Origin of the sequence: Nonomuraea sp. NEAU-A123 (assembly GCF_018603905.1) — a bacterium.
GTDB lineage: Bacteria > Actinomycetota > Actinomycetes > Streptosporangiales > Streptosporangiaceae > Nonomuraea.
In genome coordinates this window covers 1-57,224 of the sequence record NZ_JAHFZZ010000040.1, presented here as the reverse complement: position 1 = coordinate 57,224, position 57,224 = coordinate 1, and the positions used below count along the sequence as shown (strand labels likewise).

The following is a 57,224-nucleotide window of genomic DNA, read 5'->3' as shown; positions in this document are numbered from 1 at the left end:
TCAACGGGGTGCAGACGCTGCGCCAGCTCCTGCCGTACGCGGCCGACAGCGCGACCGTCCAGCCGGGACCGTGGCCCGTGCAGGGCGGGCGGATCACCGACGCGCCGCGCTACGCCTACCGGGGCGCCATGCTCGACGTCGCCCGCCACTTCTTCCCCGTGGCCGCCGTCCAGCGGTACATCGACCAGATCGCCCTGTACAAGATCAACTACCTGCACCTCCACCTCTCCGACGACCAGGGCTGGCGCATCGTCATCGACTCCTGGCCCAGGCTGGCCACGTACGGCGGCAGCACCGCCGTCGGCGGCGACCCGGGCGGCTACTACACCAAGGCCCAGTACCAGGAGCTCGTCGCCTACGCCGCGGCCCGCAACATCACCGTCGTGCCCGAGATCGACCTGCCCGGGCACACGAACGCCGCCCTGGCCTCGTACGCCGAGCTGAACTCCGGCGGCGTCGCGCCGCCCCTCTACACCGGGACCGACGTCGGGTTCAGCACGCTGTGCACGTCGAAGGAGATCACCTACACCTTCATCGACCAGGTGCTCGGCGAGCTGGCCGCGATCACCCCCGGCCCCTACCTGCACCTCGGCGGTGACGAGGCCACCTCCACCAAGCCGGCCGACTACGCCGCGTTCATGAACCGGGCGCAGGCCATCGCCGCCGCGCACGGCAAGACCGTCATCGGCTGGCACGACATCGTCAAGGCCACGCCGCTGCCGTCCACGGTCGCTCAGTACTGGGGCACCACGCCGAACGACAGCGCCGTCGCCGGCGCCGGGCGGAAGGTCATCATGTCCCCGGCCAGCCGCGCCTACCTCGACATGAAGTACAACTCGCGCACCCCGATCGGCCAGGACTGGGCCGGGCTGATCGAGGTCAAGGACGCCTACGGCTGGAACCCGGGCGCCTACCTGACCGGCCTGCCCTCCCAGCAGGTTCTGGGCGTGGAGGCGCCGCTGTGGACCGAGACGATCAGGACGTCGGCCGACATCGAGTACATGGCCTTCCCGCGCCTGCCCGCCCTGGCCGAACTGGCCTGGTCCCCGTACGGCACGCACGACTGGACCGCCTTCAAGAAGCGCCTCGGGGCGCAGGGGCCGCGGTGGCGCGTCATGGGCGTGAATTACCACCACTCTGGGCAGATTGCCTGGCCTGCCGGTTCCTGAGCTGATCGCGCCGCCGGGACGGTACCGTTCAGGCTCGTGAGTGGTGCCAGAGAAGTGCGGGACGTGCTGCGGCAGGCGGCGCGGCTGCACGCCGCAGCGCGGGAGCTGCGGGAGGAGCACGAGCGCGCGCTGACCCGGGTCGTGGCGGCGATGTCCGCGCTGCGCAAGCCGCAGGCCAGAGCCGAGCTCGCGGGCATCCCGGTGGCCCGGCTCAAGGACGTGACCGGCGGGCGGCTGCGGCTCGGGATGCTGGAGCGCATGGGCTACACGACGGTGCTCGACGTGCTGGACGCCACGCCGTACGAGCTGCAGCGGTTGCCGGGGATCGGGCCGCAGACGCAGCGGCAGGTGCACGCGGCGGCGAAGCAGATCGAGCGCGCCGCGCGGGAGGTCACCGCCGTCCAGATCGACGTCGAGCGCCAGGACGAGGAGACCACGGCGCTGCTCGCCGCCCTGCATCCGTTGGTGGCCGCGGGAGCCGAGTTGCCGCGCGCCCGCCGGACGGCCGACGCGGTCGAGGAGCGGCTCGCCGCGCTGATGCCGGTGGCACGGGCGATGAGCGGCTGGTGGCGCCGGCTGCTGTCCGGCGAGGAGAAGCGGCGGCGGGCGGAGGAGGCCGTCGCCGGGATCTCCGAGATCCTCGCCGGGGAGGCCGAGACGCGGCTGCTCATCACGCAGGCGACCGTGGACCTGCTGCGGCCGGCGCCCTCCGGGGCGGAGGTGTGGATCGACTTCGAGATCCGCGCGGCCGACTACTACAACCTGCTGGCCGAGATCGCCGCCCTGGAGCCGGGCGACCGGGTCGCCGCCGAGGGGTTCCTGCCCGACGACCTGGCCGAGCGGGTCAGGAACCAGGAGCTCGACGACACCCACCGCCGGGTCTCGCTCCGTGGCTACCAGGCGTTCGGGGCCCGGTTCGCGCTGGCGCAGCGCCGGGTGATCCTCGGCGACGAGATGGGGCTCGGCAAGACCGTGCAGGCCATCGCCGCGCTCGCGCACCTCAAGGCGCGCGGTACGAGCCACTTCGTGGTGGTCTGCCCGGCCAGCGTACTGATCAACTGGATCCGCGAGATCGAGACCCGCAGCACGCTGCGGGCCTACCGGCTGCACGGCGGCGAGCGGGACACCGCCCTGGCGGAGTGGCTGGAGCGCGGCGGCGTGGCCGTGACCACCTTCGACGGGCTGCAGCGGCTCGACGGCGCGCCCGCCGAGGTGGGCATGCTGGTGGTCGACGAGGCCCACTACGTCAAGAACCCCGAGGCCCGCCGGTCCAAGGCCGTCGCCGCATGGTGCGGGCGGGTCGAGCGGGTGCTGTTCATGACGGGCACGCCGATGGAGAACCGGGTGGAGGAGTTCCGCAACCTGGTCGGCCACCTCCAGCCCGCGCTGCGCGCCCAGGTGCGCGGCAGCGACGCCGCGGCCGGAGCGCAGGCGTTCCGGCGCGCGGTGGCGCCCGTCTACCTGCGCCGCAACCAGGAGGACGTGCTCACCGAGCTGCCCGATCTCGTGCACGTCGACGAGTGGGAGGAGCTCAGCGCCGCGGACGCCGACGCCTACCGGGAGGCGGTCGCGGCGGGCAACTTCATGGCCATGCGCCGCGCCGCCTACGCGGTGCCGGACAAGTCGGCCAAGCTCGAACGGCTGCGCGAACTGGTCGACGAGGCGGCGGGCAGCGGGCTGAAGATCGTGGTCTTCTCCTACTTCCGCGACGTCCTGACCGCGGTGCGGGACGCCCTCGGCCCGGCGGTCCACGGGCCGCTCTCGGGTGACCTGCGGCCGGAGCGCCGCCAGGAGACCGTGGACGCGTTCAGCGCGGTGCCGGGGCACGCCGTGCTGCTCGCCCAGATCCAGGCCGGCGGGGTCGGGCTCAACCTGCAGGCCGCCTCCGTCGTGATCATCTGCGAACCGCAGGTCAAGCCCACCATGGAGAGCCAGGCCGTGGCCCGCGCGCACCGCATGGGGCAGGTGCGCAGGGTCCAGGTGCACCGGCTGCTCTCGCCCGGCGGCGTGGACGAGCGGATGCTGAAGATCCTGCACGCCAAGACGGTGCTGTTCGACGCGTACGCCCGGCGCAGCGACCTGGCCGAGTCCGCGCCCGACGCGATCGACGTGTCCGAGCAGGCACTGGCCCGCCAGATCGTCGAGGAGGAGCAGGCCCGGCTCCTGGGCGGAGCTTCCGTTCGGTAGCGCTGGGTCGCGTATCGCCTCACAGTCCCGCGGGCTCGTTGAGCTGGTGCGCCCACGGCGGGTTCGCCCCCGCGACCGAGCACGTCCGCGCCGCCACCCGGGCGGCGAAGGCGGCGGCGTCGGCGGCCGTCTCCAGGTCGAGCCCCTCCAGTCGGCCCCCGAGCAGCCCCCGTACGCCCAGCCGGTGCAGCAGCCCGGCGGTGAAGGAGTCACCGGCCCCAACGGTGTCGACGACCTTGACCTGCGGCGCCCGTACCGCCGTGCGCTCCCCGTCCAGTGACACCAGCGCGCCCGAAGCGCCCCGGGTGATCACGATGAGCCGGGCGCCCGCCGCGTGCCAGGCGTCGCAGGCACGTTCCACCGGCACGTCCGGCGCCAGGAAGGACAGGTCGTCGTCGCTGAGCTTGAGTATGTCGGCCACCGCGCACCAGCGCTCCACCGTGTAGTCCTCCCGGCCGGCCAGGCTGGGCCGTACGTTGGGATCGATCGAGATCGTCGCGTGCCGGCGGGCGTCCGCCGCGAACTCCTCCACCGCGGCGCCGCCCGGCCGCCTGACCAGCGCGAGCGACCCCGTGTGCAGGCAGGACCACCCGCGCGGGTCGAGGGCGGCGAGCTCCTCAGGCGTCCACTGCCAGTCGGCGGTGCCCTCGGCGTGGAAGATGTAGGCCGCCTGGCCCCGCTCGTCGAGCGAGGCTACCGCCAGCGTGCTCGGCTCGGCGGCGGGGACACAGGCCGACAGGTCCACCCCGGAGGAGGCGAGATGCTCACGGAACAGCTCCCCGAACACGTCCCCGGACACCCGCCCCAGGAACCGGGTCGAGGTGCCGAGGCGGGCCAGAGCCACTGCCGTGTTCGCGGGCCCCCCGCCCGGCAGCACCCGGAGCTCCAGCTCACCGGGACGCCGGTCAGCGAAGGCGTCTGCGACGCATTCGCCCAGGACAGCGATCATCAGGGTCAACCTTTCTGCCATGTTTGCAGATTTGTTACGTCGCGGGGGCATTGACGTTTCTAGAAACGGAGTCCATCATCGCAGCACGGCGAATGTCAACGTTGACATATGTCAACGATGACATTGAATCATCCCTGATAGGAAGCCACCATGATTGCTAGGCTCTCGGCCGGACTGCTGGCCGCCGCTCTCCTCGTCACAGGCTGCGGCGGCGGTGAGCAGAAGGCCTCCACCAGCTCCGCCGGCTCCACCAAGGTGGGGCTGATCACGAAGACGGAGACCAACCCGTTCTTCGTCAAGATGAAGGAGGGCGCGCAGACCGCCGCCAAGGCGGCGGGAATGGAGCTGCTGACCGCGGCGGGCAAGTTCGACGGCGACAACGCCTCCCAGCTCACCGCCATCGAGAACATGGTCGCGGCCGGGGTGAAGGGCATCCTCATCACACCCAACGACACCAAGGCGATCGTTCCCGCGATCAAGAAGGCCAGGGACGCCGGCGTCGTGGTGATCGCCCTGGACACGCCCACGGACCCGCAGGACGCCACCGACGCGCTGTTCGCCACCGACAACCTCAAGGCGGGCGAGCTGATCGGCGAGTACGCCAAGGGCGCGATGGCCGGCAAGGCCGCGAAGATCGCCACGCTCGACCTGGCCCCCGGCATCACGGTCGGGCAGCTCCGCCACGACGGCTTCCTCAAGGGCTTCGGCATCGCCGAGGGCGACCCGTCGGTCGTCTGCTCCCAGGACACGCGCGGCGACCAGGCCAAGGGCCAGGAGGCGATGGAGAACTGCCTGCAGAAGGCGCCCGACATCAACCTCGTCTACACCATCAACGAGCCCGCCGCCCTCGGCGCCTACACCGCGCTCAAGGCCAAGGGCCGCGAGAAGGACGTGGTCATCGTCTCGGTCGACGGCGGCTGCACCGGCGTCAAGGCCGTGAAGAGCGGGCAGATCGCCGCGACCTCGCAGCAGTACCCGCTGAAGATGGCCGAGGACGGCGTCAAGGCCGTCGCCGCCTTCGCCAAGGGCGGCGCCAAGCCCAAGGGGTACACCGACACCGGTGTCACCCTGATCACCGACAAGGCCGTCCAGGGCGTCGAGGCCAAGGACACCGCCTTCGGCCTGGCGAACTGCTGGGGCTGACATGGCCGTCATGGAAGCGACGCTGCCGCGCCGCATCATCACCACTCCGACGGCGGGCCCGCTGGGCGCGCTCGTGCTGGCCTGCGTGTTCTTCGCGCTCAACAGCGACCAGTTCCTCACCGGCGGCAACTTCTCGCTGATCATCCAGCAGGTGATGGTCGTCGGCACGCTCGCCATCGGGCAGACGCTCATCATCCTGACCGGTGGCATCGACCTGTCCAACGGCGCGATCATGGCGTTCGGCGGCATCGTGATGACCAAGCTGGCCGTCACCAGCGGCCTGCCGCCGCTGCTCGCGATCGCCGCCGGAATCGCCGTCTGCGCGGCCTTCGGGCTGGCGAACGGCATGCTGGTCACGAAGATCTCGCTGCCGCCGTTCATCGTCACGCTCGGCATGCTGAACGTGGTGTTCGCGCTGACCCACATCTACTCCGAGGACCAGACGGTCACCGACCTGCCGCCCGCGCTGACCATCCTCGGGCAGACGTTCAAGCTCGGCGGGACGAACGTCACCTACGGGTCGCTGCTCACGATCCTGCTGTTCCTGTTCTTCGCGTACGTGCTCGGGCAGACCGCGTGGGGCCGCCACGTGTACGCGCTCGGCAACAGCCAGGAGGTCGCGCGGCTGACCGGCATCCGTACGCAGCGGCTGACGATCAGCGTGTACACCATCGCGGGCCTCGTGTACGGCCTCGCCGCCCTGCTGCTCGTCTCCAGGACCGGCGTGGGCGACCCGCAGGCCGGGCAGACCGACAACCTCGACAGCATCACCGCCGTCGTGCTCGGCGGGACCAGCCTGTTCGGCGGCCGGGGACTGGTGCTCGGCACGCTGATCGGCGCGCTCATCGTGGGGGTCTTCCGTAACGGGCTGCAACTCATGGGCGTACCGTCGATTTATCAGACCCTCATCACCGGCATCCTGGTGATCCTCGCCGTCACTGTCGATCAGCTCTCCCGGAGGAGGACCCGATGACCCCCGTACTCCAGGCCCGTGGCCTGGTGAAGCGCTACGGCCACGTGGTCGCGCTCGACGGCGCCGACTTCGACCTGATGCCCGGTGAGGTGCTCGCCGTCATCGGTGACAACGGCGCCGGCAAGACCAGCCTGATCAAAGCGCTGACCGGCGCGCTGCAGCCGGACGAGGGCCAGATCCTGCTCGACGGCAAGCCCGTGCGCATCCGCGACCCCCTGGAAGCGCGCAGGCTCGGCATCGAGACCGTCTACCAGGAGCTCGCCGTCGCCGCCTCGCTCGACATCGCGACGAACATGTTCCTCGGGCGCGAGCTCCGCAAGCCGGGACTGCTCGGCACGATCTTCCGGAAGCTCGACAAGAAGCGGATGCGCGAGGAGTCGGCCAAGCACATGGCCGACCTGAAGATCGGCCTGCGCTCGCTCACCCAGCCCGTCGAGTCGCTGTCCGGCGGCCAGCGGCAGGGTGTGGCCGTGGCCAGGGCGGTGGCATGGGCCTCGCACGTCGTGGTCATGGACGAACCGACCGCCGCTCTCGGGGTCAAGGAGTCGGGGCAGGTCCTCGACATGATCAAGCGGGTCCGCGACCGCGGCATGCCCGTCGTACTGATCAGTCACAACATGCCCCATGTCTTCGAGATCGCCGATCGGATCCACGTCCAGCGGCTCGGCCGCCGCGTCGCCCAGATCAAGCCGGGCGACCACAGCATGGCCGAGGTCGTCGCCATCATGACCGGTGCCATCCAGGTTTCGGAAGGCAAGTCGGTCGTGACGGACAAGGACGCGGCGGAGGCGATCGGCCTCTAGCATGGTCGAAATGCGGCGTCCCACCATGACAGACGTGGCCCGTGAGGTGGGTGTCACCGCCAAGACCGTCTCACGGGTGCTCAACGACGACGGACCCGTGGCCATCGAGACGCGCGAACGCGTCATGGCCGCGGTCCGCAAACTGGGCTACCAACCCAACCTGATGGCCCGCAACATGCGGGTCGGGGCCAGGGACGCCGCGATCGGGCTGGTCATCCCCGAGATGGGCAACCCGTTCTTCGGCACGGTGGCGGGCGGCATCGAGAGCGCCGTCAGGGCCCGCGGCCTGACCCTCATCGTCGGCTCCTCCAGCGAGACCGCCGAACTGGAGCAGTCCCTGATCGCCACCTTCCTGGCCCGCCGGGTCAGCGCCCTCATCGTGGTCCCCTCGGCCACCGGAGACCATCGCTACCTGCGTTCGGAACGCGTCGCCGGCCTGCCCATCGTCTTCCTCGACCGCCCCGCCGTCGGCCTGACCGCCGACAGCGTGGTCAGCGGCAACCGTTCCGGCGCTCAGGCGGGCATCGCCCACTTGATCGGGTATGGCCACCGCCGGATCGGCTTCATCGGCGACCTGCCCGCCACCCTCTACACCCGGCGCGAACGCTTCCAGGGCTACCGTGACGCCCTGGAGGAGGCGGGCCTGCCCTTCGACCGTGCCCTCGTGGATACGGGCCACGACCAGGAGGCGGCCCGCGCGGCCACCCTGCGGCTCCTGGCTCTGGAGAACCCGCCCACCGCGCTGTTCGCGGCCAACAACCTGGCCTCCATGGGGGCGGTGGTGGCTCTGGCCCGGGCGGGGCGACGGGATGTGGCGCTGGTGGGCTTCGACGACCTGCCGCTGGCGGAGGTGCTGGATCCGCCGCTGACCGTCGTGGCGCAGGATCCGGCGGCCATCGGGGAGGTGGCGGCGGAGCTGGTGCTGTCCCGGTTGGACGGCGACCGCTCTCGGGCCCGGCGCACCCTGGTGCCCACGCGATTGATCGTCAGGGGGTCGGGGGAGTCGTCGCCGGTTTCTGTTTGAGCTGGGAAGGCCCCGCGCATTCGCGGGGCCGGTCTGTCAGCGGAGTCCCGCGAACAGGTCGTCCTCGTGGTCCGGTGCGGTCACGCGGTTGACCACTCGCGTGAAGGACTCGGTGGCGAATGCCTGGTGCTGGGCCTCCTCGGGCATGCGGAGCAGGAAGATGTTCTCGCCCTGGCTCTCGTGTGACTGCAGGGCCTTGAACTTGCGTTCGACATAAGGGGCGACGTCGACGACGGTGGTCACCAGCTCGTCGGGGGTGCCGAAGTCGTCGGAGGGCTGGAAGTCGCCCAGGTCGACACCGCTGGTGCGCATGAACTCGAACATGCGCTTGATCGCGGCGCGGGGGATGGCCGTGTAGTAGAACTTGTCGGGGATGCCGGTCGCCTCGATGGCCGCGACCGTGATGCGGTGGGCCTGGACGTGGTCGGGGTGGTTGTAGCCGCTGCCGCCGGTTTCGTCGTAAGTGACCACGACCTGCGGGCGATACTGCTTGATCAGCTCGCCGAGGCGGGTGGCGGCTACGTCGACGGGTACGTTGGCGAACGCGTCGGGGTGCTTGTTGGTGTCCCAGCCGTCCATGCCGGAGTCGCGGTAGCCCAGCAGCTCCAGGTGGTCGATGCCCAGGTGCTGCACCGACTCGCGCAGCTCCGCCAGCCTCCGCTCCGCCACCTCGGCGTCATTGTGGCCGGGGTCGCCGGGCTTGACGCCGCCAGGTCCGTCGCCCTGCTCGCCGTTGGTGCAGGTGACCAGGACCGTGCGGATGCCCTCGTCGGAGTAGCGGGCGAGGATGCCGCCGGTGCTCAGGCATTCGTCGTCGGGGTGAGCGTGCACCGCCATCAGGGTGAGTTGCCGATCCATGCTGCCGACCCTACTGCGCTGGACCGACACTTCCGGACGGGGGCTTTTGGGCGGGGGCTTTTGGGCGGGGTCAGGTCTGGCGGGCCAGCTGGTCGGCTCGGAGGCGGGCCGTCGCGGCCGCCGCGCGGTCGCCCAGGGCCTCGGCGAGGGCGCCCTGCTTGAGCCAGTTGAACGGGCTGCACGGCCGTACGCTGATCCGCTCGCTGATCAGCACCCGTGCCAGGTCCCGGCGGCCGCCACGCAGGGCGGCCTCCAGGAGCGTCTTCTGCACGGCGTCGCGTTGCGCGTGGCTGCCGCCGAACTCGTTGATCCGATGCCTGATCGGATACAGCAGGTCCACGACCGCGTCGAAGTCGCCCCGGCCGAAGGCCACCAGTGACCGGCAGACCGGCAGGCCGACGCGGGCGGTCATGGCGTGGTTGGTGATGTCCGGGTGGGGTTCGGTGAGGTACGACTCGCGACTCGCGATGAGCTTCTCGGCCTCCGCGACGCGGCCCGCGCCCACGTACGACATGACGGCGTGCATGTCGTTGAAGGCGTAGAACGGCTCCGCGATCTTGGCCGGCCACGCGTCGGCGAGCGCCCGCCAGCGTTCGTGCTGGGCGGAGCCCTCCAGGAGGAGCCGCCAGAGCAGCGCGGCGGCGTCGAGCAGCTCCATCGAGCCCTGGCCGCCCGCCAGGGCCGCGTCGTAGATGGCCAGCGCGCGGCCGGTGTCGCCGGACTCCAGCGCGTACAGGGCGTAGTGCCACCAGGTGTGCACGTTGAAGAACGTGCCGGTCGACCAGTCGCCGAGCCGGGCGTCGAGGTAGCGGATGCCGTCGCCGAAGCGGCCCTGCATCTCGTAGGTGTGCACGACCGCGTGGATGCCCCAGACGTCGCGCGCGTTCAGCTCGACCGCGCGCAGCCCCACGTCCTCCGACCGGTCGTAGTGGCCGGACTCCTCCAGCCCGAACGCGTACATCCCCAGCACGTGGCCGTAATGCCGGTCGTCCTCGTGCCAGGCGCTGAGCGCGCCACCGATCCTGTCGCGCAGCGAGCGGGCGTCCCCGGTGAAGAAGTCGACCTGGTGCCCCGCCGCCAGCGCCAGGGCGTCGCGGGGGTACTGCTCGGTGATCGCCCCGAGGAGCCTGCCGCAGGTCAGGAAGTCACCGTCGAGCAGCGCCTGGACGGCCTCGACGTGCGCGCGTTCGCGGGGCAGCAGTCCTCCGGAGCCGCCGATGCGGGCCCGCCAGGCCGCGAACCGCTGCCTGGCCGTGCGCGCGTCCTCCACCTCCGTGGTCAGGAGTCCGAGGTAGGCGGCCAGGACCTGGCCCATCGGGAAGTCGGGCGCCTCGGACAGGGCGGCCGAGGCCTCGGCGTCGACCTCCACCCGGAAGTGCAGCAGCTCGTCGATCGCCTGGTCGTAGTGGCGGGCGGCGGCACCGCCCGCGCCGCTCATCGCCAGGCCGTGCTGGTCGTCGGTCACTCAGCCACTATAAAAGGAGGCCGTACGGCACGAGCTGGGGGAGTGCCGCGGCCGGAAGGGCTCTCGTGCGGGTCCGTGTGTAAGCCGGTTCGGCGGGGGAAGCGCCTGGTCGGTGCGGCTCCATTACCCAGGGTGGCGGGCCCCGGTCATCCGGACGGTTGGAAAAAGATTTTCGGGCGGTCCGCTAAACGGGAGGCGGGCTCGGATTCAAGATTGTAACGAGGGGGTTGAGCGATATGTCGTGCAATCGGAGGGGCGTTAGGGTGCAATCCTCATCAAATTCGTGATGAGGCGGAGGGAGGGCCGCTGGTGTACCGCGCGCGTGGCCGTCATGCGTCATCCGGCCAGGCCAAGCCCGCCCTGCCTTCGTCTCCGGAAGGGCCGTGGCTGCCTCCGGGCAGCGGTATCCACATCGCCGGGCTGACCATCGTCGGCGGTCTGCTCTACGTGGGCTCCGAGCTGCCTTCCGCGTCCGGAATGTCGGTGGAGCCGGCGTTGATCGATCCCGAACTGCCTGTGGACATGACACAGCCGGACTGGGACGGTCAGGGGCTCGACCGCTGGCCGAGCTATGCCGCCCTCCCGGCGCCGTCGCGGGCGGCCTATCTGAGCTGGCTCGCCGACGGGCGATGTTATCCGCGAACGCCCCTGGGCTACGTTCTCCTCTATTTCTACGGCCTCGAACGTCGCGTGCTACACGACCTGCACTTGGACAGCTCCACGGCCCAAGAAGAACTGCCGGTGATCCACGAGGAGGTACGGCGCCTCATCGGGCTCTACGCCGGGCACGACGCCTTCCAGCGGCACGCGGCGCCGTTCGAGGCGCTGCTGGCCGCCCTCTGCGAGCCCGAGGTGACCGGCGCGGCGTTCGCGTTGCGGGCCCGGCTGGGGGAGCTCGCGGCGCAGGGCCAGCCGGTGCCCGCAGATTGGGCGCTGGCCTGGCTGCACAGCCACCCCGCCTACCGGCCGGGCACGCCCGCTACGCGCTGCCCGGAGGAGTTCGGCGCGCTGTTCCAGCAGAGGTACGCGGCACGGCACGGCGAAGGGCTCGTCGTACAGCCCGGCGCCAAGGAACTGGTCTTCGACTACCGGCCCGCGAGCTCCGGGTTCGCCGGGGCCCCGCCGGTGCTGCCGGGCATACCCGATGTGCTGACGCTTGCGGCGCCCACCCGGGAGCTGTTCGGGCTGGCCGAGGAGTGCGGGTCCGAGCTGGAGGCGTACAGCCGCTTCCTCGGGCGGCTGCCCGGTGCCAGGCAGAGCGTGCGCGCCCAGGCGCTGCTGCCCGCGGAGCTGCTCGATCTGGGCTCCGGCGGCGCGGGCGGGGCGGTGCGGTGGGCGCTGCGCCGGCTCGGGGGGCAGCAGATCGCGCTCGTGCCCGCCGAGGAGTTCGTCGCCCTGCTGTCCACGCCCGTTCCGGCCAGGAAGGACGTCATCGCGCTCGCCCAGATCCTCGGGCGGGCCGGGGTCGGGATCGAACCGGACCCGCGTCTGGGGGGTCCGGTGCCGGCCGCCGGGGTGATGGCCTTGTTCGCCGCGCCGGATGGGCCGACGGCCGCGGCGTCCGACGCCTACCGGGCGGCTACCGTACTGCTGCACCTGGGCGCCGCGAGCACGGCGGACGGCCAGACGCCCGAGGTCGCCTACCGTCGGCTGAGCGAGCATCTTGAGCGGGCGCTGCATCTGACGGCCGGCGAGCAGGCCCGCTTGCGGGCGCATCTGGAGTGGCTGCTCGCGGGGGAGGGGACGCTGATCGACCTGATCGATCATGTTCAGGAGATCGGCGCGTCTCAGCGCGCTCACGTGGCGGAGTTCCTGAGGGACGTGGCCGCCGCCGACGGGCACATCACGCCGGAGGAGGCCGACATCCTCACCCGGATCCACTGGCTGCTCGGGCTCGACCGCGATACGGCGGGGGCTGAGCAGGTGGGGCTCGCGTCGTACGCCGCCGTGCGGCATGCGCCGATCCAGCTGGCGTACGTGCCCCACGGCCCCGCTCAGCCGGTGCCCCCGCCCCGCGTCATCATGCCGCACCACCCCTCCGGGCCCTTCACCTCTCCGCCCTTCGGGCCGGTGCCCAATGCCTCCACGCCGTACGGGCCCGCGCCTTACACCTCCACGCCCAATGCCGCCACGCCGTACAGCTCCACGCCGTACAGCTCCACGCCGTACAGCTCCACGCCGTACAGCTCCACGCCGTACAACTCCGCGCCCAATGCCGCCACGCCGTACAGCTCCGGGCCTTACGCCTCCACGCCCGATGGGCCGGTGCCCGACGCCTCCACGCCCTACGGGCCCGCGTCTTACTTATCCGGGCAGGAGCACCCCATTCAGCAGGACCTCGCCGTGTCGCACGCGTCCGTGCCCCTGGGGTCCGTCTTCGGTGCCCCGACGGTGCCCGTCTGGGGGGCGGTCGCCAGGCTGGCCGAGACGGCCCAGGTGGGGGTGCTGCTCGATTCGCTGCTCGCCGGCGAAGAGCCGCTCCCCGCGCCCGCCCCGCCGCCCGAGGTGACCCCGGTGGCGGGGCTGGACGGCCGCCACTCCGGCCTGGTCCGCGCCCTGGCCGCCGTCGATCAGCCGCACATCAGCCGGGGCCAGTTCGAGACCCTCGCGGACGCCTGGAACCTGCTGCCGGAAGGCGCGATAGACAGCGTCAACGAGGCCGCCTACGAGAGCGTGGGCGATCCGCTGCTCGACGGCGACGACCCGATCCTGGTCGACCGGCGCGTGCTGGGGGAGATGCTGAAGTGACCGTTCGCGCCCGCGAACGCGACGCCCTCCTCAAGGCGCTGCGGGCAGGGGGGGTCCCGCTGATCGGCCAGCACCACATCCAGGCCGGCCGTACCGCCGAGCTGGCGGCGCTGACCGCCGACGTCGAACGCGTCGTGGTCGGCGGCTCGGCCGTCCGGTTCGTCATCGGCGAGCACGGTGCGGGCAAGACGTTCCTGCTGCACCTGGCGCGGTCGCTGGCGCTGGAGAAGCGGCTGGTCACCATGCACGCCGACATCACCGCCGAGCACCTGCTGCACTCGGACGACGGCCGGGCCCGCGCCCTCTACACCGAGCTGGCCCGCAGCATGTCCACCCGGGGCAGGCCCACCGGCGGCGCGCTCGCCGGCCTCGTCGAACGCTTCCTCTCCACCGCGCTCGACGAGGCCCGCCAGGCGGGCACCGACCCGGCCCTGGCGATCGGTGAACGCCTGGCGCATCTGGCGACGCGGCCGGGCGGCCACGACTTCGCCGAGGTCATCGGCGCGTACTGGCGCGGCCACGACACGGGCGACGAACACCTCAAGTCGGCCGCGCTGCGCTGGCTGCGCGCCGAGTACCCGACCGCGGCGGAGGCCAGGTCGGCACTCGGCGTCCGGTCGATCATCGACGACGCGACCGTGCACGATCACCTCGCGCTGATGAGCCGGTTCGTCCGGCTGGCCGGGTACGGCGGGCTGCTCGTCTGCCTGGACGAGATGGTCAACCTGTACACGCTGACCGATGCTCTGGCCCGGGACGCCAACTACGACCAGATCCTGGGCATCGTCAGCAGCGGGGTCCCGCATCTGGGGTTCGCGTTCGGGGGTACCCCCGATTTCCTCAGAGACGGGCACAGCGGGCTTTTCAGCCATCCCGCGCTGCGGAGGCGGCTGGGCGCCGCCGCCTTCGCCGAGGTCGGACCGGTGGATCGCTCGGGGCCGGTGCTCCGGCTGGCCGCGCTGACGGCCGAGGAGGTGTACGTGGTGCTGGCCAAGATCCGGTTCGTGTACGCCTCCGGCGAGGGCGGGCGGTACCTCGTGGACGACGACGCGCTGGTGGCCTTCATGCATCACTGCTTCGGGCGGGTGGGGGAGACGTATTTCCGCCGGCCGCGGACGACGTTCAAGGCGTTCTGCGACCTGCTGGCCGTGCTGGAGCGGGATGCCGGGGAGAGCTGGCGGCGGCTCCTGCCGGGGGTGGACCTGTCGGCGGAGGAGATTGACGACCGCCCGGCCTGACGATCGCGAGCCCGTGTTCCCGCGGGATCGGGCAGACTCGTCGTTCATGACGAAGGACGGCGAAGAATTGGCGCGCGACGGCGACGCGGGGGTGCCGGGGTCGCTGGCCAGGGTGCTCGGTGACGTGGCGGCCGAACGGGCGGCGCAGGACTCCAAGTGGGGCATGCAGGCGGTGCCCGACGGCACCGGGGCCGAGGGCGCGGTGGCCGAGGCCGATCGGGCGAGGCGGGAGACAGACGAGGCGGGCCGGCGCGGGGAGCTGACCTGGCGGCACATCCTGCGCGAGGAGGTCTTGGAGGCGTTCGCCGAGTCGGACCCCGAGCTGCTGCGGACCGAGCTGATCCAGGTGGCCGCGGTCGCCGTCAAATGGGCCCAGGCCCTCGACCGCCGCCCCTCGGCCGCCGGGGAGCCGGCTCCGGAGGCCGACGGGCAGCCGCGCGCGGACCGATCCCGGGCCGCCGCTGTGCGGTCAGGTCCCGGCGAGGCGGCGGCGAAGGCCGCTGGGGGGTCGCGGCCCGACAGGTTCCGGGCCATCGTCGACGTGCACGTCATGCTCGTCCGTGACGGCACCGTCCTTCTCGGCAAACGGGCCAACACCGGCTACGGCGACGGCCAATGGCACCTGCCCTCGGGGCATCTGGAGCCCGGTGAGTCGGTGGTCGGCGCGGCCGTCAGGGAGGCCCGCGAGGAGGTCGGCGTCGGCATCCGGCCGGACGATCTGGAGTTCGCCCACGTCATGCACCGCGCCCCCGACCGCGTGGGCCTGTTCTTCGTCGCCAGGACGTGGGAGGGCGAGCCGTACAACGCCGAGCCGCACAAGTGCGCCGAGCTGGCCTGGCGGCCGCTCGGCGAGCTGCCCGACGACACGATCGGCTACCCGGCCGCCGCCATCGCCAGGGTGCTGGCGGAGGAGCCGTTCGCGCTGTACGGATGGCCTACAGGCATCGCTTGACAGCATGGTGACGCCCCGCAAGCCAGGTGTCACATGTCCCGTAGCTCGTCCCACTGCCGGCGCGCGCCCGCCAGCCAGGTGCCGTGCAGGTCGTTGAAGACGTTGGCCGCGCGCACCCCGATCCAGTTCGGGGGCAGCAGCTCCAGCGGCAGCCGCGGGTCGAGCATCGGGAAGCGCCGCCACTCGTGGACGAGCCGGACCTGCGCCAGCAGCACCGGATCGCCCGGTTCCGGCCGCATGCCGGCGAACTCCTGGATGAACTCCTGGTAGTGCGCCGCCAGCTCCCCCAGATGCCAAGCCTGCTCCACCAGCGTCCGCTCGGAGCCGATCCCCGCGTAGGGACCGTTGAACGAGAACACGGCCACGTCGAGCCCCAGCCCCTCGACCACCTGCTTGGCCTCGGCCTCGCGGGTGGCGTGCGGGCTGACCCACACCCCGGGCACGGGACTGCCGAACCCCGCCCAGGTCAGGCCGGTGCGTAGCTGGTGGCGCAGCTCGCGCCGGGACTCGGGCACGGTCGCGATCAGCACCACCCAGCGGCCGTCCCACGGCTCGCGGTCGCGGCCGAACGCGTAGATCCGCTCGGCCCCCTCGGTCAGCAGCTCGCGACCGCGCCGCGTCAGCGACCAGCGCACCCGCCGCCCGGACCGCGCCGACACGATCCACCCGTCGGCGGCCATCCGCGCCAGCGCCTGCCTGGCCGACTTCTCCTCCACCCCGAGCCCGCCCATCACGTGCAGCAGCGCCGACGTCCACGCGGGCTCGCCCGACGGCAGCACATGCTCGCCCAGCACGGTCAGCAGCATCGACCTGGCGCTGGACTGGTGGCGGCGGGGCGGCCGGGCCATTAACGCTCCTTTCGCGGCGGGAGTCTGATTCAATGCTACAAGTAGTTGACGATGCATCAATTCTCTATAGAAGATTCTCGTACGGAGTCTCCCTCCCCGTAAGGACGACCATGTCATCCGAGTCGTTCAACGCCAGTCTCTATCTAGTGGATCGTCAGGTCGAAGCCGGTCGCGGCGAGCGCACCGCGGTCGCGGGCCCGGCCGGGACCCTCACATACTCCCAGCTCGCGGCCCGTGTCGGCGAGCTCTCCTCCGGGCTGCGGGTGCTCGGCGTCAGGCCCGAGGAACGGGTCGTGCTCGTCATGTCCGACCGCCCGGAAACGCTCGTCACCATCCTGGCCGTCATGCGCATGGGCGGGGTCGCCGTGCCGCTGTCCACCATGTACAACGGCGTGGAGCTGGGCGCGCTCATCCGCGACTCGCGGGCTCGCGTGGTGGTGGCGACGCCCGAATACGAGCCGACGGTCCGGGTGGCACTGGCGAACGCCCCCGAGGTCGCCCTGCTCGTCCTCACCGGCAACGTGGGCCATCGAGCCGCCGATGTCCTCCCCGAATCGGACGCGGATGCCGGGATCCCGGTGTGCTCGCTGGCGGACGTGGTGGACGCCGGCCGTACAGTCGCCGAGCCGTACCAGAGTTGGACGGATTCGCCCGCGCTGTGGCTCTACACCTCGGGCACGACCGGCGCGCCGAAGGCCGCCATGCACCGACACGGCGCCATCAGGGACGTCTGCGAGACCTACGGCCGTGAGGTTCTCGGCATCACGCCGGACGACCGGTGCTTCTCGGTCGCCCGGCTGTTCTTCGCCTACGGCATCGGCAACTCGCTGTTCTTCCCGCTGTCGGTGGGCGCGACCACGGTGCTCGACCCCTTCAGGCCCACCCCGCCGGGGGTGGTCGCGCGGGTGGTGGCCGAGCGGCCGACGCTGTTCTTCGCCGGGCCGTCGTTCTACGCGAGCCTGCTCGCCTCCGACGCCCCCGACGACACCTTCTCCTCGGTACGTCTGGCGGTCTCGGCGGGTGAGGCGTTACCCGCGGAGATCTACCGGCGCTTCACCGAGAGGTTCGGCGTCGACATCATCGACGGCCTCGGCTCGACCGAGGCCCTGCACATCTTCATCTCCAACCGGCCCGGCCAGGTCAGGCCGGGCACCACGGGGACCGTCGTGCCCGGATATGAGGGCAAGCTGCTCGACGACTCCGGCAACCCCGTGGCGGACGGCCAGCCGGGCCACCTGTACGTGCGCGGTGACTCCATCGCCACCGGCTACTGGTGCCGGACCGAGACCACCCGGCAGGTGTTCCAGGGGGAGTGGCTACGCACCGGCGACACCTATCTGCGTGACGCCGACGGCGTCTACCAGTGCCTCGGCCGCTCGAACGACATGATCAAGGCAGGTGGCATCTGGGTGTCGCCCATGGAGGTCGAGTCCCGGCTGCTGCTGCACGAGTCGGTCGGAGAGGCCGCGGTCGTCGCCTACACCGACGTGAACGGGCTGGAGAAGCCGGTCGCCTGCGTGGTGCCCGCCGCCGGGAAGACCGTGGACGCGGCGGAGCTCATCGCGTTCTGCCGCGACGGGCTGGCCGCCTTCAAACGACCGCGCGAGGTGCTGGTGCTGGAGGAACTACCCAAGACCGCCACCGGCAAGATCCAGCGCGTGATCATCCGCCAGATCGCCACCGACCTGCTCGGCAAATAACCGCGCCCGCCTCCGGCCCCTCTCGCTCGGCCGCCAGCCGTACCCGGCCCTGGATGTCAGAACGCGTCACGCAGCTCTCTCTTCAGCACCTTGCCGCTGGCGTTCTTGGGCAGCGACCGCACGAAGACCACCGTCTTCGGTGTCTTGAAGGCCGCCAGCCGTTCCCGCAGGAAGGAGGTCAGCTCGTCGGCGGTCAGGGCGGCGCCCGCGCGCAGGACGACGGCGGCCGTCACCGCCTCGATCCACCGCGGGTCGGGCACCCCGAACACGGCCGCCTCCGCGACGGCCGGGTGCTGGTAGATGGCCTCCTCGACCTCCCGGCTGGCCACGTTCTCGCCGCCGGACTTGATCATGTCCTTCTTGCGGTCGACGATCGACAGGTAGCCGTCGGCGTCCAGTACGCCCAGGTCGCCGCTGTGGAACCAGCCGCCGCGGAACGCCTCGGCGGTCTTGTCCGGGTCGTTCCAGTAGCCGAGCATGGCGTGCGGGCTGCGGTGCACGATCTCGCCGACCACGCCGGGCGGCACCGGCTCGTCGTCGGCGTCGACGATCCGGGTCTCGACGTTCAGGGCGGGCCGGCCCGCCGAGCCGAGCCTGGTCAGCTGCTCGTCCGGGCCCAGGATGGTGGCCACCGGCGCCATCTCGGTCTGGCCGTAGAAGTTGAACAGCCGCACCCCCGGCAGCCGCGCGGCGATCTCCTTCAGCACCTCGACCGGCATGATCGACGCGCCGTAGTAGCCCTTGCGCAGGGACGACAGGTCACGGCGGTCGAAGTCGGGGTGGCGCAGCAGCCCGATCCAGACGGTCGGCGGGCAGAACAGCTTGGTGGCGCGCTCCGCCTCGATCGCCGCCAGGATCGCCGCCGGGTCGGCGCCGGGCAGGATCACGTTGGTGGCGCCGAGGTAGAGGCCGGGCGTGAGGAAGCAGTGCAGTTGCGCGCAGTGGTAGAGCGGCAGCGCGTGCACCTCCACGTCGGCGGCGCTCATCTCGCCGTCGATCACGCACGAGGTGTACTGGGCGATCAGGCCGCGGCTCGACAGGGTGGCGCCCTTGGGCCTGGACTCGGTGCCGCTGGTGTACATGAGCTGGATCGGGTCGTCGTCGGCGATCTCCACCCGCGGCTCGGAGTCGTCGTCGCAGGCCATCCAGTCGGTGACCGGCTCCCACCCTTCGGCGTGCCCGATCACCCCGCGCACCGCGACCCCGTCGGAGACGGCCCGCTCGGCCACGGGCACGAGCGCCTCCTCCACCAGCAGGCCCGTCGCACCCGCGTGCCCGAGGATGTAGGAGACCTCCTCGGCGCCCAGCATGGAGTTGATCGGCACGGAGATCGCGCCCAGCCGGGCCAGCGCGAAGTAGGCCACCACGAAGGCGTCGTTGTTGTGGCTGAACACGGCGAACCTGTCGCCCTTGCCCACGCCCCGGGCGGCCAGCGCGTTGGCCATGCGGTTCGCCGCGCGGTCCAGCTCGGCGTAGGTCCATCGCGCCTCGCCGTACACGATCGCGGTCTTGGCGGGAGACCGCGCGGCCGAGCGCCGCAGCAGGTCGCCGATGGCATGCTGGCGAGTCGTCATGCGCACATCCTCCGAATTATGTTCGGTGATCCTAGCGAACGCGGAAGGCGCCCGCCGCGGGTGCGGCGGGCGCCCTCAGCTCACCACCGTCAGGTCTGCGGGCGACCTCCCGGCTGGGTGACGCCGTTGACCTTGAGCGTGTACGGCGCGTACTGGCCGACCTGCTCCGTCGATTCGTCGTAGGCCACCACCGCGACCACCGTCTGGAACGGCAGCATGGTGGCCAGCTGCAGCCGGTTGAGGCTGACGCTGGTCTTGCCGTTGGACTCCAGCTGCAGCGCCACCGAGTGCTTCTCGTCGAGGCCGATCAGCCGGACGTTCCAGTTCTCGACCGGAGTCGGGAAGACCTCGGTCGGCGAGTCGAACGGGTCGAGCGACGAGCCGTCGCTGACCGCGGTGGCGCCGACCGTGATGTCGTCGATCTTCCAGCCGCCCTCGTTGACCCCCGCGTCGCTGACGTAGCGGAAGCCGAGGAGGATCTCCTGGCCGGCGTAGGCCGACAGGCTGTAGGTGTGCGGCTCGAAGCCGGTCGTGGTGCCGTTGACCGCGGGGCCGAGCGGGCCCGCGACCGTCTTGTCGCCGGCGATCGAGGTGTAGGTCTTGCCGCCGTCCGTGGAGACGATCACGTAGCCGTAGTCGAAGCCCTGCTCCGCGCCATACTTGGCGAGGAAGCGCAGCGTCGGGTCGGCGGCCGGGACGCTCACCTTGGTGACGGCGGCGGCGTTGGTGTTGCTGGCGTTGCCGGAGAACAGCACCGGGTTGCCCGCGCGGTCCGGGTCGTCGGAGACGACGGTCCAGGCCAGCGGGAGGGCGGGCAACGTCTTGGAGCCCTCGAACGACAGCGAGCGCAGGTCCACCCCGCGCAGGAACGTGCCGTCCGCCTTCTGCAGCGGCACGTAGTCGGCGCCGTTGGGGGCGGCGCCGGCGGTCTTGTAGGTGGCCGGGTTCGCCAGGTTGACGGTCGAGTTCAGGCTGGCGGTCGTGACCCGCTTCTTGGGCACGCCCAGCATGACGCCCTTGGTCCCGCCGACGATCCGGTCGACCAGGGTGGAGGTCTGGAAGTCGTGGATCACCTGGTACATGTTCTTGGCGCCCTGAGCCGCCAGCGCGGCCTTCAAGCTGGCCAGGCCCTGCAGCGCGCCGTCACGGTGCAGCGTGGACATGAACGCCGTGCCGTACCTGTCGTACAGGAACAGCATGAACGAGTACGCGTTGCCGTAGTCGGCCAGCACGCCGTTGGCGTTGGCGCCCTCGCCCCAGATGTTCAGGGAGTTCTCGGGGCCGCCGCAGTCGCGCGGGTTGGTGTTGTACGGCGTCTGGACGATGCCGAAGCCCTGGAAGCAGTAGATGTGGCTGTCGGTGCCGCGTTCGGAGACGGTGGCCTTGGGGTTGGAGTAGCCGGTCAGCGTCATCGCGAGGTCCGACAGGCCCTCGTTCATCCAGGTGGTCTCGAGCGGGTCGGTGTAGTAGTGCGCCAGGTGCTGCCACTCGTGCGCGAACGTGCCCTCGTACTGGCGTGGCCTGGCCGGGCGCGAGGTGCACAGGTCGGCGGTCGGCTCGTCGGGCGGGTTCGCGCCGGTGCGGTGCGCCCAGTCGAACGCGTCGATCGTCATGACGTTGCGGTCGAGCAGCTCGTTGAACTGGCTGGAGAAGAAGCCCGCGATGTACGTCGGAGCGGCGGGGAAGCTGTAGTAGTTGTCGTCCCTGACGTTGTCGACCAGGGTGACGGTCTTGTTGCCGCCGCCGGTGTAGACGCCGCCGTTGCCGTTGGCGTCGGGGCCGAGGATGGCGTTGGAGCCGTCGCGGTCCGGCGGCGTGCTGAAGGCCGCGGTCTCCTTCGGGTACATGTTCGTGTCGAACTGGGTGACCAGGTCCGCCACCTGCGCGTCGGTGACCTGCGTGGACGTGGGGATCTGCGCCCGGCAGTCACCGGCGGGGAAGGCCAGGTCGTTGGCGACCCAGACCTCGATGTTGTTGCCCACGCCGCGCAGCGTGTAGTCCTTGCGGTAGAGCCTGCCGTTGAAGTCGTCCAGGCCCAGCCACTGCCGGACGGTGCCGACCGGCGGCGTGTCGGCGGCGGCCTTCGTCCTGGCCTGCGCCTTGGCCTCGTACTTGGCCGGGACCTTGACGGGCTTGCCGTCGAGGGTGAAGTCCTTGCGAGAAAGCTCTCGGATGTCGCTGGACGGCGGAGCCTTCGGGTCGGCGTGCGCCGGGATAGCGGACAAAAGGGGTAATGCGAGGATAGCGGCCGCGATTCCGATGAATCGGTTGCGCGCCATGGAGCCCCCTAAGAGTGGTCAGCGAGGGTGACAAATTGTGACTATCTGATCAACGGAGGGGCGCGCAAGTAAGTCAATTGCCAACAAAACTTCAACGAATTCGTACTCACCGAGCTATCCCAGCGAGCCGCCGGTAGGAATCGAGCCGCCGATCCAGGTCGTAGCTGTTCATGGTCACCAGGACCTCGTCGGCGCCGGTGAGCTCGATCAGAGCCCCGAGCTCGATCTCCACCTCCTGATCGGTGCCGTGGATCTGCCCCTTGCGCGACTCCTCGAACAGCGCCCGCTCCCGCTCGGTCATCTCCGTCGCCAGCACCCGCTCGGCCGGGGACAGCGGCGGGAAGGCGCCGCTCGTCCGCGATCGCGCGGTCGCCCACGCCTCCGGCACCTGCAGCAGCGCCGCCTCGCGGGCCGTCTCGCCGACCGCGACGTTCGCCGCCAGGATGACGTACGGCCGCGCCGCCCAGGCCGAAGGGCGGAACCCGGCGCGGTACCGCGAGATCGCCTCCCGCAGCCGGGCCCCGCCGCCCCCGATCACCATGGGCAGCCCGTGCTCGGCGGCGATGTCCGCCCCGGAGCCCATGGCCAGCACGAACACCTGCGGCCGCAGCCCCTCGGCGGGCAGCGCGTGCACACCGGGATGCCCCCGCTGGTCCCCGGTGAAGTAGCCGAGCAGCTCCGCCAGTTGCCCGCCGAACTCGTCGGCGTCCTCCTTACCGTGGCCGAGCGCCTTCCTGATGCCGCCGGTGAAGCCCACCGAGCGGCCGAGTCCCATGTCGACGCGGCCCGGGTTCAGCGACTCCAGCACGCCGAACTGCTCGGCCACCACCAGCGGCCGGTGGTTGGGCAGCATCACGCCGCCGGTCCCCACCCGGATCCGGTCGGTGGCCGCGGCGACGGCGGCGGCCAGCACGGTCGGCGCCGAGCCGGCCACCCCCGGCACACTGTGGTGCTCCGACACCCAGAACCGGTGGTAGCCGAGCTCCTCCGCCTGCCGGGCGAACCTGACGGTGTCGCGCAGCGCCGTCGCCGGGTCGTGCCCCTCGCGGACGAGGGAACGGTCGAGGATCGAAAGCTTCGTCACATAGGTCGGCAACAGAACCGGGGCGTGACTACTTCCGGTAGAGGCCGACCGACCAGCGGACCGGGCGGTTGGTGCCGCCGCCCCTCAGCGTCCACTTGACCTTGACGGTGGTCGTCCTGTCCGTGGGATAGGAGAACTCGCTCACCGCCGAGGGGAAGGCGCCGCCCTCCCATACGCCGCAGGCGCCCCCGCTGCCTTCCTCGCGGCCGTTCACCTCGAAGTTGAACCACAGGTTCCCGGCCAGTGCGCCGGTGCACAAGGTGTCGAAGCCGACCTTGCCTCGCACCTTGAACGTGGCGGAGGTGTCCTGCGGCCAGACGCCGGTCTTCTTCTCCACGAGCCGCGCCTTCCCCGCGTGGTCCGGCAGCTCTTTGAGCGACGGCGGTTTGACCGCTTGCGCGGGCGGCGTCCATTCGTACACGGCCAGTGCCCAGACGCCGCGGGTCTTCTTCTGCGGCACGCACTTGCCGTCCCGCACCGCACAACCCCAGCCGGTCGTGGTCGTGTCGAACGTGACCGTGAGCTCTTTGCTGCCCGTGGCGGCCGGCACCTGGAGCGGCCGCAACTGCATGCGCCTCGAGCACGCGCCGAAGTGGGCCGACGCGGGCCCGTCGGCGCCGATCGACGCTCTGGGCGCGCTGGTGTCCGGCCCCGCGCAGACCGCTCCGACGTCGAGCGGCTTGCCGGAGAACGGGATCGTCACCGAGACCTTGGTCGGCCCCGTTCTCTTGATCGACGTGGTGGCGATCCGCCGGTACTTCGTACCGTCCGCGGCGGTGAAGCGCTCCGGCAGGAGGCCCGCGAGCTGGGCGGTGAAAGTGGTGGGCTCGTCAGCGGTCTCGAGCCGCGGCTCCGCCGTACCGGAGAGGAGGGAGAGACCCAGCGCGACGGCCGCCGCCATCGCGACCACCCCGCCGCCGCCCAGCGCGCGCCTGCGCAGGCGGATCCGGCGGATGCGGGCCAGCACCTGCTCGGGCCGGGCCGGGTTGGCGGGGGAGGGGCCGTCGCCGTGCTCGTGCAGGACATCCCGCAGGTCGGGCAGGGTCATCGGTGCAGCTCCTTCACGATCGACTCGTCCACGCGCAGCTTGGCCAGCGCCTTGGCGCTCTGGCTCTTGACCGTGCCGGGCTCGCAGCCCAGCAGGCGGGCCACCTCCGTCACCGGCAGGTCCTCGTAGAAGCGCAGCACGACCACCGCCCGCTGCCTGGCCGGCAGCCGGCCGATGGCGCGCCAGAGCGCGTCTCGCTCGTCGGAGACCGTGTCGCTGGTCGGAGTGTCGGGCAGGTCGTCGCTCGGCAGCTCACGGCGCCACCTCCTGCGCCACCACGAGGTGTAGGTGGTCACCAGGATCCGGCGCACGTACGCCTCGGGCTCGTCCACGCCGGGCCAGGCGAACCACGCCTTGGCCAGCGACTCCTGCAGCAGGTCCTCCGCGGTCGCCCAGTCATGGGTCAGCAGGTACGCCGTGCGTAACAGCCGATCCGACCGCGTGACCACGAAGTCCTGAAATATCCCCCGGTCTGCCACGTACTGTCTCCTGTCGTCGCCTGTCGACGATAGGGACGCATCCAGTGCGAGGTCAGGTTGCCCGGTCCGTGTGGCGGATGAGCGTGAACGGGACCAGCTCGCCCAGCCCCCGTACGGACAGCCGGTCGACCGGGCGCAGCTCGAAGGCCCGGTCGCCCTCCAGCTCCTCGGCCATCTCGGGGCCCGCCAGGATCGTTCCCGGATGGGCCAGCGCGGTCAGCCTGCTGGCCAGGTTGACGGGGGTGCCGAACACGTCGCCCATCCGCCCGAGCACCGGCCCCACGGCCAGGCCCACGCGCAACTGCGGCATGCCCTTGTCCTTGGCATGGGTCTCGATCAGGCGCAGGCCGATCTCCGCCGCCTCGTGCGCCTTACCCGACACGAACAGCACCGAGTCGCCCAGCGTCTTGACGATCCGCCCGCCGCCCGAGGTCACCACGTCGGCCGAGCGGCCCTCGAACCTGTCGACCAGCCCGGCCAGCTCCGTCTCGCTGATCTGCCTGCTCAGCCTGGTGAACCCGACCAGGTCGGCGAACCCCACCGCCAGCCGGACCGCGCTCGTCTCCTGCTCGACCAGCCGGTGCGCGGAGGCCGCGAGCTGGCGCCGCCAGGAGTAGACCAGCAGCCGGGCCAGGTCGGGCATCACCCGATCCGCCCGCCTGCGCCACGCCCTGGGCCGCTCGCTCAGCGGCACGCCCGCCTGGTCGAGCGCCTCGGCGCCCAGCTCGGCCTGCGACTCGGCGAGCCGGGCCGTCGCCCTGCCCAGGGACCTGGCCATCAGGAGCACGTGCTCCTCGTCGTAGACGCCGTCGCTCACCATGCCGAGCAGCGTCCGCAGGGCCGCCACGTCGGAGTCGGTGAACTCGACGGCGTCGTCGGCGACGTTCGCGAAACCCAGCGCGCGCCAGAACCTGCGGGCACGGTAAACAGGGACGCCGGCCATGTCGGCGACCTGGTGGCTGGTGTAGCGACGGGGCTCGCGGAGAAACGCCTCCGTCAGCCCGTCCGGATCCTCGCGCGCCACGACCGCAACATAACACCCCTGGCTACTCCAGCAGTGCGCGCAGCGCGGGCCGCTCGTCTACCGGGACGTATCCCACGTAATAGTCGTACATCGTCTGCCGGGACAGCCGGGCGGCCAGCAGGCCGTCGCCGGCGCGGACGGCGGCCAGCACCTCCTCGTGATGCCCGATGCTCTGCCGCATCAGCGCCTCCCGGTCGGCGGCGGCGGCGATCTTGCCGGAGACCAGGCCGAGGACGATCGAGCGGACCACGTCCGTGCAGATCTGGATGAGCTTGTTGCGGCTGGCCCGCGCCACCGCGTCGTGGAAGGCGATGTCGGCGGCGCTGAACGCGTCGTAGCCCACCTCCGCCGCCGCGCGCATGCCCGCGATGGCGGCGTCCATCTCCGCGAGTTGCTCGTCGGTCCGCAGCCGGGCCGCCAGCAGGTTGGCCGAGGCGTCGAGCACCATGCGGAACTGCACCAGCTCCCCAAGTGACAGCTCGTCCACCCGGGCCAGCGTGGTCATCGACTTGTGCAATGCGGCGGGCGAGAAGGGCTGCACCTCGGCGCCGTGCGGGTCGCCGGGCCGCGACCTGACCAGGCCACGCGCCTGCAGCACCCGCAGCGCCTCGCGGACGGTCGAGCGGCTCACCGAGAACTGGCCCATGAGGTCACGCTCGCTCGGCAGTCGCTCGCCAGGACACAGCGCGCCGCTCTCGATGGCCTCCTCGACCTGCTCCACGATGCGCTCGTAGGCACGTACGGTACGCACCGGCTCGAACCGTGGACCACTCATGAAGCCCCCTTGACCTGAGCCGTCGTGGACTGGCAATCTGCGTAGCCTACTGGTCCGACCAGTGCACTAGCCAGGAGGCTGTAAGACATGAGGCGAATCGGCACCTGGATCGCCGTGGGCGGTCTCCTGCTGGCCACGGCCGCGTGCGGCGGCAGTGGTGGATCGAACGGCGGCACCGGCGGGCAGGCCGCCAAGAGCGAGTCACTGGCGGTCGGGTTCGTGGCCGAGCCGGCCAACCTCGACTTCACCTCCACCGAGGGCGCCGCGATCCCGCAGGCGCTGCTGGTCAACGTCTACGAGGGCCTGGTCAAGCTGGACCAGGACGGCAAGATCCAGCCGCTGCTCGCCGAGAAGTGGGACGTCTCGGCCGACCGCAAGACCTACACCTTCACCCTGCGTAAGGGCGTCACCTTCACCAACGGCGCCCCGTTCACCGCCGACGACGTGATCTTCTCGCTGGACCGGGTGAAGAAGGACTGGCAGCTCAAGATCAAGGCGCAGCTCGACGTGGTGGACAAGGTCGAGAAGGAGGACGAGTCCACCGTCATCGTGACGCTCAAGCACCCGAGCAACGGCTTCCTCTACTCGATGGCGACCAGGCTCGGCGCGATGTTCAGCCGCACCGGCGTCGCCGACCTGGCCAACAAGCCCGTCGGCACCGGCCCTTACCAGCTCGGCTCGTGGAAGCGCGGCGACTCCATCCAGCTCGGCGCCAACGCCAAGTACTGGGGCACCAAGCCGAAGCTCTCGGCCGTCACGCTGAAGTACTTCAAGGACGCCACGGCGATGAACAACGCGCTGCTGACCGGCGGCATCGACGTCATCTCCAGCGTCCAGGCGCCCGAGTCGCTCCAGCAGTTCGCCGACGCCAACCGCTTCGAGACGGTCGAGGGCACCACGAACGGTGAGGTGGTGCTGTCGATGAACAACGGCCGCCCGCCGTTCAACGACAAGAAGGTGCGGCAGGCCGTCCGGTACGCCATCGACCACAAGGCGCTGCTCGACACCGCCTGGGCGGGCCGCGGCCAGCTCATCGGCTCGATGGTGCCGCCCACCGACCCCTGGTACGAGGACCGCACCGGCGACTACCCCTTTGACGCGGCCAAGGCCAAGGCACTGCTCGGCGGCAAGACGTACAACGTCAAGATGCGCATCCCGAACCTGCCCTACGCGGTCGCGAGCGCGCAGGTGGTCAAGTCCCAGCTCGCCCAGGTGGGCATCACGGCCGACATCGAGCCGCTGGAGTTCCCGGCGCGGTGGCTGGACGTGGTGTTCAAGCAGGGCGACTACGACATGTCCATAATCAACCACGTCGAGCCCCGCGATATGGGGATTTTTGCGGACAAGTCGTACTACTTCCGTTACGACAATCCGGAGTACGGCAAGCTGCTCGCCGCCGCCGACGAGGGCTCCGAGCAGCAGCAGATCGACGACCTCAAGCAGGCCGCCAAGCTGCTGTCCGACGACGCCGCGGCCGACTGGTTGTTCCTCTTCCCCAACCTGATCGTGGCGAAGAAGGGCGTCACGGGGCTGCCGAAGAACGGTATCGCGGAGGCCTTCGACTTCACGGCCCTCGCCAAGCAGTGATCCTTTACCTGCTGAAGCGGCTGGCGGTGCTCGTCGCGAGCACCGCCGTCGCCGGGGTGGCCGTCTTCGCCTTCATGGCGCTGCTGCCCGGCGACCCGGCCGAGATCGCGCTGGGCGTCAACGCGACGCCCGAGGCGGTGGCCGCGCTGCGCGAGCGGTTCGGCACCGACCGGCCGCCGCTGTCCCAGTTCGCCGACTGGTTCGGCGGGCTGATCCAGGGCGACTTCGGCACCTCCTACGTGACCAGCTCGCCCATCGGCCCGCAGATCGGTGACCGCCTGGGCGTGACGGCGGTGCTGGTGCTCGGCGGCATGGTGATCGCGCTGCTCATCGCGGTGCCCGCGGGCACGTTCGCCGCCGTCCACCACCGCAACCCCCTCGGCGTGACCATCAGCGCGGCCAGCCAGGTCGGCATCGCGATCCCGGCGTTCCTGGCCGGCATCCTGCTGGTGTTCGTCTTCGCGGTGAAGGCGCAGGCGCTGCCGTCGGGCGGCTACGTGCCGATCGCCGAGGACCCCCGCGCGTGGCTGCTCGGCCTGCTGCTGCCCTGGCTCTCGCTCGGCCTGGTGCAGGGCGCGGTCCTGACCAGGTACGTCCGCAGCGCCGTGCTCGACGTGATGCGCGAGGACTACCTGCGCACCGCCCGCGCCAAGGGCCGGGGCCGGATGGGCGCCCTGTGGCGGCACGGCCTGCGCAACGCCTCCATCCCCGTGGTCACCGTGCTCGGCCTGCAACTGGCCACGCTGCTCGTCGGCGCGGTCGTGGTCGAGCGGGTGTTCGTCATCCCGGGGCTGGGCGACCTGCTGCTGAACGGCGTCGCCGGGCGTGACCTGCTGCTCGTCCAAGGTGTGGTGATGGTGCTGGTGGTGGCCGTACTGCTGATCAACTTCGTGGTCGACGTGACCTACGCCGTGCTCGATCCGAGGCTGCGATGAGAGGCCGGGTCAACGCCGGGCTGATCGCCGGAGCCGTGCTGGTCGGGATCGTCGTCCTGGCGGCGCTGGTGTCGTTCGTGTGGACGCCGCACGACCCCACGCTCGTCGACGCCTCGAACAAGCTGCGCGAACCCGGTGGCGGCTACCTCCTCGGCGCCGACAAGTTCGGCCGCGACACCTTCAGCCAGCTCATGGTCGGCGCCCGCACCACGCTCTACGTGGGCATCGTCGCCGTCGGCATCGCGGCGCTGATCGGCACACCCCTCGGCGTGATCGCCGGGATGACGCCGCGCGGCTGGCTGGCGGAGCTGATCATGCGGGTCAACGACCTCGTGTTCGCCTTCCCCGCGCTGCTGCTGGCCGTCATGCTCGGCGCCGTCTACGGGGCCGGGACGCTCACCGCCATGATCGCGATCGGCGTGGCCACCGTGCCTGCCTTCGCGCGCGTGGCCAGGGCTGCCACGATGCAGGTCATGGTGACCGACTACATCCTCGCCGCCAGGGCCGCCGGGCGCCGTCGCGCCGCGATAGCCGTACGGCACGTGCTGCCCAACATCGGCTCGATGCTGATCGTGCAGGCGTCGGTGTCGTTCGCCATCGCGATCCTGGCCGAGGCCGCGCTGTCGTTCCTCGGCTTCGGCACCCGGCCGCCGATCCCGTCATGGGGCCGCATGCTGCAGGAGTCGCAGGAACTGCTCTTCTCCACCCCGCGCCTGGCCCTGTGGCCGGGGCTGGCGATCGCGCTGGCCGTACTCGGGTTCAACCTGCTCGGCGACGGGCTGCGCGACTATCTCGACCCCAAGCTCAGGAGGATCCGTGCTGAGCGTTGAGGGGCTCACCGTCCGCGCCGACGCGGTGGAGCTGGTCCGCGAGGTGTCCTTCGACATCGCGCCCGGCGAGCGGGTCGGCCTGATCGGCGAGTCCGGCTCGGGCAAGTCGCTGACCGCGCTGTCGCTGATGGGCCTGCTGCCCGAAGGCGTGCGGGCCTCGGGCACGGCCCGGCTGGGTGAGCGCGAGCTGGTCGGCGTGCCGGAAGGGCGGCTCAAGGACCTGCGCGGGCGGGAGGTGTCGATGGTCTTCCAGGAGCCGATGACCGCGCTCAACCCGCTCATGCGCGTCGGCGCGCAGGTCGCCGAGGTCATGACGCTGCACGGCAGGTCACGCGCCGAGGCCCGCGCCCGCGCGGTCGAACTCCTCGGCCGGGTCCGCCTCCCGCGCCCGGAACAGCTCGCCCGCTCCTACCCCCACCAGCTCTCCGGCGGCCAGCGGCAGCGCGTCATGCTCGCCATCGCCCTGGCCAACGAGCCCGGCCTGCTCATCTGCGACGAGCCCACCACCGCGCTCGACGTCACCGTGCAGAAACAGATGCTGGAGCTGATCGCCGAGGTCGCCCCCGCGCTGCTGTTCATCACCCACGACCTCGCGGTGGTCGCCGCCGTGTGCGAGCGGGTCCTGGTCATGTACGGCGGGCGGGTCGTCGAGAGCGGCCCGATCCGCGAGGTCTTCGCCAGGCCCCGCCACCGCTACACCGAGGGCCTGCTGGCCGCCTCCAAGCTGACGCCGCGCGGCACCCGGCTGCCCACCATCAAGGGCAGCGTCCCGGCCGCCGGGCGGTTCCCCGACGGGTGCGTGTTCAGGAACCGCTGCCCGTACGCCTCGGAGAAGTGCCAGACCGAACCCGCCCTGACAGGAGACGGCCATGCCTACGCATGCTGGCACCCCGCTGATTGAGGCCCGCGACCTCACCCGCGTCTACCGCCGTCCCCGCACCTCGCTCGCCCGGCAGGGCGAGGCCGTGCACGCGCTGCGCGAGGTGTCGCTCACCGTACGGCGGGGCGAGCGGTTCGGCATCGTCGGCGAGTCGGGCTCCGGCAAGTCGACGCTGCTGCGCCTGCTGTGCGCGCTCGACCAGCCCACCAGCGGATCGATCCGCTTCGACGGCCAGGAGATCACCGGCCGGCCGGAGCGAGCGCTGAAGTTCCTGCGGCACAGCCTCCAGATCGTCTTCCAGGACCCGATGAGCTCGCTCGACCCCCGGATGCGGGTGCGCGACCTCGTCGCCGAGCCCTTGGTCGCGCTCGGCGAGCCGATAGGCGGCCGGGTGACCGAGCTGCTCGAGGAGGTCGGCCTGCCCGCCTCGGCCGCCGACCGCTACCCGCACCAGTTCTCCGGCGGGCAGCGGCAGCGCATCGCCATCGCCCGCGCGCTCGCGCCCAGGCCCAAGGTGCTGGTCGCCGACGAGCCGGTCAGCGCCCTCGACGTGTCGGTCCGCGGCCAGATCCTCAACCTGCTGGCCGACCTGGTCGACGAGCTCGGCCTCACGCTGGTCTTCGTTTCGCACGATCTGTCCGTCGTACGGCATGTCTGCGAGACCGTCGCGGTCATGAACAACGGCTCGATCGTGGAGACCGGGCCCGTGGACGAGGTCTGGGCGGCGCCAGAGCACCCCTACACGAGGACGCTGCTGCAGGCCGTACCGACATTGGAGGGATTGCTGTGATCGAAGTCGACGAACTGGGAGTTGTGGAGTTCACCCAGGCGCTGGTCCGCATCCCGAGCACCAACGACCCGGCGCGCGGCCGGGCCGAGCGGCCCGCCGCCGAGCTGGTCGCGGCCAAGATGCGTGAGTGGGGCTGGGAGCCGGTGGTGGACGAGGCCGCGCCCGGCCGGCCCAACGTGGTGGCGGTGGTCGAGGGCGGCGGGGGCGACGGGCCGACGCTGATGTTCGAGGGACACACCGACGTGGTCACCGAGGGCGACCTGTCGACGTGGACCGTGGACCCGTTCGGCGGGGAGATCCGCGACGGGCGGCTGTGGGGGCGTGGCAGCGCGGACATGAAGTCGGGGCTGGCCGCCACCCTCTACGCCACCCGAGCCCTGCAGCTCGCCGGCCCGTTCCCTGGCCGGATCAAGGTGTGCGCGCTGGCCGACGAGGAGGGGCTGATGCTCGGCGCCCACCACTTCGTCGCCTCCGGCCTGGCCGCCGACGTGGACGGCGCCATCGTCGCCGAGCCCGAGGCCGGGGAGATCTGCGCGGTCGCCAAGGGCGCGCTGCGGCTGCGGGTCGACTTCACCGGCAAGATGGCGCACGGCGCGATGCCGCAGCACGGCCGCAACCCCATCCAGGCGGTGGGGGCGCTGCTGGTGGCGCTGCGGGCGCTGGAATCGGAGCTGCAGGGGCTGCACCCCGCGCACGAGCACCTCGGCGAGGTGTACGTGACGCCGACCGTGGTGCGAGCCGGGACCGAGGAGCAGGTGAACGTCATCCCGGCGACGGCGTCGGTGTTCATCGACGTGCGAACCATCCCCGGCCTGGAGCACAAGGTGGTGGCCGAGCGGGTGGCCGCGCTGGCCGCCTTCGACGGGATCTCCGCCGAGGTGTCGATCCTGGTGGATCGGCCACCGGTGGACGTGCCCGTCTCCGACCCCGTGGTGGTCGCGCTCGCCGCCGCGCACCAGCGCGTGACGGGCTCCGCGCCCGTCTACGGCGGCGTGCCCGGGTCCACCGACGGCACCGTGCTGACGCACTGGGGCGGGATCCCGTCGGTCGTGTACGGCCCCGGCGGCAAGTGGATCGCGCACCAGTCGGACGAGTACGTCGAGGTGGCGGAGATCGTCCGCTGCACCCGCGTGTTCGCCGAGGCGGCCCGGCTCTTCCTCACCCGGTCGGCGTCGTGACGGCCCGGATCTTCCTCAGCTGGTCCGCGTCGTGACGGCCGGCGTGACGAACTCGCTGGTCGACGTCGCCGGGCTGCGGGTGGGGCATGCACAGCGGGTGGGCGGTGGCTACCGCACGGGGACCACCGTCGTGCTCGCGCCGCCCGGCGGCATGGTGGCCGGGGTGGACGTGCGGGGAGCCGCGCCGGGCACCCGGGAGACCGAGCTCCTCGACCCGCGCAACCTGGTGGAGCGGGTGCACGCCATCGTCCTGACGGGCGGCAGCGCGTACGGGCTCAGCGCGGCCTGCGGGGTCATGGAACGGCTGGCGGACGCCGGGATCGGCTTCCCGGTGGAGGGCGGCGTGGTGCCGATCGTGCCCGCCGCGGTCATCTACGACCTGGGCCGCGGCGGCGTGTTCCGCGCGGTCCCGGACGGCGCGCTGGGCGCCGAGGCGTACGACGCCGCCGCCCGGTCGCACGGCCCGGACCTGCGGGTGAGCGCGTCGGCCGGCTCGGACCCGTGGGGGACCGGGTCGGACGGCCCGGACTTGCGGGCGAACGGGTCGGACGGCCCGGACCCGTGGGCGAGTGGGTCGGTCGGGGCGGGTACCGGCGCTGTGGCGGGCGGGCTGGCCGGTGGCATCGGTACGGCCAGTGTCGTCCTGCCCTCGGGGGTCACCGTGGCCGCGATGGCCGTCGTCAACGCCGTCGGATCCGTGCTCGACCCGGTGGGCGGACGGCTGTCCGGCACCCGGTACGGGCTGCCCGGCGAGTTCGACCACCTCCGCGAGCCCCGCGAGGACGAGGTGGCGGCCTGGCAGGGCGCCACGGTGACCTCGTTCAACACGACGATCGGCGTGGTGGCCACCGATCTGACGCTCACCAAGGCACAGTGCGGCAAGCTGGCCGGTGTGGCGCACGACGGGCTGGCCCGGGCGATCAGACCCGCCCACACCATGGTCGACGGCGACACCATCTTCGGTCTGTCCACCTGCGCCCTCCCCTTCCCCGGGGCCGCCGCCCCCGGCAGCCCCGAACCGGGCGCCACCGCCTTCGAACGCGCCGCCAGGAGCACCCCCGCTGAGGGCGCCGCTAGGAGAACCTCCGCTGAAGGGGCTGCTGGGGACACCCCCGCACCCGTAGGCGCCGGGCGGAACGCGCCCGGGGCCGCTGGGCTCCATGACGTGCTGGCCGCCGGGGCCGACGTGTTCAGCCGGGCCGTGGCGCACGCCATGCTCGCCGCCACCGGCCGCGACGGCGCGCCCGCCTATCGAGATGTGTTTCCAAGCGCTTGGGGGAAGTAGCGTGACATTTCAGGACTGGTCCGGGGGCTGGCCCGACGGGCTGCCTGTGGGTGACGGGTGGGTTGAGGTCGCCGACACCACCGACGTGATCTTCCCGTACGACGGCTCGGTGGTGACGACCGCCCCTGTCGGCACTGTCGCGCTGGCCCGGCAGGCCGTGGAGGCCGCGCTGGAGGCCGCTCCCGGCATGGCCGCGCTCCCCTCGCACGCCCGCCGCGCCGCGCTCATGGGCGCCCACGACGCCCTGGCCGCGCGGCGCGCGGAGTTCGAGCGCCTGCTCGTACTCGAGACCGGCAAACCGCTGGTCGACTGCCAGGTCGAGGTGGCGCGGACGCTCGTCACGCTCCTCACCGCCGCCGAGGAGGTGGCCCGGCTGCACGGTGAGACCGTGCCGCTGGACCTGCTGCCGTCGGGGGAGGGGCTGATCGGGTTCTGGACGCGGCGGCCGATCGGGGTCGTGGTCGGGATCACCGGCTTCAACTACCCGCTGCTGCTGGCCGCGCACAAGATCGCCCCGGCGGTGGCCGCGGGCTGCCCGGTGATCGTCAAGCCCGCACCCGCGACGCCCCTGGCGACCCTCTGGCTCGTCCACCTGCTCCGCGAGTCGGGCGCGCTGCCCCCGGCGGGGGTGCAGCTCGTCACCGGCGACGTCGAGGTGGGCAGGACGCTGGTCGAGGACCGGCGGATCGGGGCCGTGTCGTTCACCGGCTCGGCGGCGGCCGGGCACGCCATCGCGAAGAGCGCGGCGCCCACCAAGGTGCTGCTGGAGCTGGGCTCGAACGCCGCGCTCGTGGTCGCGGCCGACGCCGACCTGGAGGCCGCCGCCGCGGCGGTGGTGCGGGGCGGCTACTACGCCTCCGGGCAGGCGTGCATCTCGGTGCAGCGGGTGCTGGTGGAGGAGCCGGTACGCGAGGAGTTCCTGTCGCTGCTGGCCGGGCGGATGAAGGACGTGGTGGTGGGCGATCCGCGCGACCCGCGGACCCGGGTCGCGCCGCTGATCGATCCGGCCGCGACCGAGCGGGTGCTCGGCTGGGTGCGTGACTCGGGCGCGACGCTCGTCACCGGCGGCGAACTCGACGGGCGGGCCATCGCCCCCACCGTGCTCGCCGACGTGCCCGACGGGGCCGTGGCCTGGGACGAGGAGATCTTCGGCCCGGTGGTGTGCGTACGCTCGGTGCCCGGCATGGACGCCGCGTTCGCCGCCGTCAACGCCTCCAGGTACGGCCTGCACGCCGCGGTGTTCACCCGCTCGCTGGCCACGGCCTTCGCCGCGATCGACCGGATCGAGGCCGGGGGTGTGGTGGTCAACGAGGTGCCGGGGTTCCGGGCGGACAACATGCCGTATGGCGGCGTCAAGGACTCGGGCGCCGGCCGGGAAGGGCCCAGGTTCGCCATCGAGGAGCTCACCGTCACCCGGATGGCGATCATCCGCCCTTGACGGTCGTTAGTTGGGCGGGTCGAAGCGGCCGTCCACGGCGGTCCAGCCGCCGTCCACGTACAGGACGGAGCCGGTGACGAAGCTCGCAGCGTCGCTCGCCAGGTAGACCACGGCGCCCGCCATCTCCTCAGCCCGGGCCCACCGGCCGAGCGCGCTCTTGGCGGCGTACGCGTCGTACCAGGCGGGGTTGTCCTTGATCTGCCTGGTCAGCGGCGTCTCGACCACGCCCGGCGCGACCGCGTTGACCCGCACGCCATGCGGGCCGAACTCGGCGGCGGCGGTGCGCAGCAATTGCACCAGCCCCGCCTTGGTGGCGGAGTAGACGCCCTGGCCGGGCTCCGTCACCGACGCCCGGATCGACGCGAACCCGATGATCGACCCGCGCCCACGCTCCACCATCCCCGCCCCGAATGCCCGGATCACGTCGAAGGAGGCCCGCAGGTTCAGCCGTACGACGCGCTCGAACTCCTCGCCGGAGTAGTCGAGCAGCCGCTTGCGCACGTTCGTGGCGGCGGTGAAGACCACCACGTCGGCCGGCGCCTCGGCGGCGAGGGCCCGCACGGCCTCGGCGTCGAGGACGTCCACTCCGCGCGCCGACCCGCCGCACCGTTGCGCGGTCTCCTCGGCGGCGGCGAGGTCAAGGTCCGCGCAGACCACCTCGGCTCCGTGCGCGGCCAGCGCCAGCGCCGACTCCCGCCCGATCCCGCTTCCGGACCCGATCACCACAGCGCGCCGCCCATCGAGGCGGAACAACGCGTCGTATGCCGTCATGCCGCTCAGCCTAGCGACTGGTCTGACCAGTGCACCAGGTCTGCCCTGAGGTGGCGTCGGAGATTCCCAGGGACAGGTCAGGGGCGATCACCGATGAGGCGGGTGGGGCCGGCGCGGGATGGTGGTGTCATGACCCCCACCAACAACCTCGCCCGGGCCTCCTTCACGGCCGGGCCCGCCGCGTTCCTCGGCGGCTGGCTCCTCATGCGTCCCATCGACGGCGACCTCGTACCCGGTCCGTGGTGGACGGCCGCGCACGCCGTATGGCTGCTGGGATTCCTGCTGTTCGGCGTCATGGTGCTGGAGCTGCGGCGGATGGCGGCGCCCGCGACCTCCCGGCAGAAGGCGGCCGTGTGGGCGGTGACCGGGGTGGCGCTGTTCAGCGTCCTGGCCAACGTGGCCCAGCTCGTCATCGACCTGGTGGCCGGGTTCACCTCGGCGGACGGCGCGGCGATGCGGGCGGTGTTCGACCAGGTGCAGGGTTATCCGGGGGTGGATCTGGTCGTGTACTCGGTGGGCGCCCAGCTGTTCTTCGTGGCGCTCCTGGTGCTGGCCGGGATCATGGCGGTGCTGCGGCGGGCCACCTCGCTCAGCGCCGTGGTGCTCGCGGCCGGAGTCGTGGTGATGGCCGTGGCGATGTTCGGCGTCGGCCGCGACTCGGCGCTGGTCGCGGTGGGGATGGCGGTGCTGTGGCTGGGCGCGCTGCTGCTCGGCCGGGGACCTTCCGCGGGCGCCCTCAGCGCCTAACGCTTTGCCTGGCCGCCCAATCGGACCTGAGCAGCTCGTACTCCACCTCCCCCTGGTCGGACCCGTCGATCGGGTCCGGCCAGTCCTCGAAGAACGTACGGACGAAGCGCAGCCCGCACTTCTCCATCACCCGCCGGGAGCCGCGGTTCACCGCCATCGTCTGGGCGAAGACCCGGCGGGCGCCCAGCTCGGCGAACGCCTTGTCGATGAGGGCCAGCGAGCCCTCCGTGGCGTACCCCTTGCCCCAGGACGACTTGCGCAGCCGGTAGCCCAGCTCGGGCTCGTCCTCGGCGCCGCCCCTGGGCGCCCGCAGGTGGAACCAGCCCAGGAACTCGCCCGTCTCCCGCTCGACGGCGGCGAAGTAGCCGCCACGGATGAAGGCTGGCAGGGTCTCGCCGACGATCACCTCGCGCGGGGTGGCCTTGCCGCCGTTGAGATAGCGCATCACGTCGGGGTCGTTGTGCAGCTCGACGAGGTCGTCGGCGTCGGCCTCGGTGAACGGGCGCAGGGTCAGGCGGTCGGTCTCCAGGTAGCTGTGCACGCGCCCACGCTAGCCAGTGGCCCCGCCGCTCCTCGACGCGTTTTCCGTGTGATTGAGTGCGGTGAGCGGCGAAAGAGGTGGGCGTGGGCGTGGGGCGGCGGACGCAGGCCGAGCGGACCAGGATGACGACCGGCGAGCTGATCGAGACCGCGCTGCGGCTGTTCGGCAGGGACGGCTACGCGGCGACCTCGATCGACGACATCGCGCGCGAGAGCGGCATGACCAAGGGCGCGGTCTACCACCACTTCGCCGGGAAGGCCGACGTGTTCAGGGCCGTGTTCGTCCGGCAGGAGGAGCGGCTGGCCGAGCTGATCGCCGCCGCCTCCGCCGGGACCGACGATCCCCGGGAGGCGGTCCGGCTGGGCGCGCTGGCCTTCCTGCGGGCCTGCGCCGACCCCGAGGTGCGGCGGATCGTCCTGCTCGACGGGCCCGCCGTCCTGGGGTGGGACGGGGTACGGGAGATCGAGTACGAGCACACGCTCAAGCTGCTGCGCACCGGCCTGGAGGTGGCGGCCGACCAGGGCGGCATCGCGCCCGGCGACGTGACGGTCCGCGCGCACCTGATCTTCGGGGCGCTGTGCGAGGGCGGGATGCTCATCGCCCGAGCCGCCGACCCGGCCGCGACACTCGCCGCCGTCCTCACCCAGGCCGAACGCCTTCTCGACGCGCTCATCTAGCGTGCCGGTACGTTGACGGCTCGCCGGGGCGGTCTTAAACTCATCATTTAGTGAATTGCTGGCATGGAAGGCGAGCCATGCGCAGAACACCGGCGGCCGGCGCAAGCGCGATCTTCTTCGCCGCCGCCCCGGGTACCGTCGCCGTCCTTGTCCCGTGGTGGATCACCCACTGGGAGGCGCGCATCCCGTTCCCCGGCTGGATCATGATCCCGATGAGAGTGGTGGGCGGCCTGCTCGCGCTCGCCGGGCTCGCGGTCCTGATCCACGCCTTCACCCGGTTCGTGGTCGAGGGGCTGGGCACCCCCTTGCCCGCCGCGCCGCCCGAGCGGCTGGTCGTCGGCGGCCTCTACCGGCACGTGCGCAATCCGATGTACGTGGCCGTCCTCGTCACGATCCTGGGGCAGGCGCTGCTGCTGGCGCAGCCGTCGTTGCTGGTGTACGCCCTGGTCGTGATGGTGCCCGTGGTGTCGTTCGTCCGCTGGTACGAGGAGCCCACCGGCGCGCACCTGTACCGGATCTTCCCCAAACTCGGGATCACCTCCCGCGCCGCGCTCCGCGACGCGCTGGGCGCAGCGGGGCCCGGAGGGTGATCGACCGGAAACGTATGAAAGGTCCGGGACCTGGGTCATGTCCCTGATGATTGTTCGAAGAAGCAAGGGAGCGACTCAAGCACTGCGATGCCGGCCGGCGGAAACTGGTGCGGAGGATCAACGTTCGCACGCAGGTGTCGGTCGATGAACTGTTGCGTTCTGCTCAGGACCGTGGCGCACTGAGCGGCTGTGATCTGGCCCTGGCGGAGGGCATCACCAAGTTCGTCGAGGTCCAGGACGTGGTAACGATCAGCACCGGGTGGCACCAGGAAGTCGACGTAGAGGTCATGGACGACAAGTCCAGCCTCGGTCAGTTCGACCTCGACCAGGTCGACGTACCACCAACTCTCTACCGGGCCCTCGAACACAACCGGCCTGGTCAACTGGATGCCTTGGTCGAGCAAGAGGAAGCTGCGATCGATGGTCGGCCGTCCGGCCACTTGATACGCGGGCAAGAGCCGAGCGTCGTAGGCGACAACCTCTGCGATCCGGCGGCCGGGGCACCACTGACCCGTTCGGTGCAAGACCCGGACACTCTCGATGAGCGGCGTTGTTGTCACCTCGTGAACCTCTCATGACAGGGCCGGCCAGCCGAAGCGACGATGCGGCAGAAGACGCAATTCATGACCGGCATGATCACAGCTCGCCCGGCCGGCACACAAAGGCCTTTCAGCGGGTGGCCCCGCCGGCACACCTACGTCGCCGAGAAGTCCTGACCTGAGGTTGGGGTCCCATGTCGGATTCCAATTTGACGGTAAGTGATGATGTGTGGTCGGGTTGTGACCAATGTTGCTGATGGGGTAAATAGCACCGCTTCGGGGGTAAGTGTTCCATGCGGTATCCATGGCACGCTCTCGTGCGCGTGCTCGTTTCCGCTTCCATGACCAGCGCGACCCTGGTGGCCGTGCCCGTTGCCGCGCAAGCGGCCGCGCCGTCGTACGAGCAGCCGTTGGAAAGACAGGCGGCCAAGCCCAGGATCCGCCCGGTGCCCGCCGTACAGCAGCCGGCGCCCGCGGTCGTGAACGTGCCGCTGGAGCCGTCGCTGGCCCGCAGGGACGCGGGGGCCGAGAGCGTCGGCCCGCAGGCGCCGGAGGTGACGACGCCCGCCGGGCCCACGCTCGTCAACGAGATCACCGCGGAGGCGGCCAAGCGTGTCGGCGCGAAGCGGCCCGACCCGAAGCGGCTGCTGCCCGATACCAGTCAGGCGGCCACGCTGGCGGTGAAGAATCCGGCCGCGGGGCTGTTCGACAAGCTCGGTGCCCAGAAGACCGCGTCCGCGCTGTCCTACCGGCTCTGCGTGGAGAGCGAGGACGTACCGGTCTCCTGCTCGGCCGCCAGGCCCGTGGGGGTGCCCGCCGCCGCCGACGTGACCGGCGACGGCATGCCCGATCTGGCCGCCGACCTGGTGCCTACGGCCAGTCCCCAGGACTCGGCCGCCGGGCTCGGCTTCGCGGTCAGGCCGCTGCCCGGCGCCGACACGAACCTCAAGGCGCAGGTCTGGGCGGAGTATGACGGCCGCGTGTCGGTCGGCTTCGACGGGCTGCACCAGGGCGCGTCGCTGTCCGGTTTCGACTGGGGCACCTTCACCGTCGACCTCACGGGCAAGCGGGTGAAGGCGAGCGTCGAGCGTACCGACCCCGGCGCGTCGGCCGCGGTCGTGGCCGGGCTGACCGGCCGCAGCGTGGTGAGCCTGCGCCAGACGCCGGCCACCGAGAAGCTCTCGGTCGACGTGAACCTCGACTCGACCACCCTGGACGTCACCAGCTCGGCCCCCGCCAAGCTCGACGCGCTGGCGGTCAGCGGCAGCCGCTACACCCAGGCGCTGCTGGACAAGATGCCGGCCAAGGCCAAGATCGCGCTGACCCGGGGCAAGGACGGCGCCCGGATCCGCTTCAGCAGCCCGACCTCGATCCGCCACGCCGAGTTGCACAGCTACGTCTACAGCGACGGCGCTCTCGCCAGGGCGGCGAGCGTCGAGGCCCGCGACGTCCCGCCGTTCATGACCGCCGCGTACACCGCCGCGAACGGCAAGCAGATCCTCACTGTCGACTCGGGCCGCCCGCGGGCCGGTTCGGCCAAGCTGCTCTACTTCGACCGTGCCGCGGCCAAGACCGTGCTGCGGGCCGAGCTGAGCGGCCTGCCCGCCAAGGTTCGCCTGGTGAACGACCTGGCCGAGCACCGCGTGACGCACACCTCCAGCTCGAAGATCGGCCGGTTCGCGGTCGTGCTGCAGCGCGATGAGGGCGCCATCTCCAGCCCGCGCGGCGGCCACGTCACGATGATCAAGAACGGGGCCGCCGTCGGCGTGTCCGGGCTGCTGACGGGCCTGTCCGGCTTCGACGTCACGTACGGCGCGGTGCCCCACGCCCACCTGGAGGTCGGCTCCAGCGGCCGGTCCTTCCTCGGCGCGGCCAGCATCGACGGCACCCGCCTGGCCAGGCTGGAGATCTCCAACACCCCCGCCAAGGTCGACGTGACGCTCGACCCGGCCGCGCGGAAGGCCGTCTACCAGGCCAGCGGCGTGATCGACAAGGTCAGGGCCGCCTACACCGACACCAAGTCGGGGCCCACGATCGACGGCACCATCCTGGGCGTGCACGACGACGTCAAGGCCGCCTGGGAGCTGGGGGAGCGCTCGACGGTCGACATCACCTCCTCCTCCACGCTGGGCAAGGTGCGGATCTACGCGAACAAGGCGTACGTCACCAAGCCCCAGGGCGAGGACGTCCAGGCCGAGGTGTCCGGCGTGCGCAAGCACGTCGAACTGGTGGCCGACACCGCCGCCAAGACGCTGACCTGGACCTCGGACGGCCCGGTGCGCTCGGTCTCCGCGCTGGCCCGGGCGAACTCGCAGGGCCGCTACATCACCGCCGCCGCCGAGGTGACCGGCGTGCCCGCCCGTTTCGACGCCTCCTGGAACGGCGACGCCTACCGCTTCCGCGGCCTGTCGGGCCCGGTCGGCTCGGCGGCCGTGGCGTTCACCAACCACGACGGCGCCAAGGCGCCCGCCGGGCCGCACCTGGCCGCCCACTACGACCAGGCCACCGGCGACCTCGACGCGAGTGTGCGGGTCAAGGGCCTGTCGGCGGTGGAGTTCAGCCCGGGGGAGCAGGGCTTCACCGGCGACTTCAAAGCGGCCCGGCAGACGCTCGCCCTCGACACCGACGTCACCCAGGGCGACCTGCGCTTCGGGCTGCTCGGCAGGCTCGGACCGCTGCCCGGCCGCTTCGCGGTCTCGGCGGCGGGCGGCGCGCTGACGTACTCGGGGTCCCGGCTCGACGTGACGGCCCGCGCCTGGCTCGGCAAGGCGGGCGCGCTCAAGAACATGGCCGCCGCACCGGCCGTGCCCGGCGGCATCTCGCTGGTGGACGGCGGCTGCGTCGCCGGGTCTCCCGGCTGCCCGCCGGGCGCCTTCTGCACGGACCGCGGCTGCTTCGGGGTCCAGGGCTACCTCGACGTGCGGGGGCTGCCGGACCAGGTCACGGTGGACCTGGCCAAGAAGTCGTTCACGTTCGCCGGATTCGCGCCCGAGCGCCGCTCGCTGGGCGTCTACCTGGCCAGTACGATCCTGGCCCCGGTACCGATCAAGGCGCGGGCCACGCTCACCGGGCTGCCCTCCAAGATCACCAGCATGTCCGTCGGCCCGTTCGACGTGACGCAGGGCAACGCCGTGCAGGCGAACTACCGGATCGAGCCGCCCGCCACGCTCGGCTCGCTGGACCTGCTGGCCGAGGCGGGCAACCTACGCGCTCACGTGGCCGTCGACCCGGTCCCGGCCGCGGTCGCCGTACAGGGCAGCTATGGCGCGCAGACCCGCATCCGGGTGACGAACTCCGCGGCCGTCAAGCGCCTCAGCGCGAAGGTCACCGTGGACGGGACGGGCACCGGCGAACTGCGCTTCGGCGACGTGCCCGCCAGGTTCGGCGTGGACGCCGACGCGTCCGGCGCGAACCTGCGGATGCCCGCCGTCACCTACAAGGCGCTGGGCGGCGTCAACACGCTCGACGGCTACCTCGGCGTGGAAGGCGGGCTGATCGACCCGAAGGGGAAGCTCGGCGACCTGTCGCTCGCCGTCACCGACCTGGCCGCCGACACCACCGTGCGGCTCAACCCCGACCAGTCGCTCGACCTGGTGTCCAGGCCGGTGCCGACGGGGCGGATCCAGGTGCACGCCGGGCTCGCCATCGACCCGGTCGCGCGGCAGCGCATCGCGGTCAGCAAGGAGGTCCCGTACACCACGGGCTTCCTGTCCTACCAGGTCGGGGGCGACTTCGGGCTCGGCAGGAGCACGATCAAGGACCTGTCGCTGGACGTCCGCCGCATGGCGTGGCTGCGCGTCAGGCCGGGCAAGATCCCGTTCGGCATGAAGGCGCCGCCCGCGCTGGGCTACCTCGCCCCCGGCTTCGAGGGCGACTATGGGCGCCTCGCCCTCGCCGCGAGCGGGGTGAACCTGCGCCCCGACGTCAACCTGAACGTCAAGCTGAGCAGGAAGCTCGGCAACGACATCTTCCGCGACGCGGTCCGCATCGGCCCGGCCACCTCGCTCGCCATGCGCCGCTACGACCAGCGGATGCGCCGGATCGGCGCCAAGCAGGCGATCAGCGCGGCGGGCGTGCAACTGGCCTGCCTGACCCTCGACGCGAAGCCGGGCTTCGTCGCGGGCAAAGGCACGAACTCGATCACGCTGCGCGGCGCGGACGGCCCGCAGATGGTGTCGCTGCTCGACCCCGGCGGGCAGGTGCCGGACTACGCGGTGGACCTGCTGACGCACTTCATGTCGCCGTTCCCCGGCGCCGACTGGAAGGTGGCGGGGGCCAAGGCCGGACACTGCGCCACGGGCGATCCCCAAGCCTGAGCCGTCAGCGGGGGCCCAGATAGCCGGGTGGCGGGCCGCCGCCGTCGTACGTACGCACCGGGCGGCCGGCCAGGAAGGCGCGCAGGGTGCTCAGGTAGGGCTTGCCCCGGTACGAGCCGTCCGCCAGGTAGGCGACCCCCGCGCGGGGGAGGGCGGCGCGGTAGTCGGCCACCGTTGACCACTCCTGCCGGTCGCGGGCGCCTTTGACGATCAGGGCCGGGACCGCGGAGGCGGCCAGGCCCTGCCGCAGGCCGGTGGGGGCGGTGCGCTGGGCCAGCCGGGCATAGCCGCCGGCGTGGTCGTGCTCGAGTTCGCGGTCGCCGGCGAAGGCGTGGGCGGCCTGGGGATTCGATTTCAGGAGCGTGTAGACCGCGAGCAGGCGGGGTGAGAGAACGTCCGGGCCGGTGAAGAGGGAGGCGGTCTGCGGGCGGTCGAGGGCGGCGGGGGCGGAGAAGACGGCCTTGGCGACCTGGTCGGGATGCTCCGCCAGGTAGGCCGCGGCCAGCCGGGCGCCATAGTCCTGGCCGATGAGGATGAGCCGCTGGGCGCCGATCTCCTGCCGTACCGCCTCCAGATCGGCCACGTCGCGGGGCAGGCCGTACCCGCGCGGGTCCGCCAGCCGGCCGGACCGGCCCGCGCCGAGCTGGTCATAGACGTAGACGGTGTAGCCGTCGGCGGCCAGCCCCGCGAAGAACGCCGAGTCGCCCGCCAGGTCGGCCAGTCCGGGCCCGCCGTGCAGGAACACCACCGGCTCCGGCCGCGTGACCCGCTTGGGCGCCAGCCGTACGTACGCCAGCTCAGAGCCCGTCGCCAGCTTCCACTCCCGCTGGCCCGCCACCGGCTTCAGCGGCGCGGGCCCGCCCGGCGGCGCGTGCAGGGTGGTTGCCGCGACCTGCCAGACCACGACGGCCTCCACCGACAGGATGACCAGGGCCCGCAGCCAGCGCCCCCAGACCGGGCGCGGTCTCGGCACGCACAGCAGCAGGCCGAGGAAGAACACCGACGCGAACACCGCGAGCCCCGTCACGGTGAAGACATCCGGCCCGGCGCCGAGCATCGCCATGCCGGCCAGCGCCGCCAGGCCCGGGATCGGGGAGAGTGCCAGGATCCCGAGCCCGGTCAGCAGCCGGCCGGCCCGTCTGGCAAAAGAACGCACAGGCCGAAACTAGCTCAAACCACCCGTACGGGAGGGTGAATCGGCGAGCGGGCGCCCCAGCCGGAGCCGGAGGTGGCCGTCGCGGGACGCCATCTCCCGCACCGTCCACACCCGCTCCTGTACGACGTCGCCCCGGGTGGTCACGTATCCGCCCACCCGGAGCACCGGACGTCCGGTGTCGTCGGTGACGAGCTGTACCCGCGACTCCGAGTCGTCGGCGAATATCAGCATGAAGTCGGCCGGATCGGCCGGGGTGTCGAGGATGAGGCCGGGATAGAGGTGGGAGTCCGGGATCCGGATCGCGTGGTCGTTCACCCGGACGCCCCTACCCCGGCCGGGCGGTTTCAGTTGTTGTTGAGGAACTGCTGGGCGAGCGTCCTGCCCAGGTTCACGGCCTGGGTGTGGTTCTCGATCGTCGACACCTTGGTGCCCGACCCGGTGAACACGATGTACGTGACGCCGGAGTCGGTGCCGCCGTTGCTCGGGTCCGGGTTGATGCCCAGGTCGGCGGCCGTACGGTATGACGCCTCGCCGATGATGCCCGTCGGCCCGGTATCACCCATGACGGCATACTCCACTTGGCCGTTGTAGACGATCGCCACCACCGTCCCGCAGCCGATGCCCTTGGTCCGGTAGTCCCAGGTGCTGCTGGGACTGGGCACCACCATGTAGGCGAGCTGCGCCGCGTTGAGCGGGCCGCCGGCGCTGGTCTGGCAGAACGTCTCGGGCAGGAAGCAGCAGTCGGTGTCCTCGTTGCACTGCGTCGTGCGGACGCCGTCGCAGTCGATGTCCATGTCTCCCTTCCAGAACACCGCGCCGGTCTTCTCGCACACCGCCACCGTCGCCGTGCTGACGTCGGAGTCGGTCTTGTACTTGCCGTTGGAGATCTGACTGCACGCCGTGACCTTGGCCAGGAGCTGGTCGGCCGTGGGCCCGGTGGTGCCGCCGGTGGCGGTGCCGGTGACCGTGGCGCTGTGGCCGGACTCGTTGCCGGCCGCGTCCACGGCGGTGACCGTGTAGCTGTGCGTGGAGCCGGAGGTCAGGCCGTTGATCGTGGCACTGGCCGTCGGCGAGGTGGCCACCACGGTGGTGCCCTCGTAGACCTTGTAGCCGGTCACGCCGACGTTGTCCGAGGAGTCGTTCCAGGCCAGCGAGATGCTGCCGGCCGAGGTACCGGTCACGCGAGGACTCGCGGGCACGCTCGGCGCCTGCCCGTCCGGGCCGCCGGAGCCGCTGACGGACAGCCGGTCCACGTTGGGGCCGCCGTTGGCGGAGGTGCCGGTCGCGCGGATCGTGTTGACCCCGGCGTTCAGGGTGACCGTGACCTGGCCGTCGGCCCAGGTGTCCCAGTTGCCGGTGCCGGCGAAATTCACTCCGGCGGCGGCAACGGAGCCGTTGACGGCGATGTCCATCGGCCGCGTCGCCGTGGTGCCGTTGGCGTACCGGAAGGTCAGGGTGTGGGTGCCGGCGTCGGCCACGCTGACGCTCCACTCGATGTACCCGCCGACGGCGTTGACGTAGTCGACGAAGCCGGTGCCGGTGTAGCCGGTGTGGTTGGTCGCCACGCTGGCCTCCGACAGGGTGGCCGCCTCCGCCTGGTACTCGGTGGCGGGGGCGTCGGCGACCGTGGCCTCCAGGTAGTCGAGGTTCGGGTTGCCGCCCGTGTTCGCCGAGGTGACGCGGATCTTGTTGTCACCCGCGTTCAGCGTCGCGGTCAGCGTGGAGGTGGCCCACGTGTTCCAGTTGGCGGTGGTGCCGAAGGAGCGGCCGGCCGAGACGACGGTGCCGTTCACCGAGACGTCCGCGGTGCGGGCCGACGTGGTGCCGTTGGAGTAGCGGATGGCCAGCGTCGCGGTGCCCGCCGAGGGGGCGTTGACCGTCCACTCGGTGTACGGGCCCACGACGTTCTCGCCGTTGACGAAGCCGGTGCCGGAGAAGCCCGTGTGGTTGGCCTCGACGACGCCCTGGACGATGGTGGCGTTCTCGGCCTCGTAGCGGACCGTGGCCGCCCGCGCGGGCAGCGCGGTCAGGCCGGCGGCGAGGAGGGTGAGGAGGGGAAGCAGGATCAGCGGGCGTAAGCGAGCCCGAGCTGGAGAGTGCACGGCTGGCCCTTCTGCCGAATTCGTTAGGAAGGCTTCCTAACAACTGGAGATGGCACCACTCCGTCAAAGCACAGTCAACCCCGTAGAGGGGCCCAAAATAGCGCGAACACCAATCAATGCGATGAAATAGCTCCACCCTCTACAAGGCTGGAGACCTACGTGGCCCTGTTCGATCTGCCGCTTGAGCAGCTCAATTCCTACCTCCCCGACCGTGACGAGCCCGCCGACTTCGACGAGTTCTGGACGCGTACGCTGGCGGAGGCACGCGAGTTCGACGCGGCGGCCGAGTTCACCCGCTACGACCTGCCGCTCGCCTCGGTCGACGTGTACGACGTCTCCTTCGCGGGCTGGGGCGGTCATCGGATCAACGGCTGGTTCCTGGTGCCGCGTGGCGCGGAGGGACCGGTGCCGTGCGTGATGCACTACATCGGCTACAGCGGCGGCCGTGGCTTCCCGAAGGACCACCTGGTCTGGCCCGCCGTGGGCTACGCGGTGTTCGTGATGGAGACCCGGGGTCACGGCGGCGCGAGCCCGGGCAGCCCCGGAGTCACCGGCGACCCGTACGGCGGCGACAGCGCCCAGGCCCCCGGCATGATGACCCGCGGCATCCTCGACCCCGACCAGTACTACTACCGGCGGGTCTTCACCGACGCGGTCCGGGCGGTCGACGTGGCCGCCGCGCACCCGGCCGTGGACGCTGAGCGGATCGTCGCCTCGGGCGGCAGTCAAGGTGGCGGCATCGCCCAGGCGGCCGCCGCGCTGCACCCGTCGATCAAGGCGGCGCTGATCGACGTGCCGTTCCTGACGTACTTCCGCCGGGCCGTGGAGATCACCGACAAGGACCCGTACCAGGAGATCGTCCGCTTCCTGTCCACCCGGCGGGAGAGCGCCGAGCAGGTGTTCCGGACGCTGTCGTACTTCGACGGCCTGAACTTCGCCGCCCGCGGACAGGTGCCCGCGCTCTACTCGGTGGCGCTGATGGACCAGATCTGCCCGCCGTCCACGGTCTTCGCGGCCTACAACCACTGGCGCGGGCCCAAGGAGATCAGCGTCTGGCCGTGGAACGGGCACGAGGGCGGCGGCGGCTTCCAGACCGAGGAGCAGATCCGCTACCTGCACAAGCTGCTCGCGGAGGGCTGACAGACCACTGGTCCGGTCCGACCGATACATCCGGTCGGACCGGACCAGTGATGGTCCGTTCGGGTCGGCCTGGCCGGCCGCCAGGCCGATATGGCCCGTCTAGACGGGCTGGTCGGTCACCAGGAAGGACACGGAACCCTGGTCGTCCGCTCCCGCGTCCAGAGACTTGTCCTCCAGGACGGTCGCGGCCACCGGGTCGAGGTACACACGCGCGCCTTCGGCCTCGACGACCTCGTCGGCCGGCTCCGGCGCGGTCGCCAGAGACAGGGTCAGCGAACTGGCGCCCTCGCCCTGGGACGAGATGCGGATGCCGCTCTGGGCAGGCTCAGGGGCGGCCGCGGTCAAGTCACGAATCGCCTGAGCTGCGTTAGTTGTCAGGGTGAGCACGAGGCTCCTCCTCACGATCGACGTACATGAACTCCCCGCCCTTCCCTCATCGAACGGGTCAAACCCTCTGACTTGAATTCTTTACCGGCATTCTGCGGTGGCCGCGGGAATCATGTCGGATATGGAGTTCGACGAGCACCGCGAGGCCATGGTCGCCCAGCTGCTGGAACGCGGGGAGGTGAGCGGGCGGGTGGCGGAGGCCTTCCGCCTGGTCCCGCGCCATCTCTTCCTGCCGGAATTCGACCCGGCGGCGGCCTACCGGGACGAGCCCATCGTCACCAAACGCGACGAGGAGGGCCGGCCGATCAGTTCCTCCTCACAGCCCGCGATCATGGGCATCATGCTCGACCAGCTCGACGTCCGGCCCGGCGCACGGGTGCTGGAGATCGGCGCGGGCACCGGCTACAACGCCGCCCTGCTCGCGCACCTGACCGGGCCGGAGGGCCACGTGGTCAGCGTCGACATCGACGCAGACGTGGTCGCGGCGGCCCGGCGACATCTCGACGACGCCGGGTACCCCGAGGTGGTCGTCGCCCACGCCGACGGCGCGGCCGGCTTCCCGGAGGCGGCGCCGTACGACCGGGTGATCGCCACGGTCGGCGTGTGGGATCTGTCCCCGGCCTGGCTGGCGCAGCTCGCGCCGGGCGGCAGGCTCGTGGTGCCGCTCGACCTGCGCGGCGTGCAGGTGTCGGTGGCCATGGAGTACGCGGACGACCACTGGTCCAGCCGGTCGGTGGAGCCGTGCGGCTTCATGCGCATGCGCGGCCCCTCCGCCGGGCCCGAGGTCATGCTGATGCTGGACGGTGAGGCCGACCTGGTGCTCACGCTGCCGGAGCCGCGCGAGGTGGGTGACGTCCTGGCCATGCTGGACGGCCCCGCCGCCGAGGTGGCCGCCGACGTGCCGCCGTTGCCGCGGCTGTCGTTGATGGGCGGCGGGATCGGCCTGTGGCTGGCGATGCACGAGCCCCGCTGGTGCGCGTTGACCGGGCGGCTGGGGTGGGCCCCGGTGACCACCCAGGGGTACGGCATGACGGTGGGCCTCGTCGGCCCGGACGGCCTGGCCGTACTGGCGGCGGGGACGGAGCTGCTCGCCCGCGGATACGGGCCCGGCGGGGCCGCGCTGGCGGCGGAGCTGGCCGCGCACGTCCAGGCATGGGACGCGGCGGGCCGCCCAGAGGCCTGCGACCTGCGCATAGACGCCTACCCGGGCCCCGCGCCGGACGGCGTGGCCGTCATCACCAAGCGGCACACCCGCCTGGTGCTAAGCTATGACTGAATATCCGAACCAGTCATAGGGATTCACATGGCCGTGGCGTTCACGGCGGACGACCGGGCGCGCATCACCGCGCGGCTGCTCGACACCGCCGAAGAGCTCTTCGCCGCCCAGGGGCTGAAGAAGACCTCGCTCGACGAGCTGGTCGCCCCCTCGGGCATCGCGAAAGGCAGCTTCTACGCGTTCTTCGAGTCGAAGGAGGAGCTCTACAAGGAGGTCATGGTCCGCCGGGCGCCGCTGATGGGCAAGCTGCTCGCCGCCGCGCTCGACCAGCCGCCCAGCGTGGCGGCGCTGGCCGGCCTCATGCGAGGCATGGTCGAGGCGCTCACCACCGACCCGTTCTACCGGCGGCTGCTCACCCGCCCCGACGAGCTGGAGTCGGTGGCCCGCAGGGTCGGCCCCGAGGAGGTCGCCCGGGTCACCCCGCACCTGATCACGCCGCTGATCGACTACCTCGCCCAGGGGCAGAGCGAGGGCGTCATCGTCGCGGACGTGCCTCCGGAGGTGCTGATGGGCGTGCTGCGTACCGCGGGCCTGCTGGTGGTCAACCGCGACAGGTACGGTCCCGACTTCGAGCAGGTGCTCGACGCCACCATCAACGCGCTGGCAAGGGGGCTCATCGTATGAGCCGGCTGAAGAGATACGCGCGGGCCGCGGGCATGACCGACGAGGCGTGGAAGCGGCACGCCAACCCGTGGAGCGTCTGGACCAGGTTCGCCGCGATTCCGCTGATGATGCTGGCCATCTGGAGCCGGACGTGGATCGGCTGGTGGTCGCTGGTGCCCGTGGCGCTGGTCGTCGCCTGGCTGATCGTCAACCCGCACGCCTTCCCGGCGGTCGAGCGGCCGGCGAGCTGGGCGGCCAAGGGCATCTACGGCGAGAAGATGTGGCTGGAGGACCCGTCGCTGGTGTCCGGCGACCACCGCAAGGTGCAGCGCCTGCTCGTCGGCGTGGGCTCGGCCGGGTTCGCGCTGCTGGCCTGGGGGCTGGTCGCGCTGGAGGTGTGGCCCGCCGTGTTCGGCGCGACGCTGATCGTGCTCGGCCAGCTCTGGCGCATCGACCGCCTCGGCCAGCTGTACGAGCGGCACCGGGCCGCCTGACCGGTCGGCTTGCACGAGCGGGGCCGCCTAACCGGTGGGGAGCTCCAGTGGCGCGCCGAGGGTGCGCGAGACCTCGTGGGCGGTGCCCGCGACCAGCGGTCCCAGCTCCTGCGCGTCGTCGACCGACAGCTCGTGGGTCAGCGTCGAGATGCTCACCCCGGCCACCACGTGCCCGGTGTGGTCGAACACGGCCGCGCCGACGCAGCGGATGCCCGCCTCGTTCTCCTCGTCGTCGATCGCGAAGCCGCACTCGCGCACCCGCGCCAGGTGGCGGCGGAGCGCGGCCTGGGTGGTGATCGTGGCGGGCGTGCGCCTGGTCAGCCCGGTGCGGGTGGTGATGCCCGCCACCTCGTCGTCGGACATGGCCGCGAGCATCGCCTTGCCGATCGCGCTGGTGTGCAGCCACAGCGACATGCCGACGCGCGAGGGCATCTGGTAGGGCTTGCGCCCCTCCAGCTTGGCGGCGTAGACGGCTTCGTCGCCGTTGAGCACGGCCAGGTGCACGGTGTAGCCGGTCTGGTCGTGCAGGCGCTGCAGCACCGGCGAGGCCTGGCGTACCGGATCGAAGCGGGCCAGCATCCGGCCGGCCAGCGTGAGGATCTTGGGGCCCGGCAGGTAGCCGCCGGTGCCGTCCGGCCGGGCGAAGCCGTGCTCGGCCAGCGACTGCAGGATGCGGTGGGTCGTCGACTTGGGCAGCCCCGTCGCCGTCGCGATCTTGGTCACGCTCTCGTGCTCGGCGAGGGCCTCCAGCACCCAGAGCGCCTTGTCGATAGCGGTGCTCGGCCGGTGGTCCACCCGATCAAGCATACTCAGCGGGCCAGCCAGCCGCCGTCCACGACCAGTATGTGGCCCGTGACGTAGTCGGAGGCGCGCGAGGCGAGGAAGACGGCCGCACCCTCCAGGTCCGCGGGCTCGCCCCAGCGCCCGGCCGGGATCCGCGCCCTGATCTCCTGCTCGCGCCGCGCGTCCTGTCGCAGGGCGGTGGTGACGTCGGTGGCGATGTAGCCGGGGGCGATGGCGTTGACCTGCGCGCCGCGCGGCGCCCACTCGTTGGACAGCGCCTTGGTCAGCCCAGCCACCGCGTGCTTGGCCGCCGCGTAGGACGCCACGTTGATGCCGCCCTGGAACGACAGCAGCGACGCGATCGAGATCACCTTCGTGGCGCCGTGCTCCAGCAGCGCCTGGCTGAACACGTACCCGGCGTCGAGGTTGATCGCCATCACCCGGCGCCAGTCGTCCAGGCTGGTCGAGCCCCGGCTGATCGTGCCCGCGTTGTTGACCAGGATGTCCACCTCGCTCCGGGCCAAAATCGGCGCCAGCGCGGGCCTGATCGCGGCCGGGTCGCTCAGATCGAGGACGAGCTTGCGTACGTCGCTCCCGAGCAGTTTCACCTGGCGCTCGGTCTCGTCGAGGTCGTCGCGGTGGCCGTGCAGGATCAGGTCGGCCCCGGCCCGCGCGAGGCCGACCGCGATCGCCCGGCCGATCCCCGACCGCGCCCCGGTGACCAGCGCCGTCCGGCCGGTCAAAGAGAACAGCTCCATCCGTCACCGCATCTCGGTGATCGCGACCTGGTCCATGTCGTCGAACGCCTGGTTCTCCCCGGCCATCGCCCACACGAACGCGTAACTGCGGGTGCCGAACCCGCAGTGCACCGACCAGCTCGGCGAGATCACCGCCTGCTCGTTGGCCACGACCAGGTTGCGGGTCTCGTCGGGGCGGCCCATCAGGTGCACGACCCGCTCGTCGCGCGGCAGGTCGAAGTACAGGTAGACCTCGGTACGGCGGTCGTGGGTGTGGCACGGCATGGTGTTCCACATGCTGCCCGGCTCCAGCACGGTCACGCCCATGACGAGCTGGCAGCTGCGGATGCCGTCGAGGTGGACGTACTTGTAGATGGTCCGGTCGTTCGAGCCGTCGGCGCTGCCGAGCCGTACCGGATCCACGTCCTTCAGCCGCGCGTGCGTGGTTGGGAACGTCTCGTGCGCCGGGGCGGAGACCAGGTAGAACGTGCCGCGCTCGAACGTCACCTCGCGCGCGCCCCTGCCGACGTACAGGCAGTCCTTGGAGTCCAGCTCGTACGGCACGCCGTCGACCTCCACGGTGCCCGTCTCCCCGATGTTGATCACGCCCAGCTCGCGGCGCTCCAGGAAGTGCTCCGACCGCAGCGGGTCGAACGCCGTCAGCCGCGCCTTCCCGCTCGGCCGCACCCCGGCGACGACCATCCGGTCCTGATGCGTGTAGACGCCGTCCACCTCCGGCCCGAACAGGCCCTCGACGAGGTAGCGGGCACGCAGTTCCGCGGTGCCGAAGTGGCGGATCTGGTCGGGTGCGGTGGCATGCCGTATTTCCATCTCTTCCCTCCGGTTGTTCCGCGTCCTACGATCCTAGACACGGAACACTGTTCTATCCAATGGAACGCCTAACCCCCGGAGGCGCGCGGTGTACCAGCAGAACTTCAACCCCACCGGCTCCTTATGGCTGTCCGCCCTCCTGGCCGCCCTGCCCCTGCTCGCGGTGCTGGTGCTGCTGGGCGTCTTCAAGTGGAAGGCGCACTGGGCGGGCATCTCCGGCCTGGTCGTCGGTTTCCTGATCGCGGTCCTGCCGTTCGCGTACGGCATGCCGATCTCCCAGGCACTCGACTCGGCCGTGTACGGCGCGGCCAGGGCGGTGTTACTGATCCTGTGGATCACCTTCAACGCCATCTGGATCTACAAGATGACCGAGCGCAGCGGCCACTTCGCCGTACTGCGCCGGGCCTTCCAGGGCATCAGCGACGACAAGCGGATCACCGCGATCGTCATCGCGTTCTCCTTCGGCGCGCTCATCGAGGCCCTGGCCGGCGGCGGCTCGCCGATCGCCATCTGCGCGGTCATGCTCATCGCGCTCGGCTTCGAGCCGATGCGCGCCGCGGTCATCGCGCTCATCGCCAACACCGCGCCCGTCGCCTTCGGCGGCATGGGCAACCCGATCACGATCCTGGGCAGCGTAACCGAGCTGCCGCCCGAGCCGTTCGGCGCGATGGCGGGCCGGCAGACCGCCTTCATCGCGCTGCTCGTGCCGTTCATCCTGGTCTTCGTCGCCGACGGGCGGCGCGGCCTGCGCCAGGCGTGGCCCGCCGCGCTCGTCGCCGGGCTCAGCTTCGGCGCCACGCAGATCCTGATGTCGCAGGTCAACTACCTGCTCACGGACATCGCGGCGGCCCTGGTCTCGGCGATCGTACTGGTCGCGTTCGGCAAGGTCTGGAAGCCGGCCGAGACGGTCGGGTTCACGCCGAGCCCCACGCCGATCGCGGGCGGGTCCGTGGACGACCCCGCGTTCGTCCGCGTCCACGGCCGCCCTGGCGGGGACACCACCGGCGACAAGCTCGCGGCCTTCGCCCCGTACGCGATCATCATCGCGCTGTTCTCCATCGCGCAGATCCCCGCGATCAAGACCTACCTCGCCGGCTTCACCGTCAAGCCGGCCTGGCCCGGGTTCGACCTGGTGAACCCGGCGGGCAAGGCCGTGCCCGTGGTCTACGAGCTGCCTTGGGCCGCGCACCCCGGGACGCTGCTGTTCGTCTCCGGGCTGCTCACGCTCCTGGTGCTGCGGATCAGCCCGGCCTCGGCGCTGGCCACCTATGGGGCGACGATCCGGCAGTTCGGCTGGGCCATCGTCACCATCCTGTCGGTCTTCGCGCTGGCCTTCGTCATGCAGTTCTCGGGGCAGATCCAGACGCTCGGCCTGTTCCTGGCCGGCGCGGGCGCGTTCTTCGCCTTCCTGTCACCGGTCGTCGGCTGGTTCGGCGTCGCGATCACCGGTACGGACGCGGGCGCCAACGCCCTGTTCGCCAAGCTCCAGACCACCGCGGCGGGCCAGCTGAACATCCCGCCGGAGCTGTTCGGCGCGGCCAACAGCTCCGGCGGGGTGATGGGCAAGATGATCTCGCCGCAGAACCTGGCCATCGGCACGGCCGCGGTCGGCCTGGTGGGGGAGGAGGGCAACCTGTTCCGCCGGGTGATCGGCTGGAGCGCCGTGTTGCTGCTCATCCTGTGCGTGCTGGTGTTCCTGCAGTCGACGCCCGTGCTGGGGTGGCTGGTGCCCTGATGCCGGGCGGTCCGGCTACGGGGCCGTTGGAGCGTCCGGCCGCTCCGCTGGTACGTCCGGCTGCCCGGCGGGTTCGCCGGGGCCGCCCGTCCGTCTGGACAGCAGCCAGATCGCCAGGCCGAGCACGACCAGCGCGGCGAGTCCGGCCCAGAGCCAGCCGGGGATGCCGCCCCCGCCCTGCGCCGCAGCGGCAGGTCGGGTGGTCTGCGCCGAGACGGCGGGTGCGGTCGTGGCAGCCGCCGTCTCGGGCGCCGTCGAGCTGGACGAGGTGGCCTTCACGGTGAAGGGGATCTCGCCCTCGATCGGGTGGCCGTCGGACGAGACCACCCGCCAGGCGATGACGTACGAGCCGCCCGCCAGCGGGCCGGGCACGGCGGTCCGCACCTTGGGCCCGTCGGCCTGCGGCTCGCCGAGCTTGATCATCTGGCCGGCGGCGGTGCGCAGCACCACCAGCGGGAAGCGGACGCGGGAGGAGTACTCCAGCTCGATCGTCTCGACGCCGGACACGGTGGCGCCCTTGGCGGGTGAACTGCTCTTGAGGCTGTCGTGGGCAAGGGCGGCGGGCGCGGTGACGGACAGGAACAGCCCGCACCCGATCACCGCCACAAGGGTTCTGCGAAGAAGGTTGGACAAGGTGAACTCCATGACGAGGGAAGCGTTGTTGGCAAATCGGTGTCTCCCCTCGTGGGAGGCCCTCTCCGTGGCTCCGCGGTCGCGATCCGGCCCGTGATCGACGGCCTGAGCGGCGCCCGCCGAGCCGGAGCCGGCCGTACCGGAGCCGGAGCGATCGCGGGAATCGCGCGGAACGACCGTGGCAGGGCGAGCCGGGGCCGCCCCGACAGGCGCAGCATGAGCCAGAACGCGCTCTCACCCCGATGCAGCCACCAGCCCGTCAGCACGGCGATCGTCAGATGGACCAGCGCCATGCCCACGGCGAAATGCACGTGCCCCGTGCCGGGCGCGGTCAGCTCGAACAGCTTGTGCAGCGATGCCTGCGTCCCCACCGTGGCGCCGAGCACCACCTCGGGGCCACGCTCGCGCCCGCTCAGGATGTACGCCAGGGCGAGCGCGCCGAGCCCGCCCGCCACCATGACGCCGGGCGCGACCGCCGCGCCGCCAGCGAAGGCATGCCCGGCCGCCGACACGGCAGCGCACACCACCGCGAAGGCGATGGCTCGGGCGAGGCGCATGCGCCCATCCTTCCAGCCTTCGGGCACGCACAACCTACTTGCCGGACATATGTACGGCCTGAGGGGCTGTATTTACTGTTAAGGCATGTGCGATCTGAGTCAGCAGGAAAGTCGGGACCTCAGCGACACCCTGAGCAAGATCAACAGCCTGGTAGGGCAGGTGGAGGCGCACCGATCGAGCATCGAGCAGACCGCGTACATGGACCACGAGAACCTGGCCGCCCTCCTCACCGACCTGGAGCGGCAGGTGGGCTCAGCCCGGGCCTGGGTGGTGGCCAAGCCCCAGGAGCACGCCGGACACTGACGCCCGCGGTTGGCCGCGCGAATCTCCCGCAGGGCGCCGTCATTGACCTCTCAGGGCGTGCCGGTGGGCGGAATGCGGATGATGCGGTCGTCCTGGGCCACCGGGGCGCCGCGTCCGTCGCGGTTGCTCGTCGTCACCCACAGCCATCCGTCCGGCCCCACCGCGACCGCGCGCAGCCGCCCGTAGGCGGCCCGCAGCTCGGCGACCGGGGTTCCGGCCCCGCCGGCGGCCGTCAGAGGGACGGTCCACAGCCGGGTCCCGCCCAAGGCGCCGGCGAACAGCGTGCCGTTTGCGTACGCGAGCCCGCTCGGCGACGCCTCGGCCGTCGACCACGTGACGATCGGGTCGCGGAAGGACGGGTTGCCGCAGACGCCCTCGCAGGTGGGCCAGCCGTAGTTGCCGCCCGCGACGATCCGGTTGACCTCGTCCCGGGTGTTCTGACCGAACTCGCTGGCGTACATCCTGCCCTGCGCGTCCCAGGCCAGGCCCTGCACGTTGCGGTGGCCGTAGCTGTAGACCCGGGAGCCGGCGAAGGGATTGTCCGGCGGGACGCCGCCGCTCGGCGTCATGCGCAGGATCTTGCCCGCCGGGGTGTTGAGGTTCTGTGCGTTGGCGGTGTTGCCGGCGTCGCCGGTGGACACGTACAGCTGGCCGTCGGGGCCGAAGGCGAGGCGGCCACCGTTGTGGTTGGCGGCCCGTGGCACGCCGGAGAAGAGGACGTTCTGGGTCTGCGGCGCGCTCAGCCGGAACCGTACCAGCCGGTTGTCGTTGCTCGTGGAGAAGTAGGCGTAGACCCACTGGTCCTGGGCGTACGTCGGCGACACGGCGATGCCGAGCAGCCCGCCCTCGCCGGAGGCGGCGACCCCGTTGACGGTGGCCACCCGAACCGGGGCCTGTCCCGGGCGCACCTGGAGAATCCTGGCGGTGCCGCGCTCGGAGACCAGCGCGCTGCCGTCGGGCAGGAAGGCCAGCCCCCACGGCACCTGCAGGCCGGTGGTGGACACCTGTGCCCGGGAGTAGTCGAAGCCGCCGATCGCCTGCGCGGCGGTGGGGGGGGGGGGC

Annotated in this window: 52 protein-coding genes (1 of these 52 running past the window's edge); 29 read left to right on the top strand and 23 right to left on the bottom strand. The window is 71.4% G+C overall.

Annotated features, from left to right (window positions below):
• Positions 1–1,169, top strand: partial view of a beta-N-acetylhexosaminidase gene (locus KLK06_RS56655; RefSeq protein ID WP_214644198.1) — the 3' portion only. Its footprint begins 376 nt before the window's first position; the window shows 1,169 of its 1,545 coding nt (coding positions 377–1,545); the start codon falls outside the window, past its left edge; it ends in the stop codon at positions 1,167–1,169.
• A gap of 36 nt (positions 1,170–1,205) precedes the next feature.
• Entirely contained in the window at positions 1,206–3,356 is a 2,151-nt protein-coding gene (locus tag KLK06_RS56650; protein WP_214644197.1) for a DEAD/DEAH box helicase, read from the top strand.
• A gap of 19 nt (positions 3,357–3,375) precedes the next feature.
• On the opposite strand, the gene KLK06_RS56645 is transcribed toward KLK06_RS56650, so the two are convergent.
• Positions 3,376–4,305 carry a carbohydrate kinase gene (locus KLK06_RS56645; RefSeq protein ID WP_214644196.1) on the bottom strand — a complete coding sequence of 310 codons (930 nt, stop codon included), beginning with the start codon at positions 4,303–4,305 and terminating at the stop codon, positions 3,376–3,378.
• Positions 4,306–4,455: 150 nt separating this feature from the next.
• On the opposite strand from KLK06_RS56645, the gene KLK06_RS56640 reads away from it, so the two are divergent.
• The 4 genes from KLK06_RS56640 to KLK06_RS56625 are packed head-to-tail and all read left to right on the top strand — an operon-like array spanning position 4,456 to position 8,248.
• Complete coding sequence (locus tag KLK06_RS56640; protein WP_214644195.1) at positions 4,456–5,448, top strand: sugar ABC transporter substrate-binding protein; 993 nt, start codon at positions 4,456–4,458, stop codon at positions 5,446–5,448.
• Between the two features lie 10 nt (positions 5,449–5,458).
• Entirely contained in the window at positions 5,459–6,421 is a 963-nt protein-coding gene (locus KLK06_RS56635; protein WP_214644194.1) for an ABC transporter permease, read from the top strand.
• Positions 6,418–7,224, top strand: a complete 807-nt coding sequence (locus KLK06_RS56630) for an ATP-binding cassette domain-containing protein (protein ID WP_214644193.1) — start codon at positions 6,418–6,420, stop codon at positions 7,222–7,224. Before KLK06_RS56635 ends, KLK06_RS56630 begins: the two co-directional genes overlap by 4 nt.
• Positions 7,225–7,234: 10 nt before the next feature.
• Positions 7,235–8,248 (top strand): LacI family DNA-binding transcriptional regulator, encoded by a 1,014-nt coding sequence (locus KLK06_RS56625; RefSeq protein ID WP_250907601.1) that lies wholly within the window; start codon positions 7,235–7,237, stop codon positions 8,246–8,248.
• 36 nt (positions 8,249–8,284) lie between these two features.
• Here KLK06_RS56625 and KLK06_RS56620 read toward each other — a convergent pair whose 3' ends face one another.
• Entirely contained in the window at positions 8,285–9,106 is an 822-nt protein-coding gene (locus KLK06_RS56620) for a PIG-L family deacetylase (RefSeq protein ID WP_214644192.1), read from the bottom strand.
• A gap of 70 nt (positions 9,107–9,176) precedes the next feature.
• Positions 9,177–10,571 (bottom strand): tetratricopeptide repeat protein, encoded by a 1,395-nt coding sequence (locus KLK06_RS56615; protein ID WP_214644191.1) that lies wholly within the window; start codon positions 10,569–10,571, stop codon positions 9,177–9,179.
• Positions 10,572–10,880: 309 nt separating this feature from the next.
• Between KLK06_RS56615 and KLK06_RS56610 the strand changes: the two genes are divergently transcribed.
• The 3 genes from KLK06_RS56610 to KLK06_RS61160 are packed head-to-tail and all read left to right on the top strand — an operon-like array spanning position 10,881 to position 15,509.
• Entirely contained in the window at positions 10,881–13,319 is a 2,439-nt protein-coding gene (locus KLK06_RS56610; RefSeq protein WP_214644190.1) for a TerB N-terminal domain-containing protein, read from the top strand.
• Positions 13,316–14,557 (top strand): ATP-binding protein, encoded by a 1,242-nt coding sequence (locus KLK06_RS56605; protein ID WP_214644189.1) that lies wholly within the window; start codon positions 13,316–13,318, stop codon positions 14,555–14,557. Before KLK06_RS56610 ends, KLK06_RS56605 begins: the two co-directional genes overlap by 4 nt.
• A 46-nt stretch (positions 14,558–14,603) precedes the next feature.
• Positions 14,604–15,509, top strand: a complete 906-nt coding sequence (locus KLK06_RS61160; protein WP_250907600.1) for an NUDIX domain-containing protein — start codon at positions 14,604–14,606, stop codon at positions 15,507–15,509.
• Between the two features lie 29 nt (positions 15,510–15,538).
• Here KLK06_RS61160 and KLK06_RS56595 read toward each other — a convergent pair whose 3' ends face one another.
• The gene (locus tag KLK06_RS56595; protein ID WP_214644188.1) at positions 15,539–16,357 is read right to left on the bottom strand and encodes a PaaX family transcriptional regulator C-terminal domain-containing protein; all 819 of its coding nucleotides are present in this window, start codon (positions 16,355–16,357) and stop codon (positions 15,539–15,541) included.
• Between the two features lie 110 nt (positions 16,358–16,467).
• Between KLK06_RS56595 and KLK06_RS56590 the strand changes: the two genes are divergently transcribed.
• Complete coding sequence (locus tag KLK06_RS56590; RefSeq protein WP_214644187.1) at positions 16,468–18,057, top strand: benzoate-CoA ligase family protein; 1,590 nt, start codon at positions 16,468–16,470, stop codon at positions 18,055–18,057.
• Between the two features lie 56 nt (positions 18,058–18,113).
• On the opposite strand, the gene KLK06_RS56585 is transcribed toward KLK06_RS56590, so the two are convergent.
• From KLK06_RS56585 to KLK06_RS56555, 7 genes are all read right to left on the bottom strand, one after another.
• Positions 18,114–19,631, bottom strand: coding sequence for an acyl-CoA synthetase (locus KLK06_RS56585; protein WP_214644186.1), 1,518 nt, complete (start codon positions 19,629–19,631; stop codon positions 18,114–18,116).
• An 89-nt stretch (positions 19,632–19,720) separates the two neighbouring features.
• Positions 19,721–21,856, bottom strand: a complete 2,136-nt coding sequence (locus KLK06_RS56580) for a choice-of-anchor J domain-containing protein (protein WP_214644185.1) — start codon at positions 21,854–21,856, stop codon at positions 19,721–19,723.
• Between the two features lie 160 nt (positions 21,857–22,016).
• Positions 22,017–22,994 carry an LLM class flavin-dependent oxidoreductase gene (locus tag KLK06_RS56575; RefSeq protein WP_308168991.1) on the bottom strand — a complete coding sequence of 326 codons (978 nt, stop codon included), beginning with the start codon at positions 22,992–22,994 and terminating at the stop codon, positions 22,017–22,019.
• Between the two features lie 28 nt (positions 22,995–23,022).
• Positions 23,023–24,042 (bottom strand): hypothetical protein, encoded by a 1,020-nt coding sequence (locus tag KLK06_RS56570; protein ID WP_214644184.1) that lies wholly within the window; start codon positions 24,040–24,042, stop codon positions 23,023–23,025.
• Positions 24,039–24,521 carry a SigE family RNA polymerase sigma factor gene (locus KLK06_RS56565; RefSeq protein WP_214644183.1) on the bottom strand — a complete coding sequence of 161 codons (483 nt, stop codon included), beginning with the start codon at positions 24,519–24,521 and terminating at the stop codon, positions 24,039–24,041. The genes KLK06_RS56570 and KLK06_RS56565 overlap by 4 nt, the downstream gene beginning before the upstream one ends.
• Before the next feature lie 52 nt (positions 24,522–24,573).
• Positions 24,574–25,545, bottom strand: coding sequence for an adenylate/guanylate cyclase domain-containing protein (locus KLK06_RS56560; RefSeq protein WP_308168990.1), 972 nt, complete (start codon positions 25,543–25,545; stop codon positions 24,574–24,576).
• A 22-nt stretch (positions 25,546–25,567) separates the two neighbouring features.
• Entirely contained in the window at positions 25,568–26,320 is a 753-nt protein-coding gene (locus KLK06_RS56555) for a FadR/GntR family transcriptional regulator (protein WP_214644182.1), read from the bottom strand.
• 87 nt (positions 26,321–26,407) lie between these two features.
• Between KLK06_RS56555 and KLK06_RS56550 the strand changes: the two genes are divergently transcribed.
• The 8 genes from KLK06_RS56550 to KLK06_RS56515 are packed head-to-tail and all read left to right on the top strand — an operon-like array spanning position 26,408 to position 35,243.
• Positions 26,408–27,907 (top strand): ABC transporter substrate-binding protein, encoded by a 1,500-nt coding sequence (locus tag KLK06_RS56550; protein ID WP_214644181.1) that lies wholly within the window; start codon positions 26,408–26,410, stop codon positions 27,905–27,907.
• Positions 27,904–28,842, top strand: a complete 939-nt coding sequence (locus tag KLK06_RS56545; protein WP_214644180.1) for an ABC transporter permease — start codon at positions 27,904–27,906, stop codon at positions 28,840–28,842. The genes KLK06_RS56550 and KLK06_RS56545 overlap by 4 nt, the downstream gene beginning before the upstream one ends.
• On the top strand, positions 28,839–29,672 hold the full coding sequence (locus tag KLK06_RS56540) for an ABC transporter permease (RefSeq protein ID WP_214644179.1): 834 nt from the start codon (positions 28,839–28,841) through the stop codon (positions 29,670–29,672). The genes KLK06_RS56545 and KLK06_RS56540 overlap by 4 nt, the downstream gene beginning before the upstream one ends.
• Entirely contained in the window at positions 29,659–30,573 is a 915-nt protein-coding gene (locus tag KLK06_RS56535; protein ID WP_214644178.1) for an ABC transporter ATP-binding protein, read from the top strand. The genes KLK06_RS56540 and KLK06_RS56535 overlap by 14 nt, the downstream gene beginning before the upstream one ends.
• The gene (locus KLK06_RS56530) at positions 30,542–31,342 is read left to right on the top strand and encodes an ATP-binding cassette domain-containing protein (RefSeq protein WP_214644177.1); all 801 of its coding nucleotides are present in this window, start codon (positions 30,542–30,544) and stop codon (positions 31,340–31,342) included. Before KLK06_RS56535 ends, KLK06_RS56530 begins: the two co-directional genes overlap by 32 nt.
• Positions 31,339–32,520: a M20 family metallopeptidase gene (locus KLK06_RS56525; RefSeq protein WP_308168988.1), complete on the top strand. Its 1,182-nt coding sequence runs from the start codon at positions 31,339–31,341 to the stop codon at positions 32,518–32,520. The genes KLK06_RS56530 and KLK06_RS56525 overlap by 4 nt, the downstream gene beginning before the upstream one ends.
• Positions 32,521–32,551: 31 nt before the next feature.
• Positions 32,552–33,805, top strand: coding sequence for a P1 family peptidase (locus KLK06_RS56520; RefSeq protein WP_308168987.1), 1,254 nt, complete (start codon positions 32,552–32,554; stop codon positions 33,803–33,805).
• A gap of 1 nt (position 33,806) precedes the next feature.
• Positions 33,807–35,243, top strand: coding sequence for an aldehyde dehydrogenase family protein (locus KLK06_RS56515; RefSeq protein WP_308168986.1), 1,437 nt, complete (start codon positions 33,807–33,809; stop codon positions 35,241–35,243).
• Between the two features lie 6 nt (positions 35,244–35,249).
• On the opposite strand, the gene KLK06_RS56510 is transcribed toward KLK06_RS56515, so the two are convergent.
• Positions 35,250–36,014, bottom strand: a complete 765-nt coding sequence (locus KLK06_RS56510) for an SDR family NAD(P)-dependent oxidoreductase (protein ID WP_214644175.1) — start codon at positions 36,012–36,014, stop codon at positions 35,250–35,252.
• Positions 36,015–36,143: 129 nt separating this feature from the next.
• On the opposite strand from KLK06_RS56510, the gene KLK06_RS56505 reads away from it, so the two are divergent.
• Positions 36,144–36,761, top strand: coding sequence for a hypothetical protein (locus KLK06_RS56505; protein ID WP_214644174.1), 618 nt, complete (start codon positions 36,144–36,146; stop codon positions 36,759–36,761).
• Here KLK06_RS56505 and KLK06_RS56500 read toward each other — a convergent pair.
• Positions 36,751–37,302, bottom strand: a complete 552-nt coding sequence (locus KLK06_RS56500; protein ID WP_214644173.1) for a GNAT family N-acetyltransferase — start codon at positions 37,300–37,302, stop codon at positions 36,751–36,753. The genes KLK06_RS56505 and KLK06_RS56500 overlap by 11 nt on opposite strands.
• 83 nt (positions 37,303–37,385) lie before the next feature.
• On the opposite strand from KLK06_RS56500, the gene KLK06_RS56495 reads away from it, so the two are divergent.
• The 4 genes from KLK06_RS56495 to KLK06_RS56480 all read left to right on the top strand — a co-directional run bounded on the left by KLK06_RS56495 (position 37,386) and on the right by KLK06_RS56480 (position 43,424).
• Complete coding sequence (locus KLK06_RS56495) at positions 37,386–37,979, top strand: TetR/AcrR family transcriptional regulator (RefSeq protein ID WP_214644172.1); 594 nt, start codon at positions 37,386–37,388, stop codon at positions 37,977–37,979.
• A gap of 77 nt (positions 37,980–38,056) precedes the next feature.
• Positions 38,057–38,569, top strand: a complete 513-nt coding sequence (locus tag KLK06_RS56490) for an isoprenylcysteine carboxylmethyltransferase family protein (protein ID WP_214644171.1) — start codon at positions 38,057–38,059, stop codon at positions 38,567–38,569.
• 50 nt (positions 38,570–38,619) lie between these two features.
• The gene (locus tag KLK06_RS61155) at positions 38,620–39,147 is read left to right on the top strand and encodes a hypothetical protein (protein WP_250907598.1); all 528 of its coding nucleotides are present in this window, start codon (positions 38,620–38,622) and stop codon (positions 39,145–39,147) included.
• A 302-nt stretch (positions 39,148–39,449) separates the two neighbouring features.
• Positions 39,450–43,424, top strand: coding sequence for a hypothetical protein (locus tag KLK06_RS56480; RefSeq protein WP_214644169.1), 3,975 nt, complete (start codon positions 39,450–39,452; stop codon positions 43,422–43,424).
• A 4-nt stretch (positions 43,425–43,428) separates the two neighbouring features.
• Here the strand turns inward: KLK06_RS56480 and KLK06_RS56475 are convergent, their stop codons facing one another.
• Genes KLK06_RS56475 through KLK06_RS56465 form a run of 3 tightly spaced genes read right to left on the bottom strand, consistent with a single transcriptional unit; the run spans position 43,429 to position 46,682 of the window.
• The gene (locus tag KLK06_RS56475; RefSeq protein ID WP_214644168.1) at positions 43,429–44,580 is read right to left on the bottom strand and encodes an alpha/beta fold hydrolase; all 1,152 of its coding nucleotides are present in this window, start codon (positions 44,578–44,580) and stop codon (positions 43,429–43,431) included.
• A 9-nt stretch (positions 44,581–44,589) separates the two neighbouring features.
• Positions 44,590–44,895: a hypothetical protein gene (locus KLK06_RS56470; RefSeq protein ID WP_214644167.1), complete on the bottom strand. Its 306-nt coding sequence runs from the start codon at positions 44,893–44,895 to the stop codon at positions 44,590–44,592.
• 29 nt (positions 44,896–44,924) lie between these two features.
• Positions 44,925–46,682 carry a glycoside hydrolase family 75 protein gene (locus KLK06_RS56465; protein ID WP_214644166.1) on the bottom strand — a complete coding sequence of 586 codons (1,758 nt, stop codon included), beginning with the start codon at positions 46,680–46,682 and terminating at the stop codon, positions 44,925–44,927.
• 159 nt (positions 46,683–46,841) lie between these two features.
• Here KLK06_RS56465 and KLK06_RS56460 point away from each other — a divergent pair, with 159 nt between their 5' ends.
• A complete protein-coding gene (locus KLK06_RS56460; RefSeq protein ID WP_214644165.1) occupies positions 46,842–47,822 on the top strand; it encodes an alpha/beta fold hydrolase in 981 nt (326 codons plus the stop codon).
• A gap of 99 nt (positions 47,823–47,921) precedes the next feature.
• On the opposite strand, the gene KLK06_RS56455 is transcribed toward KLK06_RS56460, so the two are convergent.
• Positions 47,922–48,209 carry an iron-sulfur cluster assembly accessory protein gene (locus tag KLK06_RS56455; RefSeq protein ID WP_214644164.1) on the bottom strand — a complete coding sequence of 96 codons (288 nt, stop codon included), beginning with the start codon at positions 48,207–48,209 and terminating at the stop codon, positions 47,922–47,924.
• A 121-nt stretch (positions 48,210–48,330) separates the two neighbouring features.
• Here KLK06_RS56455 and fxlM point away from each other — a divergent pair, with 121 nt between their 5' ends.
• The 3 genes from fxlM to KLK06_RS56440 are packed head-to-tail and all read left to right on the top strand — an operon-like array spanning position 48,331 to position 50,582.
• The gene (fxlM, locus tag KLK06_RS56450) at positions 48,331–49,485 is read left to right on the top strand and encodes a methyltransferase, FxLD system (protein WP_214644163.1); all 1,155 of its coding nucleotides are present in this window, start codon (positions 48,331–48,333) and stop codon (positions 49,483–49,485) included.
• Between the two features lie 27 nt (positions 49,486–49,512).
• Positions 49,513–50,109, top strand: a complete 597-nt coding sequence (locus KLK06_RS56445; protein ID WP_214644162.1) for a TetR/AcrR family transcriptional regulator — start codon at positions 49,513–49,515, stop codon at positions 50,107–50,109.
• A complete protein-coding gene (locus tag KLK06_RS56440) occupies positions 50,106–50,582 on the top strand; it encodes a DUF6653 family protein (protein ID WP_214644161.1) in 477 nt (158 codons plus the stop codon). The genes KLK06_RS56445 and KLK06_RS56440 overlap by 4 nt, the downstream gene beginning before the upstream one ends.
• Positions 50,583–50,609: 27 nt before the next feature.
• On the opposite strand, the gene KLK06_RS56435 is transcribed toward KLK06_RS56440, so the two are convergent.
• Genes KLK06_RS56435 through kduI form a run of 3 tightly spaced genes read right to left on the bottom strand, consistent with a single transcriptional unit; the run spans position 50,610 to position 52,933 of the window.
• Complete coding sequence (locus KLK06_RS56435) at positions 50,610–51,377, bottom strand: IclR family transcriptional regulator (RefSeq protein ID WP_214644160.1); 768 nt, start codon at positions 51,375–51,377, stop codon at positions 50,610–50,612.
• Between the two features lie 14 nt (positions 51,378–51,391).
• Positions 51,392–52,123 (bottom strand): SDR family oxidoreductase, encoded by a 732-nt coding sequence (locus tag KLK06_RS56430; protein WP_214644159.1) that lies wholly within the window; start codon positions 52,121–52,123, stop codon positions 51,392–51,394.
• A gap of 3 nt (positions 52,124–52,126) precedes the next feature.
• Positions 52,127–52,933: a 5-dehydro-4-deoxy-D-glucuronate isomerase gene (gene kduI, locus KLK06_RS56425; protein ID WP_214644158.1), complete on the bottom strand. Its 807-nt coding sequence runs from the start codon at positions 52,931–52,933 to the stop codon at positions 52,127–52,129.
• Positions 52,934–53,021: 88 nt separating this feature from the next.
• Here kduI and KLK06_RS56420 point away from each other — a divergent pair, with 88 nt between their 5' ends.
• A complete protein-coding gene (locus KLK06_RS56420; RefSeq protein ID WP_214644157.1) occupies positions 53,022–54,668 on the top strand; it encodes an L-lactate permease in 1,647 nt (548 codons plus the stop codon).
• Positions 54,669–54,683: 15 nt separating this feature from the next.
• On the opposite strand, the gene KLK06_RS56415 is transcribed toward KLK06_RS56420, so the two are convergent.
• Both KLK06_RS56415 and KLK06_RS56410 read right to left on the bottom strand, forming a co-directional pair.
• On the bottom strand, positions 54,684–55,301 hold the full coding sequence (locus KLK06_RS56415; protein ID WP_214644156.1) for a copper resistance protein CopC: 618 nt from the start codon (positions 55,299–55,301) through the stop codon (positions 54,684–54,686).
• A complete protein-coding gene (locus KLK06_RS56410; protein WP_214644155.1) occupies positions 55,265–55,858 on the bottom strand; it encodes an MFS transporter in 594 nt (197 codons plus the stop codon). The genes KLK06_RS56415 and KLK06_RS56410 overlap by 37 nt, the downstream gene beginning before the upstream one ends.
• 85 nt (positions 55,859–55,943) lie before the next feature.
• On the opposite strand from KLK06_RS56410, the gene KLK06_RS56405 reads away from it, so the two are divergent.
• Complete coding sequence (locus tag KLK06_RS56405; protein ID WP_214644154.1) at positions 55,944–56,162, top strand: hypothetical protein; 219 nt, start codon at positions 55,944–55,946, stop codon at positions 56,160–56,162.
• A gap of 50 nt (positions 56,163–56,212) precedes the next feature.
• Here the strand turns inward: KLK06_RS56405 and KLK06_RS56400 are convergent.
• A partial coding sequence (locus KLK06_RS56400; RefSeq protein WP_214644153.1) for a sorbosone dehydrogenase family protein occupies positions 56,213–57,224 on the bottom strand: 1,012 nt, incomplete at its 5' end.

Coding starts and splice junctions, on each gene's coding strand:
- KLK06_RS56410 (WP_214644155.1), bottom strand. CDS start 55,858: ATGCGCCTCGCCCGAGCCATCGCCTTCGCGGTGGTGTGCGCTGCCGTG.
- KLK06_RS56405 (WP_214644154.1), top strand. CDS start 55,944: ATGTGCGATCTGAGTCAGCAGGAAAGTCGGGACCTCAGCGACACCCTG.
- KLK06_RS56555 (WP_214644182.1), bottom strand. CDS start 26,320: ATGAGTGGTCCACGGTTCGAGCCGGTGCGTACCGTACGTGCCTACGAG.
- KLK06_RS56550 (WP_214644181.1), top strand. CDS start 26,408: ATGAGGCGAATCGGCACCTGGATCGCCGTGGGCGGTCTCCTGCTGGCC.
- KLK06_RS56645 (WP_214644196.1), bottom strand. CDS start 4,305: ATGATCGCTGTCCTGGGCGAATGCGTCGCAGACGCCTTCGCTGACCGG.
- KLK06_RS56620 (WP_214644192.1), bottom strand. CDS start 9,106: ATGGATCGGCAACTCACCCTGATGGCGGTGCACGCTCACCCCGACGAC.
- KLK06_RS56530 (WP_214644177.1), top strand. CDS start 30,542: ATGCCTACGCATGCTGGCACCCCGCTGATTGAGGCCCGCGACCTCACC.
- KLK06_RS56570 (WP_214644184.1), bottom strand. CDS start 24,042: ATGACCCTGCCCGACCTGCGGGATGTCCTGCACGAGCACGGCGACGGC.
- KLK06_RS56585 (WP_214644186.1), bottom strand. CDS start 19,631: ATGACGACTCGCCAGCATGCCATCGGCGACCTGCTGCGGCGCTCGGCC.
- KLK06_RS56440 (WP_214644161.1), top strand. CDS start 50,106: ATGAGCCGGCTGAAGAGATACGCGCGGGCCGCGGGCATGACCGACGAG.
- KLK06_RS56510 (WP_214644175.1), bottom strand. CDS start 36,014: ATGACGGCATACGACGCGTTGTTCCGCCTCGATGGGCGGCGCGCTGTG.
- KLK06_RS61160 (WP_250907600.1), top strand. CDS start 14,604: ATGACGAAGGACGGCGAAGAATTGGCGCGCGACGGCGACGCGGGGGTG.
- KLK06_RS56505 (WP_214644174.1), top strand. CDS start 36,144: ATGACCCCCACCAACAACCTCGCCCGGGCCTCCTTCACGGCCGGGCCC.
- KLK06_RS56445 (WP_214644162.1), top strand. CDS start 49,513: ATGGCCGTGGCGTTCACGGCGGACGACCGGGCGCGCATCACCGCGCGG.
- KLK06_RS56640 (WP_214644195.1), top strand. CDS start 4,456: ATGATTGCTAGGCTCTCGGCCGGACTGCTGGCCGCCGCTCTCCTCGTC.
- KLK06_RS56540 (WP_214644179.1), top strand. CDS start 28,839: ATGAGAGGCCGGGTCAACGCCGGGCTGATCGCCGGAGCCGTGCTGGTC.
- KLK06_RS56595 (WP_214644188.1), bottom strand. CDS start 16,357: ATGGCCCGGCCGCCCCGCCGCCACCAGTCCAGCGCCAGGTCGATGCTG.
- fxlM (WP_214644163.1), top strand. CDS start 48,331: ATGGAGTTCGACGAGCACCGCGAGGCCATGGTCGCCCAGCTGCTGGAA.
- KLK06_RS56625 (WP_250907601.1), top strand. CDS start 7,235: ATGCGGCGTCCCACCATGACAGACGTGGCCCGTGAGGTGGGTGTCACC.
- KLK06_RS56490 (WP_214644171.1), top strand. CDS start 38,057: ATGCGCAGAACACCGGCGGCCGGCGCAAGCGCGATCTTCTTCGCCGCC.
- KLK06_RS56590 (WP_214644187.1), top strand. CDS start 16,468: ATGTCATCCGAGTCGTTCAACGCCAGTCTCTATCTAGTGGATCGTCAG.
- KLK06_RS56635 (WP_214644194.1), top strand. CDS start 5,459: ATGGAAGCGACGCTGCCGCGCCGCATCATCACCACTCCGACGGCGGGC.
- KLK06_RS56480 (WP_214644169.1), top strand. CDS start 39,450: ATGACCAGCGCGACCCTGGTGGCCGTGCCCGTTGCCGCGCAAGCGGCC.
- kduI (WP_214644158.1), bottom strand. CDS start 52,933: ATGGAAATACGGCATGCCACCGCACCCGACCAGATCCGCCACTTCGGC.
- KLK06_RS56430 (WP_214644159.1), bottom strand. CDS start 52,123: ATGGAGCTGTTCTCTTTGACCGGCCGGACGGCGCTGGTCACCGGGGCG.
- KLK06_RS56630 (WP_214644193.1), top strand. CDS start 6,418: ATGACCCCCGTACTCCAGGCCCGTGGCCTGGTGAAGCGCTACGGCCAC.